Below are 57,671 nucleotides of genomic sequence, written 5' to 3'. Positions count from 1 at the left end.
TCGCCCTGCATGAAGCGCACGATGGACAGAAAGACATCGATCACGCAGGGGTCGTGCACGACCCCGGTGCGCAGGCACAACTGCGCGTACATGTCATAGGCGTCGCGGCTGCGGACATGCGCGGGCACGCGGATGCCGATCAGACGCAGATCCTTCTCGCAGGCCGGCCCGACGTTCGGCAGGTCGGTCAGACGCAACAGATGATTGCGGTCGACCTTGGTGGGATTCATTGCAGGGGGGACATCCTCTGGCGCAGGTCGGGACTCAGCCCTTCTGTGCGCGGAGTCGTTCGAGCACGCCATCCAGCGTGTCCAGGTCGGTGTAATGGATGATCAGCTTGCCCTTGCCGCCACGGCCGTGGTTGATCGCCACGCGGGCGCCCAGCGATTCGGACAGTTCGGTTTCCAGCGATGCGATGTCGGCCTGCGGCGCACTGGCGGCCGGCTTCCTGCGCAGCGCACCGGGCACCTTGCCCGCCGCGAACTGCTGCGCGCGGTGTTCCACTTCGCGCACCGACCAGCCTTCATCGGCGGCTTCCTGGGCCAGCTTGCTGGCCAGTTCCGGCGCCAGCGTCAGCAGCGCGCGGGCGTGGCCCATTTCCAGCCGGCGGGTTTCCAGCAGCAGGCGGATGGCGATCGGCAGTTCAAGCAGGCGCAGCAGGTTGGACACCGCCGCCCGCGACCGGCCCACGGCCTGCGCGGCCTCGGCGTGGGTCAGGGCGAACTCGGTGATCAGCCGCTGCAGTGCTTCGGCTTCTTCGAGCGGATTGAGGTCTTCGCGCTGGATGTTCTCGATCAGCGCCATCGCGATGACGGTGCGGTCTTCCAGCTCACGCACCACCACGGGCACTTCGTCCAGGCCGGCCAACTGCGAGGCGCGCCAGCGACGTTCGCCGGCCACGATCTCGAAGCTGTCCGCACCGAGCTGGCGCACCAGGATCGGCTGGATCACGCCCTGCGAGCGGATCGAGTCGGCCAGTTCGCCCAGCTTGGTCTCGTCCATGTCGCGGCGCGGCTGGTACTTGCCGGGCTGCAGCTGCCCCACCGGCAGCTTGCGCAGGATCTCACCGGGCTGCGGCTCGATCACTGCGGCCGCCTGCACCTGCGTCACCGCCCCCTTCGGGCCCAGCAGGGCGTCGAGGCCACGGCCGAGGCCGCGTTTCTTGCCGAGGGCGGGCTTGGTGCTCATCAGGCGGTCTCCAGGGCCTTGTCGGCCTTATTGCGTTGTTGGTGGCGGCGGATGATCTCGCCGGCCAGGCCGAGGTAGGCGACGCCACCGCGCGAGGCACGGTCGTACCCGACGATGCTCTGGCCGTGGCTGGGCGCTTCGGCCAGGCGTACGTTGCGCGGCACGATGGTGCGGAACACACGATCACCGAAATGCTCGGTCAACTCGGCCGACACCGCATTGGCCAGGTTGTTGCGCACGTCGAACATGGTGCGCAGCACGCCCTCGATCTCCAGTGCCGGGTTGAGGTTGGCACGCAGCGCTTCAATGGTTTCCACCAGCGCGCTCAGGCCTTCCAGCGCGTAGTACTCGCACTGCATCGGCACGATCACCGAATCGGCGGCAGCCAACGCGTTCAGGGTCAGCAGCGACAGCGCCGGCGGGCAGTCGATCAGGATGTAGTCGTATTCGTCCCGGACCGGGGCCAGCGCGCGCTTGAGGCGCTGCTCGCGCTCGCCCTGGTCCATCAGCTGGATCTCGGCGGCGGTCAGGTCGATGTTGCCCGGCAGCAGGTCGAAGCCTTCCGGCGTGGTGACCCGGACGTCGGCAGCGGTGGCTTCGCCGAGCAGCAGATCGCAGGTGGACGCGGCGACTTCACGCTTGTCCACGCCGCTGCCCATGGTCGCATTGCCCTGGGAATCGAGGTCGACCAGGAGCACGCGCTTGGGTGCAGCAGCCAGGGAGGCGGCCAGATTGACGGCGGTCGTGGTCTTGCCGACGCCACCTTTCTGGTTGGCGATGGCGATGATGCGGGCCATGCGGGTGAGCCTCATCGGCAGGGAGTGGGACTGGTCATTATGCGTATATGGGGCGTGTCATGCACTGTGAGATGCGCCGCGCCGGGCGCCCGAACGTCCCGGTGCGCGTGTTCGACGCACCCCGGGAGGGGCGGAGCGGCAACGGGGGCGGGCGCTGGCGCCGATGGAGCGGCGGGCGGCAGGCCACCCGGCCACGGTCACGCGTGCGGGCTCAGGGGCCGGCCACGACCACCAGATGCCGCTCGCCGGTCAGGCCCGGCACGTGCAGCGGCAGCACCTGTTCGACCGTCCAGCCGGCCGGCAACTGGGCGATCTCGTCATGCGGGTACACGCCCTTCATGGCCAGCAGCCGGCCGCCGGGGCGCAGCAGATGGCCGCCGACATCGATGATGCCGGCCAGAGTGTCCATCGCGCGGGCGGTCAGCGCTTCATAGGCACCGGGTTCGGCCAGGGCTTCGGCGCGCGACTCGGCGACGCGGGCATTGCCCAGGCCAAGCTGGCGCACCGCTTCGCGCATGAAGCGGGCTTTCTTGCCGTTGCTTTCGACCAGGGTCACCTGCAGCTGCGGGCGCGCGATGGCCAGCGGGATGCCGGGCAGCCCGGGACCGGTGCCCAGGTCGGCCAGGGTGCCGCGCTCCAGGTGTGGCTGCATCGCCAGCGAGTCGAGCAGGTGGCGGGTGACCATCTCCAGCGGGTCGCGGATGGCGGTCAGGTTGTAGGTGCGGTTCCAGCGGTCGAGCAGGGCCAGGTAGGTCAGCAGGGGCGGCGCCAGGGCGGCATCCAGCTCCATTGCGGCCAGGCCGCGCGCGAGCGCATCGGCCACGCCGGCCGGAAGGGTATGTTCGGTCATGGAGGGATTATCGCAGGTCGGCGGCATGGGCGACCGCATCAACCAGCGTCCCCGCGGGCCTCACAGCGCGTGAAACGCCAGCGCCGCGCGGAAATCGGCGGCGGCCTGCCATTCGTGAAGGTGCCAGCGCGCGGGGTCACCGAGCTCGGGATCGCACCAGGCCAGATGCAGGGCGCCGTTGGCGTCCGGGGCCAGCTGCAGGCGGTGCAGGCCAAATGAGATGCCCTGCCCCTGCGCCTTGAGGATGGCTTCCTTGACGCACCACACGCGGAAGAACCACGGCGCGCGGGCGTCTTCCTCCAGGCCCAGCAGCCACGCCACCTCGGCCGGATGGAAGAAGCGCTCGATGATCTCGCGCATGCGCGGGCGCGGGCGCAGGGGCTCCAGGTCCACGCCCAGGCGCACCCCTTCGCCCAGCGCGACCAGCAGCAGTCCGTGGCTGTGGCTCCAGCCGGTGCCCAGGTGGGCCAGCGGCCCATGCAGTTCCGGGCGGCCGCGCGAGTCGCGGTGCAGCGGCAGGCGGTCCGGGTCACCGCCCAGCTGCTGGGCCAGCAGCACCCGCGCCTGCGGCTCGCCACGGGTGCCGGGCACGTGCGGCAGCCGCCACACAGTGACCGGACCGAACCGCCACGGACCGTCCAGTGTGACCGGCAGGCTCATGGCTGTGCCAGGTGAGCAGGGCTGCACGACAACTTCACGGGCGTTGCCGTCAACTGGGCCGGTCGCACACGCAAACCGGGAGTCAACGCTATGGGCATCATCATCTGGCTGATCGTCGGCGGCATCGTGGGGTGGCTGGCCAGCATCATCATGAAGCGGGACGCGCAGCAGGGCATCATCCTCAACATCGTGGTTGGCATCGTCGGTGCACTGCTGGCCGGTTGGTTGTTCGGCGGTGGCATCAACGAAGCCATCACCCTCCGTACGTTCCTGTTCTCGCTGATCGGTGCGGTGATCCTGCTTGCGATCGTCAATCTGTTTACCCGAAAAAGCGTCCGTTAGCAGGTACCCACGTCGGGTGGGTATGCACGTCCCAACAAGGCCCGGCACCGCCGGGCCTTGTTGCATGGCCGGGATCAGCCCAGCTGCACCCAGGCCGGCGCATGGTCGCTGGGGCGGTCCCAGGTCCGCGGTTCGCGATCGATGCCCGACGCCAGCGCGCGCGCCTTGAGCGCGTCGGTGACCAGGGTCAGGTCGATACGCAGGCCCAGGTTGCGGCGGAAGCCGGCGGCGCGGTAATCCCACCAGCTGAACACGCCTTCCTCTTCGTTGTGCAGGCGGAAGGCGTCATGCAGGCCAAGCTGCAGCAGCTTGTTCAGCGCGCCACGCTCGGCGGTGGAGGTGAGAATGTGGTTCTCGTTCCACACCAGCGGATCGTGCACGTCGCGGGCGTCCGGGGCGATGTTGAAGTCGCCCATCACCACCAGCTCGGGGTAGCGCTGCAGTTCGTCGGCCACCCAGGCGTGTACCGCCTCGAGCCAGCGCAGCTTGTAGGCGTACTTGTCGGTGCCTACGTCCTGGCCGTTGACCACGTACAGGTTGATGATGCGCACGCCGTTGACGGTGCCGGCGATCGCGCGCTTCTGCTCGTCCTCGAAGCCGGGAATGCCGATCTGCACGTCCTGCGCCGGTTCGCGCGAGAGCAGCGCGACACCGTTGTAGGTCTTCTGCCCGGCAAACACGCTGCGGTAGCCCAGCCCGGCCAGCACCGCGTCGGGGAACTTGTGGTCCTCCATCTTGGTTTCCTGGATGCCGACCACGTCCGGTGAGAACGTGGTGAGCCATTGTTCCAGGTGCGGCAGGCGCACATTGAGTGAGTTGACGTTCCAAGAGGCGATTTTCATGGCGCCATTCTACCCGGGTACTGCCGGCTGCCGGCCGCCGGCCGGCATCAGCGCACCAGCGCCCTGAGCATGCCGGCGATCTTCGCGTACGGCGGCTTGAGCAGATCGCTGGCCGCCCAGCGCGACTGCCACAGGACCGGCAGCTGCTTGCTCATCGCATCGAAACCGGCGCGGGCGTGGTACGCCCCCATGCCGCTGGGCCCGACACCGCCAAACGGCAGGCCGTTGATGGCGAAGTGCAGGAGCGTGTCGTTGACGGTGACGCCGCCGGCCACGATCTGGTCGAGCACCCGCTCGACCGTGTCGCGCTGCTGGCTGAAGACGTACAGCGCCAGCGGCCGGTCGCGCGCCTGCACCCCGGCCAGCGCCGCGTCCAGATCCGGATAGGCGCACACCGGCAGGATCGGGCCGAAGATCTCCTCCTGCATCAGGTCCAGGTCGGCCGGCGGATCGAGCACGATGGTCGGCACGATCAGGCGCTCGCGCTCGGCCCGTGCCGGATCGACACTGGCCAGTTCGATCACCGGCACGCCGCGGGCGCGGGCCTGTTCCAGATACCCACGCAGGCGCTGGTACTGGCCGGCATGGATGATCCGGGTGTAATCGGAGGGATCGCTGAAATCGCCGTAACGCGCGCGCACCTGGGTCTGCAGCTGCTGCACCAGCTCACGCTGGCGGCCACCGTCGATGAGGATGTAATCCGGCGCTATGCAGGTCTGGCCGGCATTGAACCACTTGCCGGTGGCCAGCCGCGCGGCGGCCTTGTCCAGCGGGTAATCGCTGCACACGATCGCCGGCGACTTGCCCCCCAGTTCCAGGGTCAGCGGGGTCAGATGCTGCGCGGCGGCAGCCATGACCTTGCGACCGACGGCGGTGGAACCGGTGAAGACCAGATGGTCCAGCGGCGAGCCAGCCAGCGCAGACGCCAGTTCCGCGTCGCCCTGTACCACCGCCACACGGTGGGCCGGAAACACCTGGGCCAGCAGGTCCTGCAGGAACGCGCTGGTGCGCGGCGTGTGCTCGGAGGGTTTGAGGATGACGTGGTTACCCGCCGCGATGGCGGTGGCCAATGGAATCAGCGCCAGGTTCACCGGGTAGTTCCACGGCGAGATCACCCCGACCACGCCCAGCGGCACCGGACGGGTCTGCGCGCGCGCCGGCCAGAAGCGCCAGCCCACGCCGACCCGGCGCGGGCGCATCCAGCCGCGCAGGTGCCGCAGCAGGTGGTCGATCTCGTTGAGCACGGTCATGCCATCGGCGATCAGCGACTCATGGGTGGAGCGGTGGCCGAAGTCGGCCGAGATCGCCTCGGCCATCTGCGGCAGCCGGGCCTTCAGGGCTGCACGCAGGCGCTGCAGGTCGTCCCGGCGCTGGTCCAGCGACGGACGATTGGCCTGCCAGGCGCTGCGCAGGACGTTCAGGAGCGCCGGAAGCGCGGCGGGATCGGTATGGGTATCGCTCATGCCGCGACTATAGCGGCAGCCTGCGTGATGGCGGAGCGCTGTGCGCAGTTGCCGGCCAGCGGCCGGTCCTGCCGGGAAACGGACAGGGCCGCGATTCGCATCGCGGCCCTGTCCTCACGCCGTGGGGCTCACCGTTACTTGGTGATGTCCACGCCGCGGGTTTCCTTCAGGAACAACCCGCCCACCACGACCGTCATCAGCGCGATGATGATCGGATACCACAGGCCGTAGTACAGGTTGCCGGTACCGGCCACCAGCGCGAACGAAATTGCCGGCAGGAAACCACCGAACCAGCCGTTGCCGATGTGATACGGCAGCGACATCGAGGTGTAGCGGATGCGGGTCGGGAACAGCTCGACCAGGTAGGCGGCGATCGGGCCGTACACCATCGTCACGTACAGCACCAGAATCCACAGCATCAGGATGGTGCCGGGGATGTTGATGCGGGCGTTGTCGGCCTTGGCCGGGTAACCGGCCGAGGTCAGCGCGGTCTTCAGTTCCGCACCGAACGCATCGGCCTTGGCCTTGCCGTCTTCCTTGGTCAGGCCGGCGGCCTCGTAGGAGGCGACGCTGGCGTTGCCCACGTTGATCACGGCCAGCGAACCGGCTGCGGCAGGTTGCACTTCATACGGCACGCCGGCCTTGGTCAGTGCGGCCGTGGCGATGTCGCAGGAGCTGGTGAACTTGCGCACCGCCACCGGATCGAACTGGAACGAGCAGGTGTTCGGATCGGCCACGACCAGCGCCGGCGAGGTTGCACGGGCTTCTTCCACGGCCGGGTTGGCGAAGTGGGTCAGGCCCTTGAACACCGGGATGTAGGTGACAGCCGCCAGCAGGCAGCCGGCCAGGATGATCTTCTTGCGGCCGATGCGATCGGACAGCCAGCCGAAGAAGATGAAGAACGGCGTGCCCAGTGCCAGCGCCGCGGCGATCAGCAGGTAGGAGGTGGTGGCTTCAACCTTGAGCATGCTGCTCAGGAAGAACAGCGCATAGAACTGGCCGCCATACCAGACCACGGCCTGGCCGGCCGCGGCGCCGAGCAGCACCAGCAGCATCAGCTTCAGGTTGCCGCCCTTGAGGCTGTCGCGGAACGGGGTCTTGGAGCCCTTGCCTTCGGCCTTCATCTGCTGGAACAGCGGCGATTCGCTGAGCTGCAGACGGATCCACACCGAGATGCCCAGCAGCACGATCGACACCAGGAACGGAATGCGCCAGCCCCAGGCTTCGAACGCTTCGTTGCCCAGGAAGTAGCGGCAGGCCAGGATGATCAGCAGCGACATGAACAGGCCCAGCGTCGCGGTGCACTGGATGAAGCTGGTGTACAGGCCGCGCTTGTCCACCGGTGCATGCTCGGCCACATAAGTTGCCGCACCGCCGTACTCACCGCCCATCGCCAGGCCCTGGGCCAGGCGCAGGATGATCAGGATCACCGGAGCGGCAAAGCCGATCGAGGCGTAGTTGGGCAGCACGCCGACCAGGAAGGTCGAGATGCCCATGATCAGGATCGTGACCAGGAAGGTGTACTTGCGGCCGATGCGGTCGCCGAGGCTGCCGAAAAACGCCGCGCCGAACGGACGCACGAAGAAGCCGGCCGCGAAGGCCAGCAGCGCGAAGATCATGCCGGTGGTTTCGTTGACGCCGCTGAAGAACTGCTTGGCGATGATCGCCGCCAGCGAGCCGTACAGGAAGAAGTCATACCACTCGAAAACGGTGCCAAGGCTGGACGCGAAGATGACCTTCTTGTGGCCTTGGGTAAGTTCAGCTTTTGCAGGTACAGGTGTAGTGGACATTGGACGATTCCCCTCGGTAGTGCCGACTGTTCGTCGGCAATCGTTCTAGTTCTTCCGGCAGGTGCCGACCATCGGTCGGCACTCTCATTCAGAAGCTGTACTTCGTGGTGAACTGCAGGCGGTTGATGTCGCCCTTGCGGCCATCCTCGATCTCGCGGACGCCGTACATGTACTCGGCGCCGATATCGACCTTCGGCATCGGCGTGTAGAACACGTTGCCGCGGATGCTCTGCACGCTCTTGGTCACCAGGGGACCGAGCGAGCCGCTGTTGTCGTAGTCGCTGCGCGCATAGATCAGGTTGGTACGCAGCTTGGGGCTGAAGGCGTGGCGCCAGCCGACGTAGCCGGCCAGCACGCCGGTCGGGTCGAGCTCGTCACGGGCGATGTCGTAGGCGGTATCGGCCGTCACGCCCAGACCCACGTAGCGGGCGATGCCTTCGCCGCCACTGAGCTGGTAATGCAGGGTGTCGCTGTCGCCCATCACCCACTTGCCGCCCAGGGTCAGGCCGCCTCCGATCTTGTCGGCGTCGGCACGGGTGGCCTGGTTGTCGACCTTGAGCTGACGCACGATGCCGCCCACGCCAAAGGTGCCCCAGTCGCCTTTCCAGCCGTAGCGCAGGGTCAGGTCCGGCAGCGCGCCGCGGTCGGCGTTGCTGGCCGCGTTGGTCCACGCACCGGTGACCGGGTTGCGGGTACCGGTCAGCACGGTGGTTTCAGGGTTTTCCAGCGCGACGCTGAAGCCGCCACGGGTGTAGCGGATCTGTGCCTGGCGCACGAACAGCACACCATCGGTCGGGCCGACGAAGTCGACGGCTTCCGGCAGCGAGGCGGCGTCCATGAAGTTGGACCAGGTCTGGCCGGCCATCCAGTTGTTCCAGTACATGTACGCGTGACGCAGGGTCACACCGTAGGTATTGGTCGCGGTCTGGTTGCCCAGCGAGTTGCCGAAGAAGTCCATCTCGAAGAACGCACCGGACTTGTTGCCCTTGTCCGACACGTTGTCGATGCCCAGGTTGAAACGCGAGAACTTGGCGTGGGCGTTGAAGTCCACGTCGGACCGCTGGCCGCTGCCGCCGGCACCGGCCACCGGGGTCTGGCCCGGCAGATACAGCGCGCGGCCCGTGGCATCGTCGGCGAGCTGGCCGTCGCCGGTCTGGGTGGCCAGGAAATCGGCCTTGATGAAGCCGCCGATCTTGACGGTGGTGCCCGGCGCGGCGCCCGGGGTGATGGTGGTGACCTGGATCGGCTGCTTGCCTGCCGGCACGGTGGCCGTGGCCGGCTGCTGGGCCTGAAGGGTGCGGACCGCAGTGACATCGGTCTGCGCCTGGCTGATCTGGGTCTGCTGCTGCTGCGAGGTGGACAGCAGCAGCTGCACCTGGCGTTCGAGCTCGGCAACGCGGGCTTCCAGCTGCTTCTCTTTGGCGGTTTCGGCAAACGCCATGCCAGGCGCCACCAATGCGACCAGCAGGCAGGTCGCCAACGGCGTGCGCATGGTCTTCAACATACGGGTACTCATGTTGCCCTCTCTCCCGGGTGGCAAAGTGATCGCCGCGTGTGGGGTCACGGTCGAGCCGAGCGTGCGTCAGCCTGACGCACCCCGGTATTAGCCATTGGTAGTAGCCGCGACGTCGGCGCGGGCACGTGGAGGCCGCAGGAGGGCAGCAAGGTGCCGCAGGCAACCGGGTGGGTACCGGCTGTCTGTCGGTACGCCGACCGCCGCTGGTACGACCAAGGTCTAACCGTCCCGATAACGCGAAGGCGGATGGATGCGGCAAACTGAGGGGGATGAATCGCGGGTTATGCTGCGATCGCACAACCCAAGTCCTAGTGCAAGTGAGGGTGTCATGGCCGATATTTACCCCGTCAAGGCGGAGTTCGCCGCCAAGGCGCGCATTGACAAGAACACCTACCAGCAGCTCTACCGCGCGTCGGTGGAGAATCCCGACGCGTTCTGGGGCAAGGCCGCAGAACGCCTGGACTGGTATACCAAGCCGTCGACGATCCGGAACGTGAGCTATCAGCTCGACGATTTCCGCATCAAGTGGTTCGAGGACGGCGAACTCAACGCCAGCGTCAACTGCCTGGACCGGCAACTGGCCACGCGCGGCGACAAGGTCGCGCTGCTGTTCGAGCCGGACAGCCCCGATGCGCCCGCCCAGGGCGTGACCTACCGCGAGCTGTACGAGCGCACCTGCCGCCTCGGCAATGCCCTGCGCAACCTGGGCGTCAGGAAGGGCGACCGGGTCACCATCTACCTGCCGATGATCGTCGATGCCGCCGTGGCCATGCTGGCCTGCGCACGCATCGGCGCGATCCACTCGGTGGTGTTCGGTGGCTTTGCACCCAACTCGATCGCCGACCGCGTGATCGACTGCGGCAGCAAGCTGATCATCACCGCCGATGAAGGCCTGCGCGGTGGCAGGAAGATTCCGCTGAAGGCCAACGTCGACGCCGCCTTGAAGCTGCCCGGCACCACCACCGTGGAAACGGTGCTGGTGGTCCGCCACACCGGCGGCGCGGTGGACATGCAGGCGCCGCGAGACCGCTGGTTCCACGATGTGGTGGATCCGCAGCCGGCCACCTGCGAACCGGAGCGGATGAACGCCGAAGACCCGCTGTTCATCCTCTACACCTCCGGTTCCACCGGCAAGCCGAAGGGCGTGCTGCACACCACCGGCGGTTACCTGCTGTACGCGGCCTACACCCACGAAGCGGTGTTCGACCTGCGCGAGGACGACATCTACTGGTGCACCGCCGACGTCGGCTGGGTCACCGGCCACAGCTACATCGTGTACGGACCGCTGGCCAACGGCGCGACCTCGCTGATGTTCGAAGGCGTGCCGAACTACCCCACCACCTCGCGCTTCTGGGAAGTGATCGACAAGCACCAGGTCACCCTCTTCTACACCGCACCGACCGCGATCCGCGCGTTGATGCGCGAAGGCGAGGCACCGGTCAAGCGCACCTCGCGCGCCTCGCTGCGCCTGCTCGGCAGCGTCGGCGAGCCGATCAATCCGGAAGCCTGGCGCTGGTACTACGAGGTGGTCGGCGACAGCCGCTGCCCGATCGTGGACACCTGGTGGCAGACCGAAACCGGCGGCATCCTGATTTCGCCGCTGGCCGGCGCGATCGATCTCAAGCCCGGTTCAGCCACCCTGCCCTTCTTCGGCGTGCAGCCGGCCCTGGTCAACGCAGAAGGCGAGATCCAGGAAGGTGCCGCCGAAGGCAACCTGATCATCCGTGATTCCTGGCCGGGGCAGATGCGCAGCGTCTATGGCGACCACCAGCGCTTCATCGACACCTACTTCCGCACCTACCCGGGCAGCTACTTCACCGGCGACGGCTGCCGCCGCGACGAAGATGGCTACTACTGGATCACCGGCCGCGTGGACGATGTGATCAATGTATCCGGCCACCGCATCGGCACCGCCGAAGTGGAGAGCGCGCTGGTCTCGCACCCGAAGGTGGCCGAAGCGGCCGTGGTGGGCTTCCCGCACGATATCAAGGGCCAGGGCATCTATGCCTATGTGACCCTGATCGCCGACGAGACGCCCAGCGATGAACTGCACAAGGAGCTGGTCGCCTGGGTGCGCAAGGAGATCGGGCCGATCGCCGCGCCTGATCACCTGCAATGGGCACCAGGTCTGCCGAAGACACGCTCGGGCAAGATCATGCGCCGCATCCTGCGCAAGATCGCCGAGAACGCGCCCGACCAGCTCGGTGACACCTCGACCCTGGCCGATCCGTCGGTGGTGGCGTCGCTGGTGGAAGAACGCAAAGTGAAATAAGGGCCGCAGGCAGACCGTGGCAGCCCCCGGTTCCGGGGGCTGCCAGCCCGCTACACGCATTCCGTTCCCTCGCGTTACTCCTCCGCCACATGGCCCCCACCATGACCACCCTCCTGATTGCCGATGACCACCCGTTGTTCCGCGAAGCCCTTCGCGGGGCCGTGCAACGCGTGATTCCCGGCGTGCAGCTGTACGAAGCGGACAGCGTGGAAGCGCTGTACCTGCTCGCCGACCAGCACACCGATGCCGACCTGGTCCTGATGGACCTCAACATGCCGGGTGCACAGGGCTTCAACGCGCTCGTGCACATGCGCGCCCTGCACCCGCAGCTCCCGGTGGTGGTGGTGTCCGCACGCGAGGAACCCACGGTGATGCGTCGCGCGCTCGACCACGGCGCGTTCGGGTTCATTCCCAAGTCCGCCGACTCGGACACCATCGGCCACGCCCTGGGCACCATTCTCGATGGTGAGACCTGGGCGCCGCCGGAGGCGCACAACGTGCCGCCCACCGAGCGCGAGGAACGCGAGATCGGCCAGCGCCTGCGCGAACTCACCCCGCAGCAGTTCCGTGTGCTGCAGATGCTCGGCGTGGGCCGGCTCAACAAGCAGATCGCCTACGACCTCAACGTATCCGAAGCAACGATCAAGGCGCATGTCACCGCGATCCTGCGCAAGCTGGGCGTGACCAACCGCACGCAGGCGGTGTTGATGGCCGGCAAGCTGGCCATCGACGAAGAGCCGATCGTATTGCCGCCGGAAGAGGATTGAATCGCGGGGAGCAGGAGCAGCTGACCGACAGTCGGCGCACCCCGCTCTGCCCCTGACGCCTCGCGTTATAGCCAGAGCTATAAAACCCAGCGCTGCCTGCGCAATTGGCCGTGGATGCGCCACGCGCCGATGCCGGTGCTAAGCTTCGCGTCCCCTTGGGGAGTAGCCTGTTTCCTGCGATAGGAAACGCCCGTATCAACATACTCGGCCAGTGCGCCGTGGTGCGGGCAGCCATCTTGGTTGGCGAGACCAGCGGTCCGCGTGCGCAACGACAGGTTGGGCGCGAACGCGGTCCGTTGCTCGCAATCGCCCGACCTGCCGTGTACGTCCCCATGTCACCCCTTTCGATCCTGCTGATCGGCTTTGCCATGTCCACCGATGCCTTCGCCGCGGCGATCGGCAAGGGCGCCGCCATGCGCAAGCCGCGCCTCCCCGATGCCCTGCGCGCCGGCCTCATCTTCGGTGTCATCGAAGCGATCACCCCGGTGATCGGCTGGCTGCTCGGCCGCGCGGCGCTCCAGTACGTGGAGGCGTTCGACCACTGGATCGCGTTCGGCCTGCTCGGTGCGCTGGGCGTGCACATGATCATCAACGGCATCCGCCCGGACAGCGACGACGGACAGGACGATCCGGACAGGCACCACGGCTTCTGGCGGCTGGCCCTGACCGGTCTGGCCACGAGCATCGATGCGATGGCGGTCGGCATCGGCCTGGCCTTCCTGGACGTGAACATCGGCGTGATGGCGCTGGTGATCGGCCTGTGCACCTTCAGCATGGTCACCGCCGGCATCATGCTCGGCCGCGTGCTGGGCAACATGGTCGGCAAGCGCGCGGAGATCATCGGCGGCCTGATCCTGATCATCATCGGCGCCACCATCCTGTACGAACACCTCAGCGGCGCGATGGCCTGACCCGGCGCCGCTCACCCGCGGCTACATGTCGCCGCGGGTGTCGTGGAACGCCGCCAGGAAGGCACGCAGCGACGCCGGCTTGATCGGCTTGGTCAGCAACCGGTAACCCCGTTCGCGGGCCATGCGCTTGAGCTCGTCGCGTCCGTCGGCGGTCAGCAACGCGCCGGGAATCGCCCGGCCGGCCTTGTCGCGCATCGCCACCAGAGTGTCCAGTCCATCCAGGCGGTCGTGCAGGTGGTAATCCACCAGCATCACGTCCGGGCGCTCGGCCACCTTCTCCAGCGCCTGATCCACGGTGCTGGCGGTGATCACCTCGACCTGCCAGCGCCCCAGCAGCGCGCGCATGCCGTCCAGGATCTCCTGGTCGTTGTCCACGCACAGCACGCGCATGCCCGCCAGCGAGTCGGTCCGGGTAGACGGGCTGGCAACCGGCAGGGCCACCGCCGAGGTGGGCAGGTCCGGCGCATCCACCCGCGGCAACAGGATGGAGAACATGCTGCCGCTGCCGACCCGGCTGCGCGCGTTGAGGCGGTGGTCGAGCAGGCGGGAGATGCGCTGGCAGATCGACAGGCCCAGCCCCAACCCCTGCTCGCCCCAGTCGAACGGCTGCTGGTAGCGGTGGAACTCGTCGAAAATCTGCTGCATGTGATGCTCGGGAATGCCCGGACCGGTATCCCACACCTGCAGCTCCACTTCCTGCCCGCGCTGACGCACCGCCAGCACGATCCGCCCCTGCCGGGTATAGCGCAGCGCATTGGCCAGGAAGTTCTGCAGCACCCGGCGCAGCAGCCGGCGGTCGCTGCGCACCCAGGCCGGGCGCGCGAACAGATCCAGACGCAGGCCGCGGCCGGCGGCCACCGGCGAGTACTGGGCGGCCAGCTCGCGCATCAACAGGCTGACATCGAAATCACCGATCAGCGGGTGCAGGCCACCGGCATCCAGCCGCGATACGTCCAGCAGGCCATCCAGCAGCTCTTCGGCCGCGCGCAGCGAGGCATCGACGCGTTCGGCCAGATGGCGCTGCTCCTCGTTGTTCTGGTGGCTGTCGCGCAGCGCCGAGGCGAACAGCCGCGCGGCATTGAGCGGCTGCAGCACGTCATGGCTGATCGCGGCCAGGAAGCGGGTCTTGGACTGCTGCGCCACCTCGGCCTCATGCGAGCGCTCGGCCACGCGCTGTTCCAGCGTTTCATTGGCTTCCAGCAGGGCTTTTTCGGCGTGCTTGTAATCGGTGATGTCGTTGTAGCTGGTGACATAGCCGCCGCCGGGCAGCGCCTGGCCGCGCATTTCGATCACCTTGCCATCGCTGCGGGTCCGCTCGAACACATGCGGTGAGCCGGCGCGCATGTAGCCGATGCGGCGGTTGATCTGCACGTCGATGTCGCCCTCGCCCAGCTCGCCGCGCTCGGCGTTGTAGCGGATCAGGTCGGCAACCGGGCGGCCCACGTACAGCATGCCGTCGGGGTAGCCGAACATCTGCTGGTAGCGCCGGTTCCACGCGGTCAGCCGCATGTCCGGATCGACCACGCTGACCCCGGCACTGATGTTCTCCAGGGTCGTGGAGAGGATCTCGCGGTTGAAGCGCAGCTCCTGCCCGGCTTCATCGAGCACCGCCACCACTTCGCCCAGGTCCATACCCGAACCCCGCAGCAGGCTGGTCAGCAGCAGGCGTGCCGAGGCCGCACCGATCGAGGCAGCCAGCAACCGCTCGGTGAACTGCACCCACGCGCGGTCGGCTGGCGCGGAGGCCTGCAGCTCGCGGCCCATTGACTGTGCCTGCTCAAAGAACGAGCGACGCGCATGGCGGTCGCCGACCACCCGCGAGGCCAGCGCCAGCAGATCGCCGACGTGCACGTTGCCGGGCCACGCACCGGCCACCGAGGGCCGCTGCGCATACGGGTCCAGGAACGGCGCGGCACGCAGGCGCTCGTCCACACCGGGGCGCCAGCGCACTGATACCAGCACCATCGCCGCCACGTTGACCAGCAACGACCAGAACGTGCCGTGCGTGAGCGGGTCCCAGCCACTCATGCCAAACAGATGCTGCGGCTGCAGCCAGCCGATCCCGAACGGGCCCTGCACCAGCCACGCCGCCTCCATCCAGCCGGCGTGGGTCAGCGCCGGCAGCAGCAGCGTGTACGCCCAGGTGCCGAAGCCCAGCAGCATGCCGATCTCCACGCCCTTGCGGCTGGCACCGCGCCAGTACAGCCCGCCGATCAGCCCCGGAGCGAACTGCGCCACTGCGGCGAATGCCATCAGCCCGTACGAGGCAAGGGTGCTGTCATTGCTGCTGCCGCGGTAATAGCTGTAGGCCGCCAGCGCCAGCAGCAGAATCGCGGTACGCCGGATCCACAGCACCCGCGAAGCCACATCGGCCGCTTCCTGGTGATCGCCGCTGCGGCGCAGCAGCACCGGCATCACCAGATCGTTGCTGACCATCGTGGCCAGTGCGATCGACGCCACGATGACCATGCCGGTGGCGGCGGAGAAGCCGCCCACGTAGGCCACCAGCGCCAGGAACTTGCGCCCTTCGGCCAGCGGCAGGGCCAGTACCATGCTGTCATCGGCCACGCTGCCGCCGGTGCCGAACAGGGTCACCCCGGCGGTGGCGATCGGGATCACCATCGCCGAGATCACCACCAGGTAGGCGCCGAACATCCAGCGCGCGCGGCGGATGTCGCGCACGTCACCGCACTCGACCACCGCCACGTGGAACTGTCGCGGCAGGCAGATGATCGCCAGGAAGCTCAGCAGCGTCTGCGAGATGAAGCCGACCGGCGGCAGGCCGCTGAACAGGGTATGCGCAGACTCGATCACCGCGTCGGTACGGTCGTTGAGCCACAGGTAGGCGAACAGACCCAGCGCGACCATCGCGATCAGCTTGATCATCGACTCCAGCGCGATCGCCAGCATCATCCCGTGGTGGTGCTCGGTGGCGTCCACCTGGCGGGTGCCGAACAGCGTGGCGAACAGCGCCATCAGCAGCGCCACGTACAACGCCGGATCAGTGAAGAAACCGGTGGGGCCGACGTTGCCGGTGAGCACCTGCAGGCTCATCGCGACCGCTTTGTACTGAAGCGCGAGGTACGGCACGATGCCGATCAGTGCGATCACCGCCACCAGTGCGGCCAGGCGCCGCGAGCGGCCGAACCGTGACGAGATGAAGTCGGCGATGGAGACCACGTTCTGGCTGCGCGCGATCAGCGCCAGGCGCTCGATGATGCGCCAGCCGAATACCCACAGCAGCAGCGGGCCCAGGTAGATCGGCAGGTAGCCGATGCCATTGCGTACCGCCGTGCCCACCGCGCCGTAGAAGGTCCACGACGAGCAGTACACCGCCAGTGCCAGGCTGTAGACCACCGGCCGCAGCCAGGGACGGTCCGGATACATCGGGCGACGGTCGCCCCACCATGCCACGCCGAACAGCAGCGCGGCGTAGGCCACCGAGACCAGCAGCAGGATCCAGCTGGAGACCACAGGATTGTTTCCGCGGGAGCAGCCCGCAGTGTAGCGGCTGCACGGCCCCGGACGCGCCCCGGATCAGCCCTGTGCCGCCGCCCGTGGGCGCGTCGGCAGCCGGATGCACACCTGCGTGCCGCGTCCCCTGGCGCTCTCCACGTCGATGTGCCCACCCGCTGCCTGCACCAGGCTCGCCGTCACCGCCAGACCGAGTCCGGTGCCCTGGCCCATCGGTTTGGTGGTGAAGAACGGCTCCAGGCACCGGGCGCGCACCTCCTCGCTCATGCCGTGGCCGCTGTCGCTGGCCCGCAGGACCACCTCGTCCACGCGCGACGGCTGCGTCACGGTCAGGCTGAAGTGCCCACCCTCCGGCATGGCCTGGTTGGCATTGACCGCCAGGCTGATCAGGATCGACTCCAACTGGGCCGGATCGAAGTGGATGAGGCACTGCACCTGGCCGCTGTCCACCTCGCACCGCACGCCGGGGTGGAAGACCTGCTGCAGCATCGGTGCCATGTCCGAAACCACCGTGGCCACATCCAGCAGGCAAGGCCGGCTGTCTTCGAGCCGGCTGAAATCCAGCAGCCGCCTGCTGACCGCAGTCGCCCGCCGCACCGCGGAATCACCGCCCTGCAGGGCGGCCTGCAGCTCACTGCCCTGACTGCGCCGCGCTTTGGCGATGTAGCTCTGGATCAATGCCAGCAGGTGATTGAAATCATGCGCGATGCCACTGGCGAGGCGGCCGACGTTCTCCATCTTCATCGCATGCACCAGCTGGCCGCGCGAGCGCTCCTTCTCCTGCATCTCCAACTGCAGCTGATCGCGCTTGCGGGCCAGATCGCGGCCGTGGTCGCGTGCCACCTGCAGGCTTTCGCGCAGGCCGGTGACGCTGTGGTGCAGCAGCCAGGCGGCCAGCAGCGTGCCGAAGACGCAGACCGCCAGGTCGTTCACGGCCGCCAGCAGCCGATCGGGGTGGAACATCACGCTGGACGCGTCCACCCACGCACCCACCACGATCAACAGGCTGATCCAGGCGGCCACCCCCGCCAGCGGGCGCCGCCCGAGAACGGCCGAGACCAGCATGACCGGCATCAGCAGCACCAGTTGCAGCCGCAACTGTGCGGCCAGGCCCCAATAGACATAGGCCGCCGTCAGCAGGAGCAGCTGGCCACAGACAAACACGGCAGCCGCACGCAGCGACCGCCCGGCCCGCTGCTCCCACAGGCACAGCCCGCACAGCAGCGCGTGCAGCGTGGCGATGACCGGGACCATCGGGTCCAGACCCACTCCCATCCGCAGGGCGGTCCAGCCGGCCATCAGCAGATGGAACAGGCCCACCAGGCACAGCAGGCCCCGCAGCATGGTCTCGGTACGCCGCCCAAGCGACTGTGGCGCGGTGGCAGGGCGCGGACCGGTCCGGGCGGTCGATGCGGTAGTGGACATGCGCGGCAGGCTCCAGGCCGGTGCGACGGCGACCGGCGGCAAGGAGGGTATAGTAGCCACGCACAAGCTGGCAGTACCGTCGCGGGCGCTCCGCATCGCCGCCGGCCTGCACTCGACCGGGAAGTCGTCGCTCCTATGCCCAAGTTGTCACGTGTCCGTCGCGGCGTGTCCGCGCTCGTCTGCCTGTTGTCGGTCGCTGCGCCCTGCGCACTGGCGCAGCATCCGATCAACAGCGCACCGCTGGTCGCCCAGGTCCAGCAATGCCATGCCCTGCTGACCAGCGCGCCACGGACATCGCTGCAGATGGCGCGTGCGCTGCTCGCATCGCCGTCGCTGCCGACCTCGATCGAGATCGGTGCCCTGGCGTGTCTGGGCGTGGCATTGCGCTCGCAGGGCCAGCTCGACCAGGCCGCAGACCTGCCGGCGCGGCTGCAGGCCGCGGCTGCCCGCCCCGATGCGAATCCCGAAGACCGGCTCCGCGCCCAGTCGATGGCCGCGCACCTGCTGTTGTGGCGCGGCGATCATGCACAGGCACTGGAGCTGACCAATCTGTTCCTGGAAGAAGCCGTCCGCCAACGGGACGTGCAGGGGCAGATCGGTGCGCTGATGCAGATTGCCATGATCCGCGGTGATGCGATGGGCGACCCGCAGGGCGCACTGACCTATCTGCAGAAAGCCACCGCCCTGAACCAGCACATGCGACGGCCGCCCAACCCGGGCGATCTGATCCTGTACTACAACTACGGCTTTGCGCTGCTGCAGATGCATCGGCATGAAGAGGCCTCCACCGCGTTCACCCGTGCCGAAGCCATCGGCACGCGCCTGGGCGGCCAGGAGCTCTTTCTGCACCGCATCGTCAGCCATCGTGCCGAGATCCAGCGACTGGCCGGGCAGTTGCCCGAGGCCGAGGCGAAGTTCCGCAGCGTGCTGGACTGGCAGGCCGTGCAGGACCCGCAGGGCCACATCGTCACGTTGCAGCGGCTGGCGCGGCTGACCCTCGACCGGGCAGGGGCCGAGGCCGCGTTGCCGCTGGCGGAGCAGGCCCAGGTCGCGGCGGAGCGGGGTCGCTTCACCGACGAGGTCCGCGCCGGCCTGGATCTGCTCGGCGACATCCACACCCTGCGGGGCGAACGCGCCCTGGCCTTGCGGTACGCGCGCGAGGCCCGCGACATCGACCGCGCGCGCAGCAAGGGCGACACCCTCAACCAGCTCGCCCGGCTGCAGGCCACCGCGGAGCGCAGCATCGACCCGGCCGAGGTCAATGCAATGCAGGACCTGGGCCGCGTGCGCGTGCTGCGCAACAGCGCGCTGGTGGCGCTGCTGGTGGTGGTGGCCGTCGCCACCGTCATCGTGCTGCGCATGCGCCGGCAGCGGCGCCGCCTCACGCTGCTGAGCAGCACCGACATGGTGACCGGGCTGGTCAACCGCCGGGAAGCCGAGCGCCTGCTCGCCGCGGACCGGGCCAGGAGCGGTACCGAGCAGCGCAGCGTGGTGATGCTGGTGGAACTGGATGCGTTCAAGGCGCTCAACGAACGGCATGGCGAGGCCGCCGGCGACGCCGTGCTGCGCGCGGTGGGCCGGTGCCTGCGCCAGCACTGCGACAGCCATGACCGGATCGCGCGATGGAGCGGCGCCACTTTCCTGGTTGCGCGGCATGACACCGCCGCGCCGGCTGCGCAGGCGTTGGCCAGCCATCTGCGCGCGGCGATCGAGCGGCTGGTGGTGGACACGGGCCCCGGCCAGCACCTGACCCTGACCGCCAGCATCGGTATGGCACCCCTGCCCCTCTTCGCCGGTGCGCCGGACGCGCTTGACGACAGCCTGCGCGCGGCCGACCGGGCGCTGCAGAGCGCGCGCCGCAGCGGCCACAACGCCTGGGCCATGCTGTGGGGCGAGGACGCCGGCCGCGACGTCGATCTGTACAGCCTGCTGCACGACCCCGCACGGGCCATGACCTGCGGCTGGCTGTCGCTGGCCGGAAGCCGGCCGATGGCCTGGCTTCCGCCGCGCCCGGAGCCGGTCCGTTCGCCCGTGGATCAGGACGTACAGACCGGCACTTGATGTCCGGACCGACCGGTCAGCGCGTTACCTCGAACCGCACCTCGACCCGCCGGTTCGGCAGCAGGCATTCCAGCAGCGCCGCGCGTGGGCGCACGCCATCGCACTGCTGCACCTGCTGGGTATCGCCCCGGTACTCGTAGCGGATGCGGGCCGGATCAATGCCGCGGCCGACCAGCAGTTCGCGCACCGTGCGTGCCCGCCGTTCGGAGAGCGACTGGTTGGCGTCGAAGCCGCGGCCCTGCATGCGATCGGCATGGCCAACCAGGGTGATGCCCTGCAATTGCAGGCCTTCGTCGGCGATCCGGGCCAGCGCACGGTCCACGCTTTCCAGGGAGTAGGTGCGGATGTCACGGTACGCATCGCGGTCGAACTCGAACAGCACATTGGCGACCAGCGGCCCCGGTGCGGCGGCGATGGCCGGCACGGCGCCGCACTGGCGGGCCAGCGCTTCTGCTTCGTTGACCAGTTCCTCGGCAATCTGGATGTACGGCTTGGAGTGCCGCCACTGCTGCTGGTTGAACTCGTTGCCGGCATGCACCAGCTCGACCTCGCCACAGGCGACCTGCTGCTGGGCGCAACTGAAGCCCGGCGCACCGTGCAGCACCCGCAGGCGTTGCCACAGGTCATCGCGCAGGTACTTGGCCTTGTTCACCAGCGGGGTGTCGGTGGGCAGCGGCGAGACGCCCTGCTCCATGCCCACGATCAGCTTCTCCGACTCGGTGAGCGCCTGCTGCGGGAACGCGCTGCGGTCGTTGCGGCTGTACTCGTGGAATGACACGTCCAGCCAGCACTGCGCCTTGGACAGGTGGTAATCGCGGATCGGGCGGCCCCCATCGTTGAGCGCCTGGATCCGGCCCTGGGTCGCCTCGTAGGCGCCGTGATCGGCATGGATCGCCTCGTCGGTGATGCGTTTCTGCTGCGGCAGCAGCTGTGTCTGCTGTGCACCGGCGGGCGCGACAACGCTGGCGAGCAGCGCGGCGGCGAGCAGCGAGGGGACAGCACGGTTCATCGGGGAAAGAGTGGTCATCAGGGCATCCTCAGCGTGCCGGGTCGCGGTAGCGGACGGGGTCCGGCCGGAAAAGGTCTTCATCGAACTTGAAGCGCAGGCGCAGGAACACGCCCTGCTGGGTGTACTCGTACCCGTTGAGGTCGCGGTCGCCGTCGAAGCCGGTCCAGTTGTAGCCGGCCGACAGCCACAGGTTCTGCCGCAGCAGGCGGCCGACCTCCATGCCGTAGGCGTACTGGTTGGCGCCGGCCTGCCCGCGGAAGGTGGAGGCAAGCACGCCGATGTCCCAGTTCTCGGTGATGTCGTACACCACCCGCCCGGACAGCAACACGGCCCGGAAGCGGCTGTTGACGCGCGCACTGTCGGTGTAGGCGAACTGGTCCTGCTGCCACTTGCCTGCCACGCGGCCGGTCAGCCACCACGGCCGCGACGGGTGCCAGTCAGCATGGGCCGAGACGATGTGCGCGCGGGTGCGCACGTCCTGGCTGGTGCCATCAACGGTGTTGCCGTCGGACAGGGTCAGGCCGCTTTCATCGCGTTCGAGCTTGTATTCGTAGCGCGCCAGCGCGTTGATCCGGTTGCGGTCGGTATCGCGGTAGGCGACGCCGAGCTGGAAGCGGTCCTGCAGCACATCGCCGCGGGCATCGTAGCGTGTGCTGAGCAGGTAGTTGCGGGCCAGCAGGGTCCAGTCACGGCTGAGCTTGCGGGCAAGCATGAACTGCAGCAGCGTGGTGTTGAAGGCCTCGTTGGTGGCCGTGTCGGGCACGTCCTCGGAGATGCGGTGCTCGGCCCGGATCGCGCCGCGCCACAGCGGATTGGCGCTGTAGTCCAAGGCCAGCGCCAGGCCGGTGCTGTCACCGGTGCTGCCGTCGATCACCTTGACGTGCTCGGCCGAACTGGCCAGGCGCAGGCCTTCGCGGATGTCCCAGGTGTTGCGGATGCCCGAGGCAGCCTGTACATCGCGGCCACTGATCGAATCGCGCAGGCGGTACTCGCTGAAGGTCTGGGTATCGCGCAGATAGCTGCTGTCGATACCGAACACCAGTGCGTCGGCCTCGCGGTCGGTGGTGGTGATGCCGTACGCGCTGGTCAGGCCGGTCTGCTTCTCGTAGCGGCCATACACCCGGCTGCGCTCGAACACCTGGTAGTCCAGGCCCGCGGCCAGACGCCGGCGATCTTCGCCACTGACGCTGTGCTCCACTTCCGCGCCCGCGCTGAGGCGGTCATTGAGGCGATAGCCCAGGCCAAACCGCGCACTGTCCGATTCGAGCTCGGTGCCCACCGGCAGGTCGCTGGTGATCGGGCTGCCGGTGCTGCTGCCGTTGATGACCATCAGGCCGGTCAGCGGGTCCAGCGCCTGCTGCCCGTACCCCAGCGCGCCACCGCCGGAACCGGTCGCAAACCCGCCGGTCAGGCCGCCGGCATTGCCGAACGGCACACCGGACGACCACGGCGAGGTCACGCCGATGGTCTCGCGGATGCTGCGCACGCCCAGGTCCACGGTCAGGCGGTCGGTGGCGCCGATGCGCACGCCGGCGCCACCCGCGTCGCGCTTGCCGCCGTCCGGATTGCGGTCCTCGCTGCGCAGGCCTTCCACATACAGTTCCAGCCGCGGGCCGACCCGGTAGGCAACGCGCGCGTTGTACTCGCCACGGCCGCCATACAGCGGGGCCGCCGGGTTGTTGAACGCCGGATCGGTGCGGGCGGCAAACAGGCGCGCGTCCAGCTTGTCGGCACGGTGCGCGAACTCCACACGCCAGGCATCGCCTTCAACCTCGCCGCTGATGTCCTTCAGGCCCTGCGAGGTGATCTGGTTGATCGAATTGGTGTTGACCTCGCTGCGGGTCCGCGCGAACTCGGCCACCAGCAGCGTGTTGGCCCCGAACCGGTAGCTCGCGTTGGCGCTGCCCATCTTGAACTCGGCATACGGGTTGCGGTCCTCGACCGCCGCCGCGCCGACTTCGAGCTGGTCGGTCAGTTTGACCTGCGCATCGGCGCCGACCACCCAGAACTTTTCGGTGCCCTGGTCCAGCTCATAGGTGATGCGCAGCGAGACCGGGTTGAGGTCGCTGTCGAAGGCCGGCAGGAACTGATTGAGCAGGATGCGGCCGGAGAACGGCTCGAAGCTGTAGTCGACCAGCCGCGCCAGCGAGCGCACCGAGGTGATGCGCGTGGGCTGGTTGCGGTCGCGCACGATCACTTCCACGCGTTCGCTGCCTTCCAGCACGGCGTTGTTGCGCAGTGCGTAGGGCCCACTGCCCTGGCTGCGGAACTCCTCGATCACCTGGCGCAGCGAATCCTGCATCGCAAACACATTGCTGCGCACGCGCTCGCTTTCGAAGTGCCAGCCCAGGCCGGTGGCGGTCCGGTTGTAGGTACCCAGGCTGCGCTGCGGAATCGCGCCGCTGCCACCGATACCGGTGGCCGTGGCAAGGGTGTCGCCGGTCTGGAAGTCGCCGTACAGCAGGTAGCTGCGCCGGTTGTCGATGCGCACGTACAGGCGCTCGGCCGAGCGCGCATCGAAGCCACGCAGCGACGAATCGCCATAGACCGGATAGAACTCTTCAGGCTGGATATCGCGCAGCAGGCGGCCGCGGGTGTCCTTGTCCGAATCGTAGGCGGCGGTCAGCAGGTACTCGCCCTTGATGCGCCCCTTGACGAAGAACGCGGTACGCGCGGCCGCATTGGCCTTGCCGTTGTTGAACTGGCGCTCCCAGCGGCGGATGTCGCGGTCGAACGCGTCGTGGTGCTCCACCGGGGAGATCAGACCGGCATTGCTGCGCCGGCGGAAGTTGACCACGCCCTCGATCAGGCCGGTTGCCAGCAGCTCACGCATTTCCGGCAGGAAGCCGATGGTGCCCTGTGCGGTCTCGGCGCCGGCGGTGATGCGCAGCACCACGTCCTGCGGGTCGTGCGGCGCGAGCAGGTCGAACTCGGCCACGCCGTCCACTACCTGCAGCTGGATGCCGGGGGTGACCTTGTCGGCGTCGAGCGCGCCCGGTCCGAGTTCGTCGGTGCGCGAGCCCGGCAGGCGGATGCGGCCACCGCTGGTCTCGATCGTGGCGTAGGTGGTGCCGGCCAGCGCGCGGCCGGCGGCATCGAGCAGCTGCACGCGCACGTGCACCGCACTCTGGCCATCGGCCGGTACGCCATCCCGGTCCAGCTCGACCAGGATGCGGTCGAGCGTACCGGGCACGGCGCTGTCCAGTGCGCGCGGCGCGGCATCGGTGCTGGCAGGGCTGCGCGGGTACAGGGTGCTGGCATCGCCGAGAACCGGCGTGAAGCGGCCAGCGCTGCCCACGCTCTGCGCCATCGCAGGTACGGCGGCCAGGGCGCAGGCCAGCAGGCTCAGGCGCGGCAGGCGGTACAACGGGTGGGCGCGGCTCATGGCTGCACCTCCGTCGAAGCGCCGGCAGCGGGCGGGTTGGCTCTGGGATGCACGATCGGTCTCTGGTTGGCCGAGTCGGTCGCCTGTTGCGGCGCCCGCGCGGGTTTGCTGTCAAAGCGCAGCGGCGCCTGCCCGGTTTCGGTCTCCGGCGCACGTACCTCACCCTGGGTGCGGCGGGCCTTGACCTGCTCCAGCACCGGGTTGGCACAGCTGCCCTCGATGAAATCGGCGCGGTGCAGTTCGCCGTTCTTGAGATCCAGGAACAGGCTGTCGGCATCGCCCAGGTTGCGGTTGCTGCTGGTGGTCAGGCGCGCGCCGACCGGCAACGTGCTGGCATCCACCTTCAGCGTGTGGCTCTGCGGCGGCAGGCCGCAGTAGCTGTACTTGCCTTCGGAGTCGCTGATCACCCACGTGCCGTCGGAGAAGTACAGCCGCACGCCCGGGATGCCCAGTTCTTCGCGGTCCTGCACATGGTTGTTGTTGCAGTCCATGAACACCTTGCCCAGCACGCAGGCCTGGTCGGTGAACACGCCACCGGTGACCCGCACGCGGTACTCGGCGCGGTTGGACGGGAGCGCGCCGGGCAGCGGGGTGATGCTGCCGGTATCGATGCAGCCGCCGCTGAAGGCACAGCCGAACGCCTGGGCACGGTTGATGCCGTCGCCCTGCTGCGCACCCACGCCCACCCGCACGCGGTAGGTCAGGACGATCTGCCCGCCGACCGCGATCGGGCCGACATCGAAGCCCAGCAGCGGGCCCGGCTTGCCGGAGGGATCGGTCACGGCGCGGCCATCGGCACGTGCGGTGCCGTCGATGTAGGTGAAGCCGCGCGGCAGACGATCGATCACGTTGACCGTGCGCAGCGCGCTGCCCGCGGTCTGGCGGATGGTGATCGTGTACTGCACGGTGTCGCCGATCTCGGCGGTCTGGCGGTCGCCGTTCTTGCTGATGGCCAGGCCCGTTGCCACCGCAGTGTCCAGCGGCAGGTGGTTGTTGATGATCGCGGCGGTATCCGAGCCGGCGAACAGGCCCAGGTAGTACTGGGTCGGCAGGCCGACCGCACCGGTCGGCGCGAGACGGTTCGGCTGCACCTCATGGTTGGCACCCGCGCCGCCTGCCGGCGACAGCGAGCCACTCTGCGGCGGGATCAACGTGGACACGAACTGGTAGCTGCCCGGCGGCGTGACGGTGAGCTTGAATTCGCAACGGGCCGGCGCGGCCGGACCGAACGCGAACTGGTAGAAGCCCTCGCTGCCCACCGTCATCGAGATCGCACTGCCCTCGAGGCGATAGCCACCGCTGCCGGCATTGAGCACCGCGGTGCGCGGGTCGTAACCGGTGCACACGCCCACCGGGCTCAGGGTCACGATCGAGCCCGGGACCGGGTCACGGGTGGTGGCGTCGTAGACCACGCCCGACGGGTCCACCGGCAGGCTCTGCTGCGGCAGGTGCTGGCCGGGGCGGAGCACGACTTCCAGCTGGCTGATGCCATTGTCGTTGACCCGGCAGGCACTGACCCCGGCGCGCGCGATGGCGGTCGCCGCGTCGCAGGCTTCCAGGACCCCGGACAGGGACTCGCGGGTGACCGGATTGGGCCACAGGATGTTGGAGGTCGGATCGCGGAAGCGGATGTTCCAGGTCACGCCCGGCACCACATCGGCGAAGCGGTAGCTGCCGTCGGCACCGGTGGTGGTGGTCTTCACCACCTGCCCGGTGATCGGATCGACCAGTTCGACGCCCCACGACGGCAGGCGCTGGTCGCCCCCGTCGAGCAGCTGGTCATCGCTGCCGATGTCGTACCACACGGTCCCGCCGACCGACGCGGCCAGCTGCACGGCATTCGGCACGCGGCAGGCGTTGAACTGGATCGCCTCCACGCACGCGGGCAGCTGGGTCACGTCGCCATCGAACGCCGAGCGCTCGGCGGCGGTCGGCGCGCGGAACTCGTTTTCGCCACCGCCCTCAACCAGCACGGCGTTGTGCACGGTGCCGGCCTCGGCGGCGGCGGCACCGACCAGCGCCTGCACCGCGATGGTGTCCGGCGAGGTGGCACCGGCGGCCAGTACCTGCTGGCTGCGGCAGGTGAAGCGCGTGTCGCCCACCGCGCCGGTGCAGACCCAACCGGTACCGGTCGGGGCAGCGGCGAGGGTCAGGCCGGCAGGCAGGCGGTCGTGCACGACATATTCGCCGCGCGACGGCTGCTGTCCGCCATTGCGCACCTGGAGGGTGTACGCGGCGATGTTGTTGACGGTGAAGCGCGGGCTGGCGGCCGACTTGCTGACCAGCATGTCCGGTGAATCACCAATCTCGCCGAAGTTGTTGTCCAGCGAATCGCCGCCCAGCGGCAGCACGATCTGGCCGATGGTCGACGGTACGGTCTCGCGGCCGCTGGCCACGCCGGTGACCACGCCACCCACGGTGCCGGCACGGGTGATGCCATTGAGGGTCTGCGGCGGCTGGGTCGGCTCGGTCACCGTATAGGTGCCCGGGCGCAGGCCGTCGAAACGGTAGCGACCGTCGGCATCGGTGGTCAGCGTGATCGAGACCGGCTGGCCCAGATCGTCGGTGCCGGTCAGCACCACGGTGACGTTGGCGATGCCGCCCTCACCCGGATCGACCAGCCCGTTGTCGTTGCTGTCGTTGTAGACGCGCCCGGCGATGCTGCCGGTCGGAATCTCGCCAAAGTTGTTCTGGACCGACTGCTGGTTGACCCCCAGCACCAGGCCGGTGATGGTCGACGGCGTCGTGCCCGGCGCGGTCGCCGTGCCACCGGTGCTGCCGGCCACGGTACGGCCATCGCGGGTGCCTGTCGGCTGCTCCGGTTCGGTCACGGTGTAGGTGCCCGGCGGCAGGTCGCCGAAGCTGTAGTTGCCATCGGCATCGGTCACGGTGTCGCGGCTGATCGGATTTCCGACCAGGTCGGTGCCGGTCAGGGTGATGACGACGTTGGCCAGGCCGGTTTCACCCGGATCGACGACGCCATCGTTGTTGCGGTCGATCCAGACCTTGCCGCTGATCCCGCTGTTGAGCGGAATCTCGCCAAACAGGTTGTCCACCGAGGCGCTGCCCGGCGTGGACAGATCGATCGTGCCGATCCGGCTGGGCACCGTGGTCACCGGCGTGGCGGTCCCGCTGCTGACGCCATCGATGGTGCCGGCAGTGGTGATGCCGTTGCTGGTGCCGGTGGGCTGCTGCGGTTCAACCAGCGTATAGACGCCCGGGCGCAGGTCGGCAAAGGCGAAGCGGCCATCCGCATCGGTCTGCACGGTGCGCTGCACGCTGGCGCCGGTATCGTCGGTACCGGTCAGCTCGATGGTCACGCCCTCGATGCCGGTTTCGGCCGCACCCTGCTGCGTGCCGTTGTTGTCGGCGTCGAAGAACACCGTGCCGGACACGGACACGGCCAGCACTTCACCGAAGTTGTTGGCGAGCGACGCCTTGCCGGCCGGCAGCACGATCGCGCTGATGGCACTGGGCACGCTTGCCACGGGGGTGGCGGTACCGGCCGGGGTGCCGTCGATGGTGCCGGCGCGGGTGATGCCGTTGATCGTGGCGGCGCCATTGAACACCGGCTGCGCCACCTGCTGGGTCACCGTATAGGTGCCCGCCAGCAGATCGGCGAAGCGGTAGTGGCCGTCGGCATCGGTGGTGATGGCGGCAAGCGGCTGGCCCAGCGCATCGACCGTGCCGGCCGGCAGCTGTACCTGCACATTGGGCAGGCCCGGTTCGCCGGCATCCTGCACGCCATTGTTGTTGCGGTCCAGGTACACGGTGCCGGACAGACTGCCGGCGCGCTCACCGAAGTCGTTGCCGGTCGAGCCGGCCACCGGCAGGTTGACGATGTTGATCACGTTGCCGGGGGTCTGGCGACCCTCGGCCAGCCCGGTCGGCTGGGTCTCGGTGATGCGGTAGTCCTGCCCGGCCACGGCGCCGGGATAGCTGTAATGCCCATCGGCGTTGGTCAGCAGGGTTTCGCTGGTGTCGTCGCCGGTGCCGAACACACCGTCCGGACCTGCGCCCACAATGACCACCTGCACGCCGGGAATGCCGACGTCGCCGGCGTTGTTCTGGCCGTCATCGTTGCGGTCCAGGTACACCGTGCCACTGATGGGCGCGTTGGCCAGCTCGCCGAACAGGTAACCGGTGGCGTCCTGGCCGGCGTCGATACCGATGCCGGAGATCACGTTGGGCACGGCGGTGCTGCCCGGCGTGGTGGCCGTGCCGGCGGTGTGCTTGCCGTCCAGATACGCGGCCGGCTGGGTTTCGGTCAGCGTGTAGCCGGTGCCGGCCTGTGCCGGCAGCAGATCGTTGAAGCGGTAGGCGCCCGTGGCGTCGGTGGTCGCGGTCAGGCTGACCGGATTGCCGAGCACGTCGGTGCCGGTGAGGGTCACGATCACGTTGGCGATCGGGTTCTCGCCGCTGTCGCGGACGCCGTTGTTGTTGCCGGCGGCCACGTTGGAGAAATCCTCGTAGACAAGGCCGGCCAAGGAACCGAGCTTCTCGCCGAAATCGTTGCCGCTGGAGCCGGTCAACGGCAGCGTGGCGATGTCGATCCGGTTGCCCGGGTTCTCCGTCGCGTTGGCATACCCCTGCGGCTGCGTTTCGGTGATGCGGTAGTGCTGGCCGACGACCAGAGTGTCGAAGGTGTAACGGCCCTGCGCGTCGGTCTGCACGCTGACCGGCGGCAGATCGTCGGCGGTGCCGTAGACGCCGTCCGGGCCGGCGCCGGTCAGGGTGATGGTCACGTCCTGCAGGCCGCCGTTGGGCTGCGAGCCGCGGTCGCCGGCATCGCCGGCGTCGAAGTCGCCATTGCCATTACGGTCCAGATAGACATGGCCGGAGATGGCGGTGACCGCGTCTTCGCCGAAGTTGAACACGGTGCCATCGTCGCCGTTGGACAGATCGATGCCGGCGATGCGATCGGTGCTGGCGGCATCGCCGCCGGCACCGGTCGCCACGCTGCAGCTGGCGCATGCCACGCCGCCGATCAGGCCAGGATTGATCGCACTCGGACGGTTGCGGTAGCTGCCGTCCGGCAGCACTTCGCGCAGCGTGTAGATCTGCGGGTCCAGCCCCAGGAAGCTGTAGCTGCCATCGTTGCCGGTGGTACGGGTGGCCACGACAGTGCCGGTGGCATCGAGCAGTTCGAGGGTGGCATTGGCGATCGGGGCGTCGCCGGCGTCGCGCACGTTGCTGTAGTTGCCGTCCACATAGACGAAGCCGGACAGCGAGGGACGCCGCACTTCCGGGAAGTCGTAGCGCACCGCATCCATCCCCGCGCCCAGCGCGATGGTGGTGTAGACCGAGTCGGCGCTGCCGGGCGGCGTCACCGCCGCGAACACACCCCCGGCCGACGGCGCCAGCGGACCGCTGGACGGCGGGGCGACCGGGCCGTTGGCGTAGGTCGGCGGCTGGGTCTGGGTCAGGGTATACCCCTGGGCGCCTGCCGGGGCCAGGTTCTCGAAGCGATAGGCGCCCTGCGCATCGGTGGTGGCATCGAGTGCAACGGCATTGCCGTAGGCATCCTCACCGCTGAGGTGGACGCGCACGCCGGAGATCAGCGGCTCGCCGCTTTGCAGGGTGCCCCCGTTGGCACCGGCGCGGTCGCGGTCCTGGAACACCACGCCGGCCAGCGAGGAACGGAGCACGGTGTGGGTGGTGGTGTCGTCGTTGTTGCCCGGGTCCGGATCGAGCTGGTCGCTGGTGGCCTTGGCACTGTTGATGCCGGTGCCGTTGGCCGGAAGCGTGGTCCAGCGCGCGGGAATCAGCACGCGCACCTGCCCGTCCAGCGCCAGATCGCCCATCCGGCAGGTGACGGTGCGGCCCACCAGCAGGCAGTTGCCCAGGCCGGTGGTCTGCACGCCCGGGTCCGCGGTGGCACCGCGCTTCTGCCAGGTGATGGCCGCCGCGCCGCCGAGCACCTCAAGCCCATCCGGCAGGGTATCGGTGACAACCACGCCGTCGCCGTTGAGCGGGTTGGTCCCGGTGCGGTCGCGCGACAGACTGTGGCCGGGGCCGTAATTGACCACGTCCAGCACGAACCAGAACGGCTGGTGCAGGCTGACCGTGCCCGCCGCCGCCGGCAGGGGCTGGCTGGGATCGGCACTCGGGGCGAGCACTACGCTGGACTTGCGGATGGACAGGTCCGAGCGCGTGCGGATGCTGGTTTCCTGGGTGGCGGTGTTGTTGCTGGTATCGCTCTCGGCTTCGGCCGAGCGCGCGGTGACCGAATTCTTCAGCGTTTCGCCGGTGGCCGGCGGGGCGGTCATGTACTGATAGATCAGGTACAGGTAGCTGGTCTGGTTGTTGGTGATGACGCCTTCGTCGGTGGTGGTGACACCGGCGCTGGGCAGGGTGCAGGAAATGGTCTGCGGCCCGGTGCTGGGATTGGTGCTGCCAGCGGCCACCGAGCAGCGGGTGCCGACCGGTTCCAATGCACCCTGCGGGCCAGCGGCGGTGCCGGTGCGGCTGCCGACCAGGCTCACGCTGGCGCCCGGCGGCGGGGTGATGGTGTCGTCGATCATGGCGCGCGTGGCCAATGACGGGCCCGCGTTGCGCACGCTGATCTGGTAGTAGATGTAGTTGTTGACCTCCATCCCGGCGCGCGAGTCGAAGCCCAGCGGGTCCACCGCGCCGATGAAGTTCTGGTCGATCTTGTTGACGATCAGATCGACGCGACCGGCATCGAACGGCAAGGTCGCGTCCTTGCTGTCGTCGTCGGTGCGGTTGTTGTAATCGTAGGTCCGGCCGTTGGCGTCGGTGCCGCTGGACGGGTCCGGCGTACCGTCACCATCGAGGTCGAAGTGGAAACTGCCGGTATTGGTGAACTGGCGGCCGGTGTTGCCACTGTTGACGTTCGGGCGGATCTCCACCGTCATCGTTTCGGTGGAGTTGTTGGCCATGTCCTTCGGCGTGCAGGTCAGGCGCAGCGTGGCCGGCGCACTGCCGGTGTTGAACCAGGAGGTGCCACCGGGCGCCGGTGCGGAGCTGATCGACGGGTCATGTGTGGTCACCGTGCAGGCCTTGCTCGCCGCGTCCGAACCGGTACGCAGCGCGGAGAGCAGTACGAAACCGGCATCGTTGGCAGGCAGCGTGAACAGATCGCTGAAGACCACGCCACGCGCCGTCGACGGACCCCGGTTCTGGTAGGTGATGCGGTACGAGGTGTTGACGCCGGCACGCCCCGGCGTGCCCGAGGTGATGTCCTTGCGGGTGGTGGCGACATTGGCCACCGCATCGATATGGACCCAGTCCGAGGCGGTGTTGTTGCTCTGGTCGATCTCGCCCAGCGCGCCGGGAATGGCCGGATTGATGCGCACACCGGCCGTGTTGCAGAAGCGGCCCGGCAGCAGCGGCTGCCCGCCGCAGACGCCGGCCGGCTGGCCCTGGCTGTCGAACAGCCCGCGATTGACGGTGAAACGCACGGTCGCGGTCTCGTTGCGGCCCAGTACGCTGGTTCCGGCATCGCACACCCACGCGCTGCCGCTCAGGCGGCAGTTCCAGCCCGCCGGGCTGGCGTTGCCGGTCACCGTGGTCACGCCGGTGACGAAGCCCGGAATCGGGTCGTTCACCACCACGCCGGGGGTGGCTTCGCCGTCATTGTGGATCAGCAGCGTGTAGGTCACCGAATCATCGCTGTTGCGGATGATGTTGTCGGCGTCGCCCGGCCCGTTGGTCTGCTTGGTGATCGACAGATCGGCACGGTCGTCGGTGGCGCGGCTCTCGCCGCCGGCACAGTCGTTGGTGTCGTTCGGATCGCGGTTGATGCCGCCGGCGGTCACCGGCTCGAGCGAGCCGCCGCTGCCGCCGGTGCAGGCGTCATTGCGCAGCGCACCGGCGGTGCGCGCCAGCGTCTGCAGCGCCAGAGCGGGCGCGCTGGCATTGACGGCCACCGGATAACCGGTGACGAGGGTGCAGGCCACCGTCTGCGCCTGGCCGGCGGCCCACGCACGATTGACGCTGCAGCTCCAGCGCCCGATCACCACCGAGGTACCGGGGAGGATCGGCTGCCCGCTGGCATCGACCCACTGCTCGCCGGCGGCGAGCGTATCCACCACCTGCAGGTCGCCGGTGACCGCCCGTGGCCCCAGGTTCTGCACGCCAAGCGTGGACGTCATCATGCTGTCGCTGCGCACACCGGTGCCGTTCCACACCGGGACCAGCAAGGGCGAGCGGGACTTGCTCATGCGCAGATCGGCGCCATCGGGAATGATGGTCAGGCCGACGGTGCCACTGTTGTTGGCCGGCACGGGGTCCGGCGTGGTTGCGCTGATGTTCGCGGTGTTGCTGACCACCCCACTGCTGTTGGTGCCGGTCGAAGGCACCTGTGCGGTGATGGTGATGATCGCCTGCGCACCCGGCGCGAAGCTGCCGGCCAGGCTGCAGGTACGGACGCTCGCCCCGGCATTGCTGGTGCAGGTCCAGCCGGCCGGTGCCACGCCACCGGTGATCACGAAACCTTCCGGCATCGCGTCGGTCACGACCACGCCGGTGGCGGCGCTGGGGCCGTCATTGCGCGCGGTCAGGGTGTACGTCACCACCGAACCGGCCGCCGCCGGCGCCGGCGATACCGACTTGGACATCGCCAGATCCGCACCGGCGGTGACCGCCGTGGTGACGCGCGCGGCATTGTTGTCCGGCACCGCATCGGGCACGGACCCGGCGTTGACCACCGCGGCGTTGACGATGTTGCCGGTGCCGACATTGACCTTGCCGCGGAACTGGTAGCTGGCGCTCGCACCCACGGCCAGGGTGCCGTTGTAGGTGCCGTTCTGCGCGCTGAAGCTCCAGTCCGCGCCGTTGGGAGTGCCGACCAGCGTCACGTTCGGCGGCAGCGTGTCCACCACCCGGAAACCGGTGGTGACGCTGGGGCCGTTGTTCCTGACGGTGAGGGTATAGGTCACCTCGCCGCCGCCGATCACCGGATCAGGGCTGGCGGTCTTGCTCAGTTCCAGGTCGGCCGCGGCCTGGATGGTCGTGGTCTGGTTGGAACGGTTGTTGCCGACGTTGGTGTCACCGGCGAAGAACGGATCGTTGGCCTGCAGCGCCACGATCGGCGTGGTGGCCGGCGGCAACGCGGCGGCGAAGCCGATGGCCGCATGCAGGGTGATCGTCGCCGGCTGGGTCTGCACGGTGGTGACCGGCAGCTTGAACTGGTACGGCGCACCGGAGGCGCTCAGGGTCGGGTTGGTACACACCACGCGGGTGGTGCCGGCGCTGCCGGGCGATGCGCTGCAGCCGGCCGGCGCGGGGCTGCCCAGCGCCGTGCCGACCGGGAGGTCGATCAGCGTCACGCTGCCGGCAGCGGTGTCATTGGCGCCGTTCTCGACTTTGACGTTGTAGATCACGGTGGTGCCTGCCGGTACCGGGTCGTAGCCGGTATCGGAGAAATCGGTGACCTGCAGATCGATCGCCCACGCAGACAATGGCAGGGCCAGCATCAGGGTCGCCAGGACGGCGCGCCAGCGGCCCATGCGGGCTGATGTGGCTGCGCGCTCGAACGGCGTCACCGCCGCGCAGATGGCTGCGCGATCGCTATGGCTGGACATGCGTTGTTCCCCTGTTCCGGTCTCTGCTGCTTTCAGAGGGAACCCGGCCGGAAGCGGCGATGACCGCAGGCTGGCACGATGCTCCCGTGACGTACGGCGACCTGGGCGCGCGCGACTGTCGTCATGGGCACGCTCAAGCGGGGCGCATTGTGCTGTTGCACCATCGGCAAGTCAGTGCCGTCCGCTCACGCTGGCTCACACTGCCTCACACGCGGGGGTGCCCGATCTCAGGCGGTCAGCAGATAGCCTTGTCCACGCAGGGCGCGGATGGGCAGTTCCAGCCCGGTGGCGCTGCGCACGCGGGCACGCAGCCGGTGTACGAGCACATCGAGCCGGTGCGGATCGAAATCCCAGGGCGTGTCGGTGATGCGCTCGATCAGGCGATCACGGGTAACCGGCTCACCGGACGCCTCGAACAGCAACTGCAGCACGCCCCGCTCCATCGCGGTCAACGCGAGGGTCTGCCGGGCCGGCGACTGCAGCGTCCAGCCATCGGACGACAGTTGCCAGGCCTGCTGCGCGTCCATGATCGGCGGCATGACAGGGCGGGGCGCGGACAGGCGGCGGCGCAGACTGAGCAGCCCGGCAGCCAGTACATCCAGATCCAGCGGCTTGACCAGGTAGACGTCGGCTCCCTGGGTCAGTCCATGCGCCATGTCGTGCGCACTGCCGCGACCGGTCAGCATGACAATGCCGATATCGCCGGCCTGGCGCAGATGGCTGGCCACCGCATAGCCGTCTTCGCCGGGCAGGCCGACATCGAGCACGACGATGTCGCAGCGATCGTGCAGCAGCGCGCGGTAGAGCGCCTCGGCACTGCCGAGTCCACGGGCCTGTGCACCGCGCCACTGCAGGTCGTCGAGCATCAGGTCGAGCAGTTCCGGGTCGTCCTCGACCACCCAGACAGTCAACTCGTCCAGTTCCTTCTGCGCCGCCGGCAGCGGTGCGCCGCCGCGGTTGTCCTGGTCTGCCGTCACGTGGCCGCTTGCCTTGCCTTCACCGGCCTGCAGTCTAGCTGCCGTCTGGAAACGCGCCAAATGCGACAAAAGTAGCGGCCGACATGTCGCCGGTCACGACGCGGGATCGTGACCGGCGAGGTGCCTCATTCCGCCGGCACGTCCATTTCCTTCAGCAGCTCGGGTGCCGGATAGACCTTGGCCAGCAGCCAGCGCAGGTAGCGCATGTCCACGTGCACAGCGCGCTTGTAGCGCGGATCGAACCACCAGCTGGCGCTGACCGACTCCCAATTGCTGTCGAAGTTCAGGCCGATCAGTTCGCCCCGGGCGTTGAGCACCGGCGAGCCCGAATTGCCGCCCGTGGTATCCAGATTGGTCAGGAAGTTGACCGTCTGGGTTTTCAGCACCGGATCGGCCGTGCTGCCGAAATCGCCCTTGGCGATCGCGGCCAGCAGCGGCTTGGGCGCATCGAACGGGTAGGCGTTGGTGTTCTTCTCCACGATGCCGGCAACGGTGGTCACCGGATCGAAATGCACCGCATCACGCGGCGACAGCGCCTCGACCTTGCCGTAGCTGATGCGCAGGGTGCGGTTGGCGTCCGGATACACCGCGCGGCCCTGCTTGGCACGCCACGCGAACAACGCCTGCATGTAGGCCGGGCGCAGGCGCAGCTGCTCGCCCGCACGGGTCTTGCTCTGGTCGTCCAGGCGCAGCTGGGCCGCCACCAGCGGGCCGGCCAGGTCGATCAGCGGGTCACGTGCCAGCGCTTTGCCGTCCTTGGCTGCTGCCAGGCGCGACAGTCGCTCGGCTTCGTCACCGAGCCGGGTGCCGGCATACAGGCCGTCCAGCGCCTTGGCCAGCGCCGCCGGGGTGCGTCCGAAGGCGGCGTCGAATTCCGGTACGCGCTGCGCATCCGGCAACTGCTGGTAGCGGCTCAGCAGCGCGGTCAGCAGCGCCTTCTCGACGGCCGGATCGTAGCGCCGCTGAACCTGCTTGAGCACGCCTTCGATCATCGCCAGGTCGCGCTGCTGGTAGCCGCTCTCGCGCTCGGCATCGGGCTTGGCCGATTCGACCCGCAGGCGTTCGAGCATCAGTGCCGAACGCAGCAGCTGGCTCTGGCTGGCCACCAGGTCCAGCAGCAGATCGCGCTCGCCGAACGAGGCGCCCTGCGACAGCGAGCCCAGCAGCGCATCGATGTCGCCGCGGTAGGTTGCATCGGTGGCGGCCAGCATCGCCGTCTCGTCGGCGGCACGCTGCGCCTTGGCATCGCTGCGCAGCAGGCCTTCCAGCTCACCGGCGGCGCGCTTGCGGTTGTTCTTCAACGACTGCAGCTGCGAGGCATAGCGGGTACGCGCCTGCGCATTCTGCGCGCTGGCCGCCTCGATGGTGTCGATCATCTGCTGGTACACCGCCACGCGGCGCGGCAGCACCGCGTCGATCTGGCTGGCGAACTCGGCCGCCGTGCGGTGGCGGTAGGTAATGCCCGGATAGCCGGCCAGCATTGCGTAGTCACCGGTCTTCGGGCCGTCGATCGCCATTTTCAGGTGCGCCGGCGGCTGGTACGGCACGTTGTCCACGCTGTACGGCGCCGGCTTGCCGTCCTTGCCCACGTACGCGCGCAGCAGGGTGAAGTCGCCGGTGTGGCGCGGCCACATGAAGTTGTCGATCTCATCGCCGTAGTTGCCGATCGCGCGCGGCGGCGCGTAGACCAGGCGCACGTCGCTCAGTTCGAGCTGGCGGATGCGGTAGAAGTCGGTGCCGTAGTACATGTCGGCCACGCTGCAGCGCACGTTGCCGGCCTGCTCGCACTCGGCCACCAGGCGCTTGGTGGCGCGGTCCACGGCATCGAAGTAGGCCCGGCCGGTCTTGCCGCGCGCCTCGCGCAGCACCTCGTCGGTGACCTTGTCGAAGCCGGTGGTGACCAGCACGCGGAAGTCCGGGTTGGCCGGACGCTCGTCGCTGCGCCCCTTGGCGATGAAGCCGTCGTTGATCAGGTTGTGCTCGGGGGAGCTGTTGTACTGGATCACGCCCATCGCGACATGGTGATTGGTGAGCAGCAGACCGTCGCCGGACACGAACGAACCGGTACCCCCGCCGGCACGCACCACCGCACTCAACGGCGGCGCGGTGACGTTGGCCAGGTCGGCCGGATTGCCCTTGAAGCCGGCCGCCTTCAGCGGTTTGGCCAGATCCGGCAGCTGGGTCGGCATCCACATGCCTTCATCGGCATGGGCGCCGGCGGCGAGGGTCAGGCCGAGGGCCAGGGCGGCGGTAAGAGGCTTGCGTGGCGACATGGACACATCCGGTACGTCAGAACAGCCCGGGACCATAGCCGCTGCGCCGGGCGGGGGCAACGGCCGATGGTTGGGTCGCGCCGCGCAGCGCGCGGCACGCCCCCTATTTTTCCCGGCGCCAGTTCAGCGAGCCGCGGTTTTCCACGGTGCTCGATTCCAGTTCCAGATCGAAGCCGCGACGCAGCAGGTACTTCAGCGTCAGCACCGAACCGCTGCCCACCAGCGACACGCCGTAGCCGATGTACAGCTTGGGCGAGATGTACTTGCCCACGCCGATCACTGAACCGCCCAGCGCGCGCGACTGGCTCACCCCGGCATCGTCCAGGCCGAGCTTGGCGCCCAGCTGCGCGGCCAGCAGGCCGCTGCCGGCCGACAACGCCGCCGAGGCCGCGTTGACCTGCTGGGCCTGGTCGCTGCTGGCACCGGTGAGGCTGCGGCCCAGCACCAGGTAGGCCAGCGCTTCGGACTGCGACATCGCCGGTTCCGACCACACATCCACGCGCGGCGACTGCGCGCGGCCGGTGACGTCGATGCCGGCGGTGACATCGCCCACCCGGCGCTCGGCGCGGATGTTGATGCGCGGGTCGGAGACCGCGTTGTAGTTCCAGTTCAGATTGCCGCGGGTGATGGTCAGGTCCTGGCCGTAGGCCTTGTACCGGCCACTCACTTCCAGCCCACCGTTGGCCGTCATCTCGCGGCCGGGACGCGACCACACCTGCATCTTGCCGCCGAGCGCGCCCTTCAGCCCGAACCCGCTCATCTTGACCTTGTCGCCCAGGCTGACGGTCAGGTCCATATCCAGCGGCGAGGTCGGCGTTTCCTCCGGATCGACCGGATCCAGCACCACCACGTCCTCCGACACCGAGGTGCCGCGGTCCAGGCGTTCCAGATCCAGGTCGGCCTCGGGCACATGCACGCTGCCGCGCAGCTGCATGGCGGTACCGGCCAGGGTGAAGTCGAGATCCGGGTTGGCCACCACGCGCAGCTCGGGGGTATTGGCCAGCAGCACGTTCTCGCCGTGAATGTGCAGCTGCAGTGGCTGGGCATCGCCGAACCACGACAGCCCACCGTCCACGTACAGGGTGCCCTTGCCCGAATTGGCCTGCGCGGTGATCTTGGCCGAGCCGTCCGGCTGGGCGGTGAAGCTGCCCTTGCCCTCGGCGAACGTCAGGCCGAGCGCCGGGAACTCGCCATTGAAGTTGCTCAGCGTAGCCTCGCCCCCCAGCGACGGCGTGCCGCGCGTCCCGCGCAGGCTGACGTGGCCTTCGATCAGCCCGGTGGGGCGCACGATGTCCGGCGAGAACAGCTCCAGCCAGTACAGACGCGACATGTTGAGGTACAGCTCGCCGTTGAGCGGCGCACCGGCATCCCAGCCGGTCTGCACCTTGGCATCCACGAAGCCGTTGCCCTGGAAGCCCACACCCAGCTTGGCGTTGATCTGCGCGGGCGTCATGTCCACGTTGACCGAAAACTGGTCGTAACGCACCAGTTCGCCACGGGCGTTGTCGCCCAGACGGATGCCGCCTTCCAGCGACGCGACCTTGACCGCACCTTCCCAGGCGTTGCCACGTGGCCGGATGCTGGCATCCAGGGTCAGTTCGCCGCGCAGGTAGATGCGGCGCCCCGACTGCGGCGGCAGCCACGGCTGCACCAGGGCCAGCGGCAGCGCATCGCCGCGCACCTGCAGGCCGTCGCGTGGCCAGTTGGCGCTGGCGCACAAGGCGCCGCCGGTGGCCGCGCCCAGGCAGGTGTCGCTGAGGGTGAACGCACTGCCCTGCACGCTGAAAGTGGACGGACCGCGCAGAGTCCAGGCATCGCCCTTGACCGGCGCGATGCGCAGCGAGGACAGATCGCCGCGCCAGGTCTGGCCCTGCTGGCGTACCCCGCCCTGCAGCGCCACCGCGCCCAGTTCATTGCGGGTCTGCGCGTCCACACGCAGGTTGGAGAGACTGCCGCGCGCATCCACGTTCAGCGTGTCCAGCAGCATGCCCACCTGCACCTTGCTGCCCTGCAGCGCCAACGTGCCGCTGTCGCCCTGCCACGGCAGGCGTCCCTTGATGCTGATCGCCTCGGCGCTCCAGTCGTCCCAGCGCAGCCCGCTGCCGACCAGGTCGGCGCTGATGTCCGGCGCGGTGCGCGGCCCCTTCACCAGCACATGGCCACGCAGGCTGCCGCTGCTGCCCGGCAGCAGGTCGTCAAGCTGTACCGGTTCCAGCCGCGCGTCGATATCCAGACGATCGCCGACCGAGCCCTTGGCGGTGAGGCGGCTGTTGCCCAGCGCCAGCGCCACGTTGCCTTCGCCCTGTGTACCGCGCAGCGCGAACTGCCCTTTGGCATCCAGCGCGCGCTTGCGCAGCGTGCCCTTGATGCCCGGCACGTCCACGGTGGCTTCGTAGCTGCCGGGGGTACCGGCGGGGCTGTTGGCCGGCGGCGGCACCTGGCGCCCCTTGGACGCCAGCGCACCGGACAGGCGACCGTCCCAACCGGGCACGAAGTACCCCGGGTCGAAATCGGCGAGCTTCACAGCGGCATCCCAGTCCAGCTGCGGTGCCCAGGCCACGCGGCCGGTGACATCCAGCGCGCCGCCCGGGGTGCTGGCCTGCAGCTGTTTGATCAGCGCGGCCTGGTCGTTGCCGCGTATGTCGAACTGCAGGTCGGCGTTCTGCTTCTCGCGTTCCACCGAGGCCTTGCCTACCGCCGCCCATGCCTTCAGCGTGCCGGCCAGGCCCATCCGCGCCTCGGTCAGCGTCACCGGTACCGGGGCTGCCGCATCCGGTGCGGACGGGTCCGCGGCCGGTACGAAGGTCAGGTCATTGGCGACGATCGAGAAGCGCAGGCTGGCGTTCTCCCTGTCGGTGAAATCGGCGGTGCCTTCCAGCCGTGCCTGGCCGCCGAAGCCCTTGAGCTGCAGCGGTGCCACGGTCAGCACCTGATCGGCCAGGCCGACCTTGGACGGGGCCAGTTCCAGCGCGATGTCGCCCTGCTTGAAGGTGCCGCGCAGATTGGCCTGGCCGCCCTTGCCGTCGGCCTGCACGTCCAGCGCCATCGGCGTGCTGGCGCTGGCGTCCATGCCCGGCACCAGCAGCGCCAGGTCCAGCTCGCGGCTGCGTGCGCTGGCCTTCCACACCGGGTCGGTGCGGCCATCGAACACCAGGCTGGCCTGCAGCGGTGCCGGCGCGTTGCCGGCGATGGCCACTTCCATATGCCCCAGGTCGCCCCGCGCCACCAGCCCCAGACGCGCCGGCGTACGCCCGCGCGGCGCCGGCATCAGCGCGCCGATGGTGATGTCGGTGTCGTAGTCGCTGCGCGGCAGGTAATGGCCATCGACACGGAAATCGCCCATGTCGCTGTCCACCTTCAGTTGGGTGGCGCGGAACTCACCGTTGGCGATTTCGATTCCGCCGCGCACCTTGGCGATATCGATCAGCGGCTGCTGCGCCTGGGTGATGCGGAACCCGTCGATGATGATCGTGTCGGCCTGCATCGCCAGCGGCATCTCGATCTGCGGCAGCGAGCCCGGCCACGACGGCAGCTCGAACGGCTCGTCGCTCTTGGCCAGGTTCAGCGTGGCGTTCTTGATCTGCAGCGCGTCCAGCTGGAGTTTGCGCCCCAGCAGCGGCCGGATGTCCGGGTCCAGGTAGGCGCGCTCGGCGGTGAAATGGATGTCGTCGTAGCGGAACACCAGATCGTGCAGCACCAGCGGTCCGGCGACCGGGCCTTCGACCCTGCTCCAGGTCAGCGAGGCCCCCACCGGCAGCCGCGCCTTCACCTGGGCCAGCAGCACGTCGCGGCCGGCCACGGTCTGCAGCAGCCAATACAGCAGCAGCAGGCCCAGCAGCACCAGACCCAGTACCGTGAACCCGGACCAGGCCCAGAACCGGCGCTTGCGGTAGAAACGCACCCGCGGCGGTGGCGTGGTGGGCGCAGAAGGCGTCGGCGTACTCACAGGTCCGCTCCGATGTTCAGATACAGCTGGAACTGCGAATCGGGGTTGTTCAGGCCGTGCGCGATGTCCACGCGCACCGGCCCCACCGGTGATTTCCAGCGCACGCCGAAGCCCACGCCGGTATGCAGATCGATGGTGTTGTCGAACGCGCTGCCGGTGTCGACGAACACGGCCGCCCCCCACGGCCCACCTTTGAAGTAATGCTCGTACTCGGCCGAGCCGATCACCAGGTTCTTCGCGCCCAGCGCGTACTTGTCCGGGGCCGGCGTGCGCGGGCCCACTTCACGGAAGGCGTAGCCGCGGATGCTGCGGTCGCCACCGGCGAAGAAGCGCAGGCTCGGCGGCATGGCCACCAGGTCACTGGTCCAGGTGGTGCCACCTTCGCCGCGCAGGATCAGGCGGTCGCTGTCACCGAGCGGCACGTACCAGCGCAGCCGGACATTGGCCTGCACGAAACTGGTGTCCGAGCCGGCGCCCTCGATGCCGCCGCGCAGGGTCGCGCTGCCGCTGATGCCCCGGCGCGGGAACAGTTCATCGTCCACATTGACGTAGTCGGCCACCAGCTGCGGATACACCAGGGTGGAGGTGTTGTAGACCGCATCGGTGAACTCGGTACCCGACGCGTACCGCCAGCGCTCGCGCAGCGCGTTGACCGAGGCGATCGCAGTCCAGTGTTCGTTGATTTCACCGCTGCGTCCGGCGCTCAGCTTGAAGTTGCGCAGGTCGATGTAATCGGTCTGCTCGTCGTAGGCGCTGGCGGTGAAGGCATACCAGCCGTCAAGCCAGTTGAACGCGGGAATGCGGTAGCTGGTCAGCAGGCTCTTGCGCTTCTGCGCATAGTCCAGCTGGGTGTTCATCTTGTGGCCGCGGTTGTTGAGGAAACGCCGCTCGACGCCACCGCGCACACCGGCACCGCTCTCACTGCCGTAGCTCAGGCCGGCGGTGTAGATGGTGCGCTTGGCCCGGGTCAGGTTGACGTCCACCGGCACATCCCCGTTCCCGTCGGCCTGGTCCGGGCGCGGCTGGATGTCGATCACGCTGAAGTAGTCCAGCTTGGTCAGCGACTCGCGCAGCCGGTCCAGTTTGCCTTCATGGAAGTAGCTGCCCTTGTCCCAGTACACCAGCGGATCGAACAGCTTGTCGACGAAGTAGTCCTGGTGGAAGCGGATGTCGCCCATGTTGTAGCGGCGGCCGCTGTCCCAGGTCAGGTCGATGTCGGCCGCGTTCTCGGCGCGGGTGATCTGCACCTGGCGCTGGGTGTAGTCCGCATCGAAGTAGCCGCGCTCGGCCAGGCGGCGGGTCACGACGATCTTGCTGGCCTCGTAGGTGGTGTGCTCGAAACGCTGGCCCTTGCGTGGCTTGAACTTCTCCAGGTCTTCCTGCAGGTACTGGTCGTACTGCGCCGGTCCGGTGATGTCGATGTGCTCGCGCCGCACCAGGGTCGGCGGACCCTTGTCCACGTGGATCACCACCCGCAGGGTTTCGCCCTCGCGTGGGCTGTCGACCTTGATCACCGGGTTGTAGTAGCCGAACGGCTCCAGCGCTTCGCGGGTCTGGCGCTCGGCCTGGGACAGCAGGTACTCCAGGCGCGACTCGCCCTGGACCTTGCCGATGGTGTCGTACAGGGACAGCGAGACCTCGATGTTCTCGATCATCTCGGCGTCGTCGCCCTTGTCCAGTCCCTTGATGTCCACTTTCTGGATGGTCCCGCGCGCGTGTGCCACCGAGGCGGTGGCCAGCGTCAGGAACATCAGTGGCAGAGCGATTTTCGTTGGCTGCATGCGGACAGCATAACGGGCCATCGCGGGCATGCGAAATCGGCGGGGGTGTTTCAGAACGACGGTGAAGGACCCGTTAAAGTCACGCAGAAAGTCGCCTTTGTCATGCACCGCAGGATCGATACCTGCACGTCCTCGGACAGAAGCGTCCGCGACCGCACGCGCCCGTCCGCCACACACGACGAAGGCGCGAACAGCAGGAGCCGTCGCGCCTTCGGGATGGCTGCGGGGCGCAATGCCCCGTGGCCTCAGCTGGACAGGTGCTCGATCGCCGCCACGCTGCCCAGGCGATCGCCCAGACGCTTGAGCAGGGCCAGGCGGTTGGCACGCAGCGCGGGGTCCTCGACGTTGACCATCACCGCATCGAAGAACGCATCCACCTGCGGACGCAGGCGGGCCAGGCGGTTGAGCACGCTGACATAGTCCTTCTGGTGCAGGCTGGCGTTGGTTTCCTCGATGGCCGCTTCCACCGCTTCGGCCAGTGCGCTCTCGGCCGGTTCGGCCAGCAGCGCGCGGTCGACCATGCCCGGGATGTCGCCCTCGGCCTTGCGCAGGATGTTGCGGATGCGCTTGTTGGCGGCGGCCAGCGCCTCGGCTTCCGGCAGCGCGGCGAACGTGCCGATGGCATCGATGCGGCGGTCGAAGTCGTACAGCGAGGCCGGCTTCAGGTCGGCCACCGCGTTGAAGTGCGTGGCCGGCACGCCCTTGTCGGCGTAGTAGCCCTTCAGGCGGTCGAGGATGAACAGGTGCAGGTCCGACGCCAACTGCCGCGCGTCAACCTCTTCAGACGGCTTGCTGGCGCCCACGGTGCGGATGCCTTCCTGCTCGGCCGCCTGGTTTGCACGCGCCGTCCTGAGCGCGTTGCCGACGCTGATCGAGTGATTGACACCGTCCAGTGCACGCTGCAGCAAAGCGTTCAGATCCAGGTCGAACCCGCTCTCGATCACCGTCCGCGCCAGCCCCAGCGCGTTGCGGCGCAGGGCGAACGGATCCTTGTTGCCGGTCGGCTTCAGGCCGGCGGCGAAACCACCCGCCAGGGTGTCGGCACGCTCGGCAATCGCCAGCACCTTGCCCAGCGGCGACAGCGCGATATCGTCGCCACCGAAGCGCGGCTGGTAGGCCTCGTCGATGGCCAGCGCCACCTCCGGCGACTCACCGCCGGCCAGCGCATAGTGGCGGCCGGCGATGCCCTGCAGCTCGGGGAATTCGTTGACCATGCGCGACTGCAGGTCGTTCTTGGCCAGCACCGCAGCGCGTTTGGCCAGCACCGGATCCACGCCCACCTGCGGCGCGATCGCCTCGGCCAGCGCGACCACGCGCAGCACCTTGTCGGCCACCGAGCCCAGCCTGGCCTGGTAGGTCACCGTCTTCAGGCCCTCGCCCATCGACGTCAGGCCCTGCTTGAGGTCTTCATCGAAGAAGAACTTGGCATCGGAGAAGCGCGGGCGGATCACCCGCTCGTAGCCCTTGGCCACTTCGGCCACATCCCTGGACTCGATATTGGCGATGCCGATGAATTTCTCGGTCAGCCTGCCGCCGGCATCGAGCACCGGGAAGAACTTCTGATTGATCTCCATCGTTTCGATCAGCGCTTCCTGCGGCACCGCCAGGAATTCGCGCTCGAAACTGCACAGCACCGCCGCCGGCCATTCGACCAGGTTGACCACCTGCTCCAGGTTGTCGTCGGTGATCCGCGCCTGGCCACCGGCCTGCGTCGCGGCGGCATTGACCGCCTCGACGATGCGGGTACGGCGCGCGTCGGGGTCGACCAGCACGAAGGCCGCCTGCAGCGAGCCGACGTAGTCGTCCGGCGACGTCAGCCACACGGTCTTGTCGTGCATGAAACGGTGGCCGCGGCTCATGCGGTCGGCCTTCAGGCCGAGCACCTCGGCCTCGACGATGTCGCCGCCGTGCAGCAGCACCAGCCAATGCACCGGGCGGGCGAAGCCGTAGGCGTGGCTGCCCCAGCGCATCGGCTTGGGAATCGGCATCGCCGCGATCGCCTCGCGCAGAATCTCCGGCAACAGCGTGGCGGTGCGCGCGCCCGGGGTGGTGGAGCGGTGCACGAAGCGCTCGCCCTTGGCATCGCTGGTGCGCTCCAGCGCGGTCCAGTCGATCCCGGCCTTGGCGGCGAAGCCCTGCAGTGCCTTGGTCGGCTGGCCGTCGGCATCCAGCGCGATGTTCAGATACGGGCCAAGCACTTCACTGTGCTGTTCGGGCTGCTCCACGGCCACGCCGGGCAGCAGCACCGCCAGGCGGCGCGGGGTCGACAGCGGCTTGGCATCGCCACGCTCGACGGCGACGCCGCGCCTGGTCAGGCCGTCCACAACACCCTCGAAGAAAGCCTGGGCCAGACCCGGCAGCGCCTTGACCGGCAGCTCTTCGGTACCCAGTTCGATCAGCAGCGGCAGCATCGTGCTCATGCCTGCACCTCCTTGGCAGCCACGGCTTCGAGGCGCTTGGCCTCGTACAGCCTGGCCACGGCCTGGGCCAGCGCGCGCACGCGCAGGATGTAGCGCTGGCGCTCGGTCACGCTGATCGCACGGCGTGCATCCAGCAGGTTGAAGGCATGGCTGGCCTTGCACACCTGCTCATAGGCCGGCAGCGGCAGGCCAACCTCGACCAGCGTCTGCGCTTCCTTCTCGCAGGCGTCGAAGCGATGGAACATCTCCTCCACGTCGGCGTACTCGAAGTTGTAGGTGCTCTGCTCGATCTCGTTCTGCAGGTACACATCACCGTAGGTCACCGGCGTGCCATCCGGGCCGTAGGTCCACACCAGGTCGTAGACGTTGTCGCAGTTCTGCAGGTACATGCACAGGCGCTCGAGGCCGTAGGTGATCTCGCCGAGCACCGGCTTGCACTCCAGGCCACCGGCCTGCTGGAAGTAGGTGAACTGGGTGACTTCCATGCCGTTGAGCCAGACTTCCCAGCCCAGGCCCCAGGCACCGAGGGTCGGCGATTCCCAGTTGTCCTCGACAAACCGCAGGTCGTGCACCAGCGGATCGATGCCCAGCGCCTTGAGCGAATCCAGGTACAGCTGCTGGATGTTGTCCGGGCTCGGCTTCATCGCCACCTGGTACTGGTAGTAGCGCTGCAGGCGGTTGGGGTTCTCGCCGTAGCGGCCGTCGGTGGGACGGCGCGAAGGCTGCACGTACGCGGCATTCCAGCTTTCCGGACCGATCGAGCGCAGGAACGTGGCCGGGTGGAAGGTGCCGGCACCGACCTCCAGGTCCAGCGGCTGGATCAGCACGCAGCCCTGCTGCGCCCAATACTGGTTGAGGGTCTGGATCAGGCCCTGGAAAGTGATCGGAACGTTGGAAGTCGCGGACATGCGGCGGATTCTTGCCTGCAGGAGGGGTGCGCTAGTATAGCGACGACCACGCGGACACCGCCCCGGCACGCCATCGGGCCGGACCGGCCGGCACGTCCGGCCGGCGGCACAGACCGCGTTGGCGCGTTCATGGACCGGTCCGGGGGGATACCGGCCACCCCATCACCGCGTGCACCGCACGCCATAAGGACCTCGGCAGTGGATCAGCGCCCACCGGTTTCATTCGTCCCCGGCCCGGACGCCACCGCCCCGCTGCTGCCGGGCCGGCTTGGCTTCGACCAGGTTGCCGCGGCACTGGTCGCCGACGGCCTGGTGGCCGACAGCGATCTGGAGCGCATCCGCTTCTCCGCCCAGGGGGCACGCAATGCCAGTGAAGTCCATCCGCTGGTGCTGCTGGCCAATCTCAAGCTGGCCGCGGCCGGCGGCGGCGAGCTGGGCCTGGAGCGCCTCACCGAATGGCTGGCCACGCGCACCGGCACGCGCTACCTGCGGGTCGATCCGACCCGGGTCGATGTGTCCTCGGTGACCGCCCTGGTCTCCCATGCCTACGCACGCCGGCACCGCTTCCTGCCGCTGGCGGTGGACACCGAACGGGTGCTGGTGGCCACCAGTGAGCCACTGGCGCAGGAATGGCTGCGCGACCTCCAGCACCTCACCCGGCGCCGGATCGAGCTGGCGATGGTCAACCCGCTGGACCTGCACCGCTACACGATGGAGTTCTACGGCGTGACCCGCTCGGTGCGCGGCGCGCGCGGCGATGTCCGCGGCGAGTCCAGCGGCACCCTGCCCAGCTTCGAGCAGCTGGTGGAGCTGGGCCGTGCCGGCGACGTCAATGCCGACGACCAGCACATCGTGCACATCGTCGACTGGCTGCTGCAGTACGCGTACGAACAGCGCGCCTCGGACATCCACCTGGAACCGCGCCGCGACATGGGGCGCATGCGCTTCCGCATCGATGGCGTGCTGCACAAGGTGTTCGAGGTGCCGCCGGCGGTGATGACCGCCGTGGTCAGCCGTATCAAGGTCCTCGGTCGCATGGACCTGGCCGAGCGCCGCCGCCCCCAGGACGGGCGCATCAAGACGCGGTCGCCAGGCGGACGCGAAGTGGAAATGCGCCTGTCGACCATGCCCACCGCGTTCGGCGAGAAGTGTGTGATGCGCATCTTCGATCCCGATGCGGCCTTCAAGAGCATCGACCAGCTCGGCTTCAGCCCGCAGGAGGCCGCCGGCTGGACCGCCCTGGTCGAGCGCCCGCACGGGATCGTGCTGGTCACCGGCCCCACCGGCTCGGGCAAGACCACCACCCTGTACTCCACGCTCAAGCGGCTGGCCACGCCGGACGTCAACGTCTGCACGGTGGAAGACCCGATCGAGATGATCGCTCCCGAGTTCAACCAGATGCAGGTGCAGACCAACATCGACCTGGACTTCGCCAGCGGCGTGCGCACCCTGCTGCGGCAGGACCCGGACATCATCATGATCGGCGAGATCCGCGATCTGGAGACCGCGCAGATGGCCGTCCAGGCCTCGCTCACCGGCCACCTGGTGCTGTCCACGCTGCACACCAACGACGCCGCCTCGGCCATCACGCGCCTGCTCGATCTGGGCGTGCCGCACTACCTGCTGGCCTCCACCGTCAACGGCATCCTCGCCCAGCGCCTGGTGCGCACGCTGTGCCCCAGCTGCAAGGTGCCGCACGTCCTCGGCGCCGAGCAATGGGCCGTGCTGGCTGATGCCGATGAAGCATTACCTCAGACCCCCACGCCATATGTACCGGTAGGTTGCATCGAGTGCCGCCGCACCGGTTACCTCGGCCGCGTCGGCCTGTATGAGCTGCTGCCATTGGGTTCGCGGCTGCGCAGGATGATCCGCGCGGACATGGACATGGCCGCTTTCAACCGCGCCGCGCGTGCTGAAGGCGTGCGAACCCTGCGCCGCGCGGGGCTTGAAAAGGTGGCGGCAGGGCTGACTACAATCGAGGAAGTCCTGTCCGTACTGCCACCCCCGGATGAATCCAGCCCCCTTCCTGATCATTGAAACCGGCCAGCCCGTCGCCTCGCTGCGACGCTACGGGCGCTTTCCGCACTGGATCCGCGTCGCCGCCGGGCTGGACGCCGACGAGACCGTGGTCGTGGACGTCGAGCATGGCGAGGCGCTGCCGGCGCACCAGCAGTTCGCCGGGGTGATCGTCACCGGGTCGGCCGCGTACGTCACCGACCATGCCGACTGGAGCGAACGCAGCGCCGACTGGCTGCGCACCGCCGTCCACGCCGGGCGCCCGGTGTTCGGCATCTGCTACGGCCACCAGCTGCTGGCCCATGCGCTGGGCGGCGAGGTGGCCTACAACCCGGCCGGGCGCGAGTCGGGCACGATCGAGCTGGCGCTGGACCCCACCGCCGACAGCGATCCGCTGTTCGCCGGCCTGCCCGCCCGCTTCCCGGCCCACGCCACCCATCTGCAGACGGTACTGCGCGTTCCCGACGGCGCAGCGGTGCTGGCCCGGTCGGCGCAGGACAACTGCCATGCCTTCCGCTGGGGCCGGCAGGCGTGGGGCGTGCAGTTCCATCCGGAGTTCGCCACCCACCACATGCGCGGCTACGTGCGCGCCCGTGCCGAGTGCATCCGCCAGCACGGCGGCTGCGCGCGCAGCGTCGCCCGCGCGGTCAGCGCCGCGCCACTGGCCCGCCAGCTGCTGCGCCGCTTCGTCCGCCAGGCACGCCTGGCCTGAGCCGCTCGCGTCCCGGCATCATGCCTGCGCGGGCTTCAGGTCACGCGCGCGGAAAACAGGGATAATCGGGATTCACCGGGCGCCCGCGCCCCTCCCCCCCAGTTTTCGGAATGGTATGAGCGAGATTCGCAAGCTGCCGGCCTCTGCCGGCGCGGAATGGCTGCTGTCCGGTTTCTCCCTGCTGCGCAGAGCGCCGCTGGCCCTTGGCCTGCTCGGCGTGATCTGGGCGGTGGTCGCCCTGCTGGTGATGTCGCTGGCGGTGGTCAGCCCGGCGCTGAGCACGCTGGCACAGCTGCTCATGGCGCTGGCCGGCCCGCTGTTCTTCGGCGGCCTGGTGTGGGCCGTTCGCGAGGTCGACCTTGGCCGCAGCGCGCAGCCGGCGCACCTGCTGCAGGGCCTGTACGAAGGCCGTGCGCTGAACCTGCTGGCCTCGCTGCTGCCGCAGCTGGTGGCCGGCCTGTTCCTCGGCGCATTGCTGCTGATGCTGATCGGCAGCAGCGGCCTGCAGCACCTCAGCGAGGTGATGGAGCAGCTCAACACGATCAGCCAGTCCGGCGCGCAGCCGGACCCCGCCCAGATCGAGGCGCTGGCCGCCAGCCTGCCGGCCGGCCGCATCCTGTTGTGGCTGGCCCTGGTGGTCGCCACCTTCCTGGCGATGGCACTGGCCCTGTTCACGCTGCCGCCGCAGGTCATGTTCGAACACCGCAACGGCCTGCAGGCGCTGCGCTTGAGCCTGCGCGCCTGCCTGCACAACGTGCCGGCGATGCTGGTGTTCTTCCTGCTCTCGTTCGTGGCCGTGTTCGCCATCTACTTCGCGGTGATGCTGGTGGCGCTGATCGCCCAGCTCATCGGCGGCACCTTCCTGGCGCTGTTCGTGGCCCAGCTGCTGCTGATGGGCGTGGTCATGCCGGTGTTCGCCGGGGCCATCTACACCGCGTGGAAGCAGATGTTCGGCCAGGGCACGGAGCCACCGCCGATGCCGGGCCCGAACAACATGTTCGCCGCCTGATACAGAAAACCCCGGCCTGCGCCGGGGTTTTTTTTGTCGGGCCTGTCACCCGGCACCGCCGCGCTGGCGTGCGCACCACGCAGTGGGGGAGGAACCTTGTCGTCGCTACTGCGGCGATGCGCCCGGCGCCGGGCGCGGCACCAGCCAGCGCGCGGCATGGATGCCAAGCTCATAGAGCAGGCACATCGGGATGGCCAGCATCAACTGCGACACCACGTCCGGGGGCGTCAGCACCGCGGCCAGCACGAAGATACCCACCACCGCGTACCCGCGGCCTTCCTTGAACTGCTGCGGGCTGATCCAGCCCAGCAGCGTCAGGATCACCATCGCCACCGGCAGTTCGAAACTGCTGCCGAACGCAAAGAAGATCGCCAGCACGAAGTCCAGGTACGCATTGGCGTCCGGGGTAATCGCGATGACCTCCGGCCGGAAGGTGGTCAGGAAGTGGAAGACCGCCGGCAACACCAGGAAATAGGCGAACGCACAGCCGAGATAGAACAGCAGCACCGACGACACCAGCAACGGCACGGCCAGCCGCTTCTCGCGCGCATACAGGCCCGGCGCCACGAAGGCCCACAACTGGTACAGCAGCCACGGCACCGCCACGAACACCGCCACGAAGAAGGTCAGCTTCAGCGGCGCGAAAAACGCGCCGGCCGGGTTGGTCGCGATCATCGATTGCCCGAGCGGCAACTTGGAGATCAGCGGTTCGGCCAGCCACGTGTAGATCTTCTGGCTGAAGGGCATCAGCCCCAGCAGCACCACGCCCAGCCCGAGCAGGGCACGGACCAGGCGCGCGCGCAGTTCGATCAGGTGGTCGACCAGCGAACTTTCAGGAGAGCTCGTCTCGCTCATCGCGGTGCCTCCGGCGGCGAAGGCGCGTCCGCGCGCGGCGCGCTGCCATCAATGCCCGGGGGCGAGGCCGCATCGTGGGTCGCGTGCGTCACCACGGCCGGATCAACGGCGTCCACGTCCTGCCCTGTCGCGTGCTGGGCCATGCTGGCCGGCGAACCCGGTACCGGCCCGGTCATCAACGGTGCGGCGGCCTCATCGGCAACGGCCTGCCCCTGCTGCCGGGCATGGCCACGCAGCTGCTCGGCTTCGCGCCGGACCGCCTCGCCGCTGGCGCGCAGTTGCGCTTCGGTGTCCTGCACCGAGGCCTGCACATCGTGGAACTGCCGCTTGATCTCTTCGGCGTGCAGTTCGCGCTCCAGCTCCTGCTTGACCGAGTCCCACTGGTTGCGCGCACGCCGGACCCACAGCCCGGCAAAGCGTGCGGCCTTGGGCAGGCGTTCGGGACCGAGCACGACCAGGGCCACTACCGCGATGACCAGCAGTTCACTGAAACCGATATCGAACACACCGACCGCCCGGGATCAGCGCGGGTCGCGGTCGTGCTCGGCCTGCGACGACTTGGCCGCGTCCTGCTGCGAGCGCGACGCATCGCCGAGCTGCGCGGCCGGCTTGTCGTCGTCGTGCATGCCCTTCTTGAATTCCTTGACGGCGCTGCCAAGGTCCTTGGCGCCGCTGGTCAGTTTCTTGGTGCCGAACACCAGCAGAACGATGACCAGCACGACCAACCAATGCCAGATGCTGAAACTGCCCATGAGCTGCTCGCGTTACGTAGTGATCAGACGGTTGAGCATAGCGCACCGGTGGTAAGCCGGCGCGCGTGACGAAAGTCAGTTGCCGTCCAGCGATTCAGTCCGGACTTCGCCTTCGCCGATCGGCTGGAAGCCCTGCTGGGGCGCGGGTTGCGCCGGCACGGCCTGCAGCGGCGCCGTGGTGGCACCGGCAGCAGGCGCGGGCGCGGCCCGTTCAGCCACGGCCGGGGCAGCGGAACGCGGCGCCGGGGCAGGCGCGGCACCGGCCGTGCCGCGCTTCTCGCGGGCTGAATAGGTGGCTTCTTCCAGACGGTCACGGAAGGCCACCACGTCGATCGACGGCGGCTCACCCACGCGGCCTTCAAAGACCATGCGCGGGGTGGTGTTGCTGCCGTAGGCGTCCAGGTTGGCGGCATCGTCGATCTGCAGCACGGCGCCATCCAGCGCCACGCCGGCGAACAGGCCACGCGCACGCGACCAGGACCAGATCTCGGCCTTCAGCTGGCCATCGGTGGCGGCGGCCGCGTTGCGCCCGACCGGACCGGCCGCGACACCGGCATCGGCGCCCAGGGTGAACTTGCCGTTGACGAGATTGTCCAGGCTGCGGTCGTTGCGGAACACCAGCACCACGTCCGAGGACTGCACGCCGGCCTGGAAGCCGATGCTGCCGCCGGTGAGCTTGACGAACACCGGGTTGGACCAGCTGCCATCGGGCATCTTCACCGACATCAGACCGTGGCCACGGCGACCACCGATGACCAGACCGGCCTTGATCGTGTCGGGAATAACCACGACCGCGCGGCCTTCATCCAGCAGCTTGTCGGGAATACCCTGCTCGGGAATGTCCTGGATTTCGTTGAGGACGCGCACCGCGTTGCGCGCACGCTGGTCCTCCTGTGGGCCGGCCAGTGCCTGGGTCGACAACAGGCTGGCGGAGATCAGCAGTACTAGGCTCAGGCGGCGCATGGTGGGCTCCAGAAGTCGGGACACAGGAAGATAGAGCAAGTAACTGAAAGTAGAAGGTTTGCCATGAATCAGCAATGAGCGTCCCGGTCGAGAATACACGCCCTCGATGGGCACAATAGTGTCTATCGACCCCGACAATCGCGTAGACCTGCGAGAATAGCCCCCATGCTCGACGCACCCGACACCGCCGTGCTGGCGGTCAACCTAGGCACCCCCGAAACGCCCACCGCTCCGGCGGTCCGTCGTTACCTGGCCGAATTCCTCAGCGATCCGCGCGTGGTCGCGATCCCGCCGTTGCTGTGGAAGCCCTTGCTGTACGGGCTCATCCTGCCGTTGCGCAGCGGCCGCTCGGCGGCCAAGTACGCCCAGGTCTGGTTGCCTGACGGCTCGCCGCTGATGGTCCATACCCGGCGCCTGGCCGAGGCCATGCAGGCATTGATGCCCAACCTGCGGGTGCGCTACGCGATGCGTTATGGCGCACCGGCGCTGACGGCCGAGCTGGACCGGCTGGCCGCCGAGGGCATGCGTCGGATCGTGGTGCTGCCGCTGTATCCGCAATATTCGACCACCACCACCGCCTCGATCGAGGACCAGGTGCGCGACTGGCAGCCGCGGCACCCGGGCGTGACCGTCACCCTGGTGCGCGACTACGCCGTCGATCCGGACTGGGTCGCCGCCGTCGCCGCCAGCATCCGCCAGTGGTGGGCGCAGCACGGCCGCGGCGAGAAGCTGGTGTTCTCCTTCCACGGCATCCCGCAGCGTCTGGCCGACGCAGGCGATCCGTACCCGCAGCGCTGCGAAGCCAGTGCGGAGGCGATCGCGCAGGCGCTGGAGCTGGGTGCCGATGACTGGCAATTGACCTACCAGTCGCGCTTCGGCCGCGAGAAGTGGCTGCAGCCGTACGCCGAACCCACGCTGTGGGCGATGGCTGAACGGGGCACGCGCCGCATCGATGTGGTGTGCCCCGGCTTTGCGACCGATTGCCTGGAAACACTGGAGGAAGTGGCCCTGGGGTTCACCGAAACCGTTGCGGCGCGCGGCGCCACCATGCGCTACATCCCCTGCCTCAACGATGCGCCCGAGCACGCCCTGGCGTTGTCGCGGCTGAGCATCGCCGCACTGGCATGAGCCTGCAGCCGTTCTCGATCGACGTCGCCGGCAGCGCGGTGGCGGGCCTGCGCGCGTCCGCGCCGCACGGCGCCCGCGTGCTGGCGCTGCATGGCTGGCTCGACAACGCGGCCAGCTTCGTCCCGCTGGCCGCCGAGCTGCCCGGCCTGGACCTGGTGGCGATCGATCTGCCCGGACACGGCCACAGCGCGCACCTGCCCCCCGGCACGCAATACAACACGCCCGGCGCGATCTGCCATGTGCTGGATGTTGCCGACGCGCTCGGCTGGGACCGCTTCTCCCTGATCGGCCATTCGATGGGTGCCGGCATCGCCAGCCTCACCGCGGCCGCCGCGCCCGAGCGGATCGAACGCCTGATCGCGATCGAAGCGCTCGGCGGTCTGCGTGGGCCGGAGAATGAGACCGCGCAGCGCCTGCGCGACCATGTGCGTGCCGCCCGCGCCCTGCCGGGCAGGAACCTGCGCGTGTTCCCTGACCTGAGCACGCCCATCCGTGCCCGGATGATGACCAACCAGCTCAGCGAGCCCTGCGCGCGGCTGCTGGTGGAACGCGGCGTCAAGGCCGTGGACGGCGGCTACAGCTGGTGCAGCGATCCCCGCCTGATGCTGCCCACGGCGATGCGCCTGAGCGAAGCCCAGATCGACGATCTGTTGGCCGCCATTGAATGCCCCACCCAGGTGATCTACGCCACGCCGGCGCAGTCCTACTACCCCGAGCCCCTGCGCAGCCAACGCATTGCACTGCTGCGCGATGGCCGCCTCGCGGTATTCCCCGGTACCCACCACCTGCACATGGAGCATCCGCGACAGATCGGTGAGGTGGTCCGCGGCTTCCTGGCCGCCTGACCCCTGACACGTGCTGCCGCGCACATGCGGCGGCGTACTGCGACACCGTGTCGCACTCAATTTTCCCGGCGATCGACCGATACCGTCGGGGCAGGTGGGAGGAGTCCACCTGTGCCGTCGCATGCTCCGCCACCGCGAAGCCGCGCATCACCCACGGTTTCCAGGACCCTCATCGCCATGCCGTACTGGCCGTGCCATCGCCCACAGGACCGGGCCATGACGGGGGTGATCGCCACCGCCGCCGCCGCGAGTGCGCCCTGCGTCCCCCATCGTCCCGCTTTCATTGCCGTGTCCCCTGCCCCTGCAGTGTGCGACGCGGCGTCTGCCTGTCCGCACGCACCGTCGCGGCCCCCTGCTTCCTGCTGATTCCGGAGTCGTCATGTCTGCCCTTCCCAACACCCCTTCCCGCCCGCCGGATCGTGCGCGCAGGCTTCCCCTCACCATCGACACCGCGGCGCTGCTGGCCGCCGCCGCGCTGCTGGCAACCGCCCTGGCGATGGCGTTCTGGCACCGTCAGCCCGCGCCGTCGCTGGCCGCGGCCGTCGGCGCGGCCCTGGTGTGCGCGATGGCGCTGCGCCAGCGCCGACAGACCCGTGCGGCTGCCCTGGATGCACGGCGCGCCGCCGGGGCCGCTGACGACCTTGCCCGGCACCGCGCACGCGACGATGCCGCACACCGCGAGAACGCGCAGATCCGCCAGGCGCTGGATGTGTCACGGACCGCGATGATGATCGCCGACAACGACCACGTGATCCGCTACGTCAACCAGTCCGTGGTCACCCTGCTGCGCAACCAGCAGAGCAGCCTGCGCGAGGCCTTCCCCGATTTCGACGCCGATCATCTGATCGGCAGCAGCATTCATCGCTTCCACGTTGACCCCGATCGCATCCGCGGCATCCTCAACACCCTCAGCAAGGCCCATCACGGGCGTGTGCGGATCGGACCGGTGCACTTCGCCCAGGTTGTCACCCCGGTATTCGACGCACGTGGCCAGCGTCTCGGCTTTGCCGTGGAATGGCACGACCGCACCCAGGAGCTCCTGCTGGAGAACGCCGTGGCCGGCATCGTGGCCGCCGCCACCAAGGGCGACCTCGATCAGCGCCTGCCCGCCAGCAACAGCGGCGTCAGCTTCCTCGACAGTCTGACCGGTGGCATCAACCACCTGCTCGACAGCGTGGGCGGCACCGTCGGCGAGATCCGTCGTGTGCTCTCCGCGCTTGCCGAAGGCGACCTGGACCAGCGCATGCAGGGCGAGTTCGACGGTTCGTTCGCCGCCATGCAGCGCGATGCCAACGCGACCGCCGCCCAGCTCACCGCAATGGTCGAGCGGATCAAGCAGTGCACTGCGTCAATCTCGCTGGCCGCCAGCGAGATCGCCAGCGGCAACAGCGATCTCTCCGAGCGTACCGAGCGACAGGCCGCGCATCTGGAGGAGACCGCCGCGTCGATGGAGGAGCTGACCTCGACCGTGCGCCAGAATGCCGAGCACGCCCGCCAGGCCAGCGCGTTGGCACAGGGGGCACACGACGTCGCCAGCCGTGGCAGCGACGTGGTCGGCCGCGTGGTCACCACGATGGACACCATCCAGGGCGCGTCCACCCGCATCGCCGACATCACCCGCGTGATCGACGGGATCGCCTTCCAGACCAACATCCTCGCCCTCAATGCCGCCGTTGAAGCCGCCCGCGCCGGCGAGCAGGGCCGCGGCTTCGCGGTGGTGGCCAGCGAAGTGCGCATCCTCGCGCAACGCTCGGCCGATGCGGCCAAGGAGATCAAGCACCTGATCGAGGACGCCGCCACCCATGTTGCCGACGGCGCCCGCCTCGTGCAGGACGCCGGCCGGACAATGCAGGAGATCGTCAGCAGCGTGGGCGGAGTGAGCGGCATCATGGTCGAGATCTCCTCGGCATCGCAGGAACAGGCCGCCGGCATCGACCAGGTCAACCAGACCGTCGCCCAGATGGACGACGCCACCCAGCAGAACGCCGCGCTCGTCGAAGAAGCCAGCGCCGCAGCGCGTCTGCTGGAGAGCCAGGCCCGGGAACTGACCGACGCGGTTGCCGTGTTCCGCCACCAGGCGCAGACCGACACCGCACCGCAGGGAATGCGCAGCGCGGCGTGAACCGCGCACTGCGATGAGACGAGGAAACGGCGCCACGGGCGCCGTTTTTTTTTGGGGCGAGGGCGAGCGTTGAGCGCCCCCTTGATGTCCAGCAGGTGCCGACCGCCGGTGGGCACGGTCCGTCACCGCACGCAGCGCCCGCCGCTGCACGCCGTCGCCCCACCAGCGGCCAGTGGCGACCTGGGATCTGAGCGCATGGGCCGCGATCGGGGGTACCGCGTCCCGATGTGGACCGGCGTCCGGTAGGTGCCGACCACGGGTCGCACCGTCCATCACCGCACGTTGCGCCCGCCGCTGCACGCCGTCGCCCCACCAGCGGCCGGTGGCGACCTGGGATCTGAGCGCATGGGCTGGGATCCGGTACTGCATCCCGATGTGGACCGGCGTCCGGTAGGTGCCGACCACAGGTTGCACCGTCCATCACCGCGTGCAGCACCTGGGCCGCGATCCGGGGGTGCCGCGTTCGGATGTGGATCGGCGGCGTACGGTCGATGTCCACCGTAGGGGAGCGATGCATCACCGCCGCAGGCAACGCACAAAGAAAAAACCCCGCTGCGTGAGCAGCGGGGTTTTTGGGGTGTAAACCCTGGCGATGACCTACTCTCGCATGGCTTAGGCCACACTACCATCGGCGCAGCTGCGTTTCACTTCCGAGTTCGGGATG

Annotated in this window: 35 protein-coding genes (1 of these 35 running past the window's edge); 11 read left to right on the top strand and 24 right to left on the bottom strand. The window is 68.5% G+C overall.

Annotated features, from left to right (window positions below; all coding sequences use genetic code 11):
• The 5 genes from OC534_RS14965 to OC534_RS14945 all read right to left on the bottom strand — a co-directional run.
• Positions 1-230, bottom strand: partial view of a helix-hairpin-helix domain-containing protein gene (locus OC534_RS14965; RefSeq protein WP_262072081.1) — the 5' portion only. It extends 79 nt beyond the left edge of the window; 230 of the gene's 309 nt are visible here — the first part of the coding sequence; the start codon lies at positions 228-230; its stop codon lies off the left edge, out of view.
• 34 nt (positions 231-264) lie between these two features.
• Positions 265-1,188: a ParB/RepB/Spo0J family partition protein gene (locus tag OC534_RS14960; RefSeq protein WP_017357135.1), complete on the bottom strand. Its 924-nt coding sequence runs from the start codon at positions 1,186-1,188 to the stop codon at positions 265-267.
• Complete coding sequence (locus OC534_RS14955; protein ID WP_017357136.1) at positions 1,188-1,985, bottom strand: ParA family protein; 798 nt, start codon at positions 1,983-1,985, stop codon at positions 1,188-1,190. The genes OC534_RS14960 and OC534_RS14955 overlap by 1 nt, the downstream gene beginning before the upstream one ends.
• Positions 1,986-2,196: 211 nt before the next feature.
• A complete protein-coding gene (gene rsmG, locus OC534_RS14950) occupies positions 2,197-2,835 on the bottom strand; it encodes a 16S rRNA (guanine(527)-N(7))-methyltransferase RsmG (RefSeq protein ID WP_262072080.1) in 639 nt (212 codons plus the stop codon).
• A gap of 60 nt (positions 2,836-2,895) precedes the next feature.
• Positions 2,896-3,495: a 4'-phosphopantetheinyl transferase superfamily protein gene (locus OC534_RS14945; protein ID WP_136006459.1), complete on the bottom strand. Its 600-nt coding sequence runs from the start codon at positions 3,493-3,495 to the stop codon at positions 2,896-2,898.
• Positions 3,496-3,585: 90 nt separating this feature from the next.
• Between OC534_RS14945 and OC534_RS14940 the strand changes: the two genes are divergently transcribed.
• A complete protein-coding gene (locus tag OC534_RS14940) occupies positions 3,586-3,837 on the top strand; it encodes a GlsB/YeaQ/YmgE family stress response membrane protein (protein ID WP_136006461.1) in 252 nt (83 codons plus the stop codon).
• Between the two features lie 74 nt (positions 3,838-3,911).
• Here OC534_RS14940 and xth read toward each other — a convergent pair whose 3' ends face one another.
• The 4 genes from xth to OC534_RS14920 form a co-directional block, all read right to left on the bottom strand.
• On the bottom strand, positions 3,912-4,679 hold the full coding sequence (xth, locus tag OC534_RS14935) for an exodeoxyribonuclease III (RefSeq protein WP_136006462.1): 768 nt from the start codon (positions 4,677-4,679) through the stop codon (positions 3,912-3,914).
• A 47-nt stretch (positions 4,680-4,726) separates the two neighbouring features.
• Positions 4,727-6,142: a coniferyl aldehyde dehydrogenase gene (locus OC534_RS14930; protein ID WP_262072079.1), complete on the bottom strand. Its 1,416-nt coding sequence runs from the start codon at positions 6,140-6,142 to the stop codon at positions 4,727-4,729.
• Positions 6,143-6,276: 134 nt separating this feature from the next.
• Positions 6,277-7,932 carry an MFS transporter gene (locus tag OC534_RS14925; RefSeq protein WP_262072078.1) on the bottom strand — a complete coding sequence of 552 codons (1,656 nt, stop codon included), beginning with the start codon at positions 7,930-7,932 and terminating at the stop codon, positions 6,277-6,279.
• An 88-nt stretch (positions 7,933-8,020) separates the two neighbouring features.
• Complete coding sequence (locus OC534_RS14920) at positions 8,021-9,448, bottom strand: DcaP family trimeric outer membrane transporter (RefSeq protein ID WP_017356018.1); 1,428 nt, start codon at positions 9,446-9,448, stop codon at positions 8,021-8,023.
• A gap of 328 nt (positions 9,449-9,776) precedes the next feature.
• Between OC534_RS14920 and acs the strand changes: the two genes are divergently transcribed.
• The 3 genes from acs to mntP all read left to right on the top strand — a co-directional run bounded on the left by acs (position 9,777) and on the right by mntP (position 13,398).
• Positions 9,777-11,720 carry an acetate--CoA ligase gene (acs, locus tag OC534_RS14915; protein WP_017356019.1) on the top strand — a complete coding sequence of 648 codons (1,944 nt, stop codon included), beginning with the start codon at positions 9,777-9,779 and terminating at the stop codon, positions 11,718-11,720.
• A gap of 101 nt (positions 11,721-11,821) precedes the next feature.
• Entirely contained in the window at positions 11,822-12,487 is a 666-nt protein-coding gene (locus OC534_RS14910; protein ID WP_153165127.1) for a response regulator transcription factor, read from the top strand.
• A gap of 332 nt (positions 12,488-12,819) precedes the next feature.
• Positions 12,820-13,398, top strand: a complete 579-nt coding sequence (gene mntP / locus OC534_RS14905) for a manganese efflux pump MntP (protein ID WP_017356021.1) — start codon at positions 12,820-12,822, stop codon at positions 13,396-13,398.
• A gap of 21 nt (positions 13,399-13,419) precedes the next feature.
• Here mntP and OC534_RS14900 read toward each other — a convergent pair whose 3' ends face one another.
• Positions 13,420-16,872: a PAS domain-containing hybrid sensor histidine kinase/response regulator gene (locus tag OC534_RS14900; RefSeq protein ID WP_136006467.1), complete on the bottom strand. Its 3,453-nt coding sequence runs from the start codon at positions 16,870-16,872 to the stop codon at positions 13,420-13,422.
• 63 nt (positions 16,873-16,935) lie between these two features.
• Positions 16,936-18,297, bottom strand: coding sequence for an ATP-binding protein (locus OC534_RS14895; RefSeq protein WP_037591210.1), 1,362 nt, complete (start codon positions 18,295-18,297; stop codon positions 16,936-16,938).
• A 165-nt stretch (positions 18,298-18,462) separates the two neighbouring features.
• On the opposite strand from OC534_RS14895, the gene OC534_RS14890 reads away from it, so the two are divergent.
• On the top strand, positions 18,463-20,358 hold the full coding sequence (locus OC534_RS14890; RefSeq protein ID WP_262072074.1) for a GGDEF domain-containing protein: 1,896 nt from the start codon (positions 18,463-18,465) through the stop codon (positions 20,356-20,358).
• Positions 20,359-20,374: 16 nt separating this feature from the next.
• On the opposite strand, the gene OC534_RS14885 is transcribed toward OC534_RS14890, so the two are convergent.
• The 9 genes from OC534_RS14885 to glyQ all read right to left on the bottom strand — a co-directional run bounded on the left by OC534_RS14885 (position 20,375) and on the right by glyQ (position 46,605).
• The gene (locus OC534_RS14885; protein ID WP_168355655.1) at positions 20,375-21,385 is read right to left on the bottom strand and encodes an OmpA family protein; all 1,011 of its coding nucleotides are present in this window, start codon (positions 21,383-21,385) and stop codon (positions 20,375-20,377) included.
• A 10-nt stretch (positions 21,386-21,395) separates the two neighbouring features.
• The gene (locus OC534_RS14880; RefSeq protein ID WP_153165130.1) at positions 21,396-24,752 is read right to left on the bottom strand and encodes an Ig-like domain-containing protein; all 3,357 of its coding nucleotides are present in this window, start codon (positions 24,750-24,752) and stop codon (positions 21,396-21,398) included.
• The gene (locus OC534_RS14875) at positions 24,749-34,300 is read right to left on the bottom strand and encodes an SdrD B-like domain-containing protein (protein WP_262072073.1); all 9,552 of its coding nucleotides are present in this window, start codon (positions 34,298-34,300) and stop codon (positions 24,749-24,751) included. The genes OC534_RS14880 and OC534_RS14875 overlap by 4 nt, the downstream gene beginning before the upstream one ends.
• A gap of 227 nt (positions 34,301-34,527) precedes the next feature.
• Positions 34,528-35,277, bottom strand: coding sequence for a response regulator transcription factor (locus OC534_RS14870; RefSeq protein ID WP_262072072.1), 750 nt, complete (start codon positions 35,275-35,277; stop codon positions 34,528-34,530).
• A gap of 125 nt (positions 35,278-35,402) precedes the next feature.
• A complete protein-coding gene (locus OC534_RS14865) occupies positions 35,403-37,550 on the bottom strand; it encodes a S46 family peptidase (protein ID WP_136006479.1) in 2,148 nt (715 codons plus the stop codon).
• Positions 37,551-37,653: 103 nt separating this feature from the next.
• Positions 37,654-41,496 carry a translocation/assembly module TamB domain-containing protein gene (locus OC534_RS14860; RefSeq protein ID WP_262072071.1) on the bottom strand — a complete coding sequence of 1,281 codons (3,843 nt, stop codon included), beginning with the start codon at positions 41,494-41,496 and terminating at the stop codon, positions 37,654-37,656.
• The gene (locus OC534_RS14855; RefSeq protein WP_229296526.1) at positions 41,493-43,277 is read right to left on the bottom strand and encodes an autotransporter assembly complex family protein; all 1,785 of its coding nucleotides are present in this window, start codon (positions 43,275-43,277) and stop codon (positions 41,493-41,495) included. Before OC534_RS14855 ends, OC534_RS14860 begins: the two co-directional genes overlap by 4 nt.
• A 245-nt stretch (positions 43,278-43,522) precedes the next feature.
• Complete coding sequence (glyS, locus tag OC534_RS14850; RefSeq protein ID WP_262072070.1) at positions 43,523-45,697, bottom strand: glycine--tRNA ligase subunit beta; 2,175 nt, start codon at positions 45,695-45,697, stop codon at positions 43,523-43,525.
• Positions 45,694-46,605 carry a glycine--tRNA ligase subunit alpha gene (glyQ, locus tag OC534_RS14845; RefSeq protein ID WP_017356533.1) on the bottom strand — a complete coding sequence of 304 codons (912 nt, stop codon included), beginning with the start codon at positions 46,603-46,605 and terminating at the stop codon, positions 45,694-45,696. Before glyQ ends, glyS begins: the two co-directional genes overlap by 4 nt.
• A gap of 252 nt (positions 46,606-46,857) precedes the next feature.
• On the opposite strand from glyQ, the gene OC534_RS14840 reads away from it, so the two are divergent.
• The 3 genes from OC534_RS14840 (at position 46,858) to OC534_RS14830 (ending at position 50,342) form a co-directional block, all read left to right on the top strand.
• Positions 46,858-48,642, top strand: a complete 1,785-nt coding sequence (locus OC534_RS14840; protein ID WP_136006502.1) for a GspE/PulE family protein — start codon at positions 46,858-46,860, stop codon at positions 48,640-48,642.
• Positions 48,614-49,333 carry a glutamine amidotransferase gene (locus OC534_RS14835; RefSeq protein WP_136006483.1) on the top strand — a complete coding sequence of 240 codons (720 nt, stop codon included), beginning with the start codon at positions 48,614-48,616 and terminating at the stop codon, positions 49,331-49,333. The genes OC534_RS14840 and OC534_RS14835 overlap by 29 nt, the downstream gene beginning before the upstream one ends.
• Positions 49,334-49,448: 115 nt before the next feature.
• The gene (locus OC534_RS14830; protein ID WP_136006485.1) at positions 49,449-50,342 is read left to right on the top strand and encodes a BPSS1780 family membrane protein; all 894 of its coding nucleotides are present in this window, start codon (positions 49,449-49,451) and stop codon (positions 50,340-50,342) included.
• Between the two features lie 105 nt (positions 50,343-50,447).
• Here OC534_RS14830 and tatC read toward each other — a convergent pair whose 3' ends face one another.
• The 4 genes from tatC to OC534_RS14810 all read right to left on the bottom strand — a co-directional run bounded on the left by tatC (position 50,448) and on the right by OC534_RS14810 (position 52,912).
• Positions 50,448-51,197, bottom strand: coding sequence for a twin-arginine translocase subunit TatC (gene tatC, locus OC534_RS14825; protein WP_136006487.1), 750 nt, complete (start codon positions 51,195-51,197; stop codon positions 50,448-50,450).
• Entirely contained in the window at positions 51,194-51,703 is a 510-nt protein-coding gene (tatB, locus tag OC534_RS14820; protein ID WP_136006488.1) for a Sec-independent protein translocase protein TatB, read from the bottom strand. Before tatB ends, tatC begins: the two co-directional genes overlap by 4 nt.
• A gap of 15 nt (positions 51,704-51,718) precedes the next feature.
• Positions 51,719-51,949: a Sec-independent protein translocase subunit TatA gene (tatA, locus tag OC534_RS14815; RefSeq protein ID WP_136006490.1), complete on the bottom strand. Its 231-nt coding sequence runs from the start codon at positions 51,947-51,949 to the stop codon at positions 51,719-51,721.
• Positions 51,950-52,024: 75 nt separating this feature from the next.
• Positions 52,025-52,912, bottom strand: a complete 888-nt coding sequence (locus tag OC534_RS14810) for a YSC84-related protein (protein WP_136006492.1) — start codon at positions 52,910-52,912, stop codon at positions 52,025-52,027.
• Between the two features lie 165 nt (positions 52,913-53,077).
• On the opposite strand from OC534_RS14810, the gene hemH reads away from it, so the two are divergent.
• From hemH to OC534_RS14795, 3 genes are all read left to right on the top strand, one after another.
• Positions 53,078-54,040 carry a ferrochelatase gene (hemH, locus tag OC534_RS14805; RefSeq protein ID WP_136006494.1) on the top strand — a complete coding sequence of 321 codons (963 nt, stop codon included), beginning with the start codon at positions 53,078-53,080 and terminating at the stop codon, positions 54,038-54,040.
• Positions 54,037-54,885 carry an alpha/beta hydrolase gene (locus OC534_RS14800; RefSeq protein ID WP_262072067.1) on the top strand — a complete coding sequence of 283 codons (849 nt, stop codon included), beginning with the start codon at positions 54,037-54,039 and terminating at the stop codon, positions 54,883-54,885. The genes hemH and OC534_RS14800 overlap by 4 nt, the downstream gene beginning before the upstream one ends.
• A gap of 379 nt (positions 54,886-55,264) precedes the next feature.
• Positions 55,265-57,007, top strand: coding sequence for a methyl-accepting chemotaxis protein (locus OC534_RS14795; RefSeq protein WP_153165139.1), 1,743 nt, complete (start codon positions 55,265-55,267; stop codon positions 57,005-57,007).
• The last annotated feature ends 664 nt before the right edge of the window (positions 57,008-57,671 follow it).

The organism is Stenotrophomonas sp. Marseille-Q5258, from assembly GCF_946900935.1.
Lineage (GTDB): Bacteria > Pseudomonadota > Gammaproteobacteria > Xanthomonadales > Xanthomonadaceae > Stenotrophomonas > Stenotrophomonas nematodicola.
Note: the sequence above shows the minus strand (reverse complement) of the source record. Positions and strands in the feature narration are given on the sequence as shown.

What these genes read in the sequence shown, in the direction of transcription:
- OC534_RS14960 (WP_017357135.1), bottom strand. Translation starts at nt 1,188, where the DNA reads ATGAGCACCAAGCCCGCCCTCGGCAAGAAACGCGGCCTCGGCCGTGGC.
- OC534_RS14955 (WP_017357136.1), bottom strand. Translation starts at nt 1,985, where the DNA reads ATGGCCCGCATCATCGCCATCGCCAACCAGAAAGGTGGCGTCGGCAAG.
- rsmG (WP_262072080.1), bottom strand. Translation starts at nt 2,835, where the DNA reads ATGACCGAACATACCCTTCCGGCCGGCGTGGCCGATGCGCTCGCGCGC.
- OC534_RS14945 (WP_136006459.1), bottom strand. Translation starts at nt 3,495, where the DNA reads ATGAGCCTGCCGGTCACACTGGACGGTCCGTGGCGGTTCGGTCCGGTC.
- OC534_RS14940 (WP_136006461.1), top strand. Translation starts at nt 3,586, where the DNA reads ATGGGCATCATCATCTGGCTGATCGTCGGCGGCATCGTGGGGTGGCTG.
- xth (WP_136006462.1), bottom strand. Translation starts at nt 4,679, where the DNA reads ATGAAAATCGCCTCTTGGAACGTCAACTCACTCAATGTGCGCCTGCCG.
- OC534_RS14930 (WP_262072079.1), bottom strand. Translation starts at nt 6,142, where the DNA reads ATGAGCGATACCCATACCGATCCCGCCGCGCTTCCGGCGCTCCTGAAC.
- OC534_RS14925 (WP_262072078.1), bottom strand. Translation starts at nt 7,932, where the DNA reads ATGTCCACTACACCTGTACCTGCAAAAGCTGAACTTACCCAAGGCCAC.
- OC534_RS14920 (WP_017356018.1), bottom strand. Translation starts at nt 9,448, where the DNA reads ATGAGTACCCGTATGTTGAAGACCATGCGCACGCCGTTGGCGACCTGC.
- acs (WP_017356019.1), top strand. Translation starts at nt 9,777, where the DNA reads ATGGCCGATATTTACCCCGTCAAGGCGGAGTTCGCCGCCAAGGCGCGC.
- OC534_RS14910 (WP_153165127.1), top strand. Translation starts at nt 11,822, where the DNA reads ATGACCACCCTCCTGATTGCCGATGACCACCCGTTGTTCCGCGAAGCC.
- mntP (WP_017356021.1), top strand. Translation starts at nt 12,820, where the DNA reads ATGTCACCCCTTTCGATCCTGCTGATCGGCTTTGCCATGTCCACCGAT.
- OC534_RS14895 (WP_037591210.1), bottom strand. Translation starts at nt 18,297, where the DNA reads ATGTCCACTACCGCATCGACCGCCCGGACCGGTCCGCGCCCTGCCACC.
- OC534_RS14885 (WP_168355655.1), bottom strand. Translation starts at nt 21,385, where the DNA reads ATGACCACTCTTTCCCCGATGAACCGTGCTGTCCCCTCGCTGCTCGCC.
- OC534_RS14880 (WP_153165130.1), bottom strand. Translation starts at nt 24,752, where the DNA reads ATGAGCCGCGCCCACCCGTTGTACCGCCTGCCGCGCCTGAGCCTGCTG.
- OC534_RS14875 (WP_262072073.1), bottom strand. Translation starts at nt 34,300, where the DNA reads ATGTCCAGCCATAGCGATCGCGCAGCCATCTGCGCGGCGGTGACGCCG.
- OC534_RS14865 (WP_136006479.1), bottom strand. Translation starts at nt 37,550, where the DNA reads ATGTCGCCACGCAAGCCTCTTACCGCCGCCCTGGCCCTCGGCCTGACC.
- OC534_RS14855 (WP_229296526.1), bottom strand. Translation starts at nt 43,277, where the DNA reads ATGCAGCCAACGAAAATCGCTCTGCCACTGATGTTCCTGACGCTGGCC.
- glyS (WP_262072070.1), bottom strand. Translation starts at nt 45,697, where the DNA reads ATGAGCACGATGCTGCCGCTGCTGATCGAACTGGGTACCGAAGAGCTG.
- glyQ (WP_017356533.1), bottom strand. Translation starts at nt 46,605, where the DNA reads ATGTCCGCGACTTCCAACGTTCCGATCACTTTCCAGGGCCTGATCCAG.
- OC534_RS14835 (WP_136006483.1), top strand. Translation starts at nt 48,614, where the DNA reads ATGAATCCAGCCCCCTTCCTGATCATTGAAACCGGCCAGCCCGTCGCC.
- OC534_RS14830 (WP_136006485.1), top strand. Translation starts at nt 49,449, where the DNA reads ATGAGCGAGATTCGCAAGCTGCCGGCCTCTGCCGGCGCGGAATGGCTG.
- tatC (WP_136006487.1), bottom strand. Translation starts at nt 51,197, where the DNA reads ATGAGCGAGACGAGCTCTCCTGAAAGTTCGCTGGTCGACCACCTGATC.
- tatA (WP_136006490.1), bottom strand. Translation starts at nt 51,949, where the DNA reads ATGGGCAGTTTCAGCATCTGGCATTGGTTGGTCGTGCTGGTCATCGTT.
- OC534_RS14810 (WP_136006492.1), bottom strand. Translation starts at nt 52,912, where the DNA reads ATGCGCCGCCTGAGCCTAGTACTGCTGATCTCCGCCAGCCTGTTGTCG.
- hemH (WP_136006494.1), top strand. Translation starts at nt 53,078, where the DNA reads ATGCTCGACGCACCCGACACCGCCGTGCTGGCGGTCAACCTAGGCACC.
- OC534_RS14800 (WP_262072067.1), top strand. Translation starts at nt 54,037, where the DNA reads ATGAGCCTGCAGCCGTTCTCGATCGACGTCGCCGGCAGCGCGGTGGCG.
- OC534_RS14795 (WP_153165139.1), top strand. Translation starts at nt 55,265, where the DNA reads ATGTCTGCCCTTCCCAACACCCCTTCCCGCCCGCCGGATCGTGCGCGC.